Source organism: Streptomyces amakusaensis (genome assembly GCF_039532665.1).
Classification (GTDB): domain Bacteria; phylum Actinomycetota; class Actinomycetes; order Streptomycetales; family Streptomycetaceae; genus Streptomyces; species Streptomyces amakusaensis.
Genome location: NZ_BAAASB010000011.1, coordinates 278,615 through 322,989, shown reverse-complemented (window position 1 = coordinate 322,989; position 44,375 = coordinate 278,615). Strand labels below are relative to the sequence as shown.

General features: G+C 71.6%; 38 protein-coding genes and 3 pseudogenes. 22 read left to right on the top strand and 19 right to left on the bottom strand.

The window, feature by feature from the left end; translation table 11 throughout:
- Positions 1–225: 225 nt before the first annotated feature.
- The 6 genes and pseudogenes from ABD371_RS21445 to ABD371_RS21420 all read left to right on the top strand — a co-directional run bounded on the left by ABD371_RS21445 (position 226) and on the right by ABD371_RS21420 (position 5,122).
- On the top strand, positions 226–660 hold the full coding sequence (locus ABD371_RS21445; protein WP_344479218.1) for a hypothetical protein: 435 nt from the start codon (positions 226–228) through the stop codon (positions 658–660).
- Positions 650–1,279 (top strand): hypothetical protein, encoded by a 630-nt coding sequence (locus ABD371_RS21440; RefSeq protein WP_344479216.1) that lies wholly within the window; start codon positions 650–652, stop codon positions 1,277–1,279. Before ABD371_RS21445 ends, ABD371_RS21440 begins: the two co-directional genes overlap by 11 nt.
- Positions 1,280–1,371: 92 nt before the next feature.
- On the top strand, positions 1,372–1,728 hold the full coding sequence (locus ABD371_RS21435) for a hypothetical protein (protein ID WP_344479215.1): 357 nt from the start codon (positions 1,372–1,374) through the stop codon (positions 1,726–1,728).
- Between the two features lie 129 nt (positions 1,729–1,857).
- The gene (locus ABD371_RS21430) at positions 1,858–3,297 is read left to right on the top strand and encodes a restriction endonuclease (RefSeq protein ID WP_344479213.1); all 1,440 of its coding nucleotides are present in this window, start codon (positions 1,858–1,860) and stop codon (positions 3,295–3,297) included.
- 298 nt (positions 3,298–3,595) lie between these two features.
- A pseudogene (locus tag ABD371_RS21425) lies at positions 3,596–4,097 on the top strand (site-specific integrase); the annotation flags it as partial.
- A gap of 197 nt (positions 4,098–4,294) precedes the next feature.
- Positions 4,295–5,122 carry a hypothetical protein gene (locus tag ABD371_RS21420; RefSeq protein ID WP_344479212.1) on the top strand — a complete coding sequence of 276 codons (828 nt, stop codon included), beginning with the start codon at positions 4,295–4,297 and terminating at the stop codon, positions 5,120–5,122.
- A gap of 40 nt (positions 5,123–5,162) precedes the next feature.
- On the opposite strand, the gene ABD371_RS21415 is transcribed toward ABD371_RS21420, so the two are convergent.
- The 3 genes and pseudogenes from ABD371_RS21415 to ABD371_RS21405 form a co-directional block, all read right to left on the bottom strand.
- Positions 5,163–5,306: a hypothetical protein gene (locus ABD371_RS21415; RefSeq protein ID WP_344479210.1), complete on the bottom strand. Its 144-nt coding sequence runs from the start codon at positions 5,304–5,306 to the stop codon at positions 5,163–5,165.
- Between the two features lie 278 nt (positions 5,307–5,584).
- Positions 5,585–5,734: a hypothetical protein gene (locus tag ABD371_RS21410; RefSeq protein WP_344479209.1), complete on the bottom strand. Its 150-nt coding sequence runs from the start codon at positions 5,732–5,734 to the stop codon at positions 5,585–5,587.
- 57 nt (positions 5,735–5,791) lie between these two features.
- Positions 5,792–5,950: pseudogene (locus tag ABD371_RS21405) on the bottom strand (DUF255 domain-containing protein); the annotation flags it as partial.
- 195 nt (positions 5,951–6,145) lie between these two features.
- Between ABD371_RS21405 and ABD371_RS21400 the strand changes: the two are divergent.
- Positions 6,146–6,597: pseudogene (locus ABD371_RS21400) on the top strand (Uma2 family endonuclease); the annotation flags it as partial.
- Positions 6,598–6,719: 122 nt separating this feature from the next.
- On the opposite strand, the gene ABD371_RS21395 reads toward ABD371_RS21400, so the two are convergent.
- The 3 genes from ABD371_RS21395 to ABD371_RS21385 are packed head-to-tail and all read right to left on the bottom strand — an operon-like array spanning position 6,720 to position 10,673.
- Complete coding sequence (locus ABD371_RS21395) at positions 6,720–8,393, bottom strand: DUF262 domain-containing protein (RefSeq protein ID WP_344479207.1); 1,674 nt, start codon at positions 8,391–8,393, stop codon at positions 6,720–6,722.
- Between the two features lie 2 nt (positions 8,394–8,395).
- Positions 8,396–9,424 carry a hypothetical protein gene (locus tag ABD371_RS21390; RefSeq protein ID WP_344479206.1) on the bottom strand — a complete coding sequence of 343 codons (1,029 nt, stop codon included), beginning with the start codon at positions 9,422–9,424 and terminating at the stop codon, positions 8,396–8,398.
- On the bottom strand, positions 9,411–10,673 hold the full coding sequence (locus ABD371_RS21385) for an AAA family ATPase (RefSeq protein ID WP_344479204.1): 1,263 nt from the start codon (positions 10,671–10,673) through the stop codon (positions 9,411–9,413). Before ABD371_RS21385 ends, ABD371_RS21390 begins: the two co-directional genes overlap by 14 nt.
- Positions 10,674–11,106: 433 nt before the next feature.
- Between ABD371_RS21385 and ABD371_RS21380 the strand changes: the two genes are divergently transcribed.
- A complete protein-coding gene (locus ABD371_RS21380; protein ID WP_344479202.1) occupies positions 11,107–12,276 on the top strand; it encodes a serine hydrolase domain-containing protein in 1,170 nt (389 codons plus the stop codon).
- Between the two features lie 3 nt (positions 12,277–12,279).
- Here the strand turns inward: ABD371_RS21380 and ABD371_RS21375 are convergent, their stop codons facing one another.
- Positions 12,280–12,720: a protein-tyrosine phosphatase family protein gene (locus ABD371_RS21375; RefSeq protein WP_344479201.1), complete on the bottom strand. Its 441-nt coding sequence runs from the start codon at positions 12,718–12,720 to the stop codon at positions 12,280–12,282.
- A gap of 70 nt (positions 12,721–12,790) precedes the next feature.
- Positions 12,791–14,161, bottom strand: coding sequence for a tetratricopeptide repeat protein (locus tag ABD371_RS21370; protein WP_344479199.1), 1,371 nt, complete (start codon positions 14,159–14,161; stop codon positions 12,791–12,793).
- A gap of 175 nt (positions 14,162–14,336) precedes the next feature.
- Between ABD371_RS21370 and ABD371_RS21365 the strand changes: the two genes are divergently transcribed.
- The 5 genes from ABD371_RS21365 (at position 14,337) to ABD371_RS21345 (ending at position 23,680) form a co-directional block, all read left to right on the top strand.
- On the top strand, positions 14,337–14,693 hold the full coding sequence (locus ABD371_RS21365; protein WP_344479198.1) for an ATP-binding protein: 357 nt from the start codon (positions 14,337–14,339) through the stop codon (positions 14,691–14,693).
- A 206-nt stretch (positions 14,694–14,899) separates the two neighbouring features.
- On the top strand, positions 14,900–18,160 hold the full coding sequence (locus ABD371_RS21360; protein ID WP_344479196.1) for a tetratricopeptide repeat protein: 3,261 nt from the start codon (positions 14,900–14,902) through the stop codon (positions 18,158–18,160).
- Positions 18,161–18,266: 106 nt separating this feature from the next.
- Positions 18,267–21,308, top strand: a complete 3,042-nt coding sequence (locus ABD371_RS21355) for a hypothetical protein (protein ID WP_344479195.1) — start codon at positions 18,267–18,269, stop codon at positions 21,306–21,308.
- Between the two features lie 4 nt (positions 21,309–21,312).
- Positions 21,313–22,602, top strand: a complete 1,290-nt coding sequence (locus ABD371_RS21350) for a CHAT domain-containing protein (protein WP_344479193.1) — start codon at positions 21,313–21,315, stop codon at positions 22,600–22,602.
- A gap of 82 nt (positions 22,603–22,684) precedes the next feature.
- The gene (locus tag ABD371_RS21345; RefSeq protein ID WP_344479191.1) at positions 22,685–23,680 is read left to right on the top strand and encodes a hypothetical protein; all 996 of its coding nucleotides are present in this window, start codon (positions 22,685–22,687) and stop codon (positions 23,678–23,680) included.
- Positions 23,681–23,734: 54 nt separating this feature from the next.
- On the opposite strand, the gene ABD371_RS21340 is transcribed toward ABD371_RS21345, so the two are convergent.
- Both ABD371_RS21340 and mca read right to left on the bottom strand, forming a co-directional pair.
- Positions 23,735–23,986, bottom strand: coding sequence for a hypothetical protein (locus ABD371_RS21340; RefSeq protein ID WP_381733991.1), 252 nt, complete (start codon positions 23,984–23,986; stop codon positions 23,735–23,737).
- Positions 23,979–24,860, bottom strand: coding sequence for a mycothiol conjugate amidase Mca (gene mca, locus ABD371_RS21335; RefSeq protein WP_344479186.1), 882 nt, complete (start codon positions 24,858–24,860; stop codon positions 23,979–23,981). The genes ABD371_RS21340 and mca overlap by 8 nt, the downstream gene beginning before the upstream one ends.
- Positions 24,861–25,025: 165 nt before the next feature.
- On the opposite strand from mca, the gene ABD371_RS21330 reads away from it, so the two are divergent.
- Together ABD371_RS21330 and greA are read left to right on the top strand one after the other, a co-directional pair.
- On the top strand, positions 25,026–25,430 hold the full coding sequence (locus ABD371_RS21330) for a DUF4307 domain-containing protein (RefSeq protein ID WP_344479183.1): 405 nt from the start codon (positions 25,026–25,028) through the stop codon (positions 25,428–25,430).
- A 224-nt stretch (positions 25,431–25,654) separates the two neighbouring features.
- Positions 25,655–26,152, top strand: a complete 498-nt coding sequence (gene greA / locus ABD371_RS21325) for a transcription elongation factor GreA (protein ID WP_190121520.1) — start codon at positions 25,655–25,657, stop codon at positions 26,150–26,152.
- Between the two features lie 117 nt (positions 26,153–26,269).
- On the opposite strand, the gene ilvA is transcribed toward greA, so the two are convergent.
- The gene (gene ilvA / locus ABD371_RS21320; protein WP_344479179.1) at positions 26,270–27,505 is read right to left on the bottom strand and encodes a threonine ammonia-lyase; all 1,236 of its coding nucleotides are present in this window, start codon (positions 27,503–27,505) and stop codon (positions 26,270–26,272) included.
- Between the two features lie 156 nt (positions 27,506–27,661).
- Between ilvA and ABD371_RS21315 the strand changes: the two genes are divergently transcribed.
- Complete coding sequence (locus ABD371_RS21315) at positions 27,662–28,168, top strand: MarR family winged helix-turn-helix transcriptional regulator (RefSeq protein WP_190121522.1); 507 nt, start codon at positions 27,662–27,664, stop codon at positions 28,166–28,168.
- Positions 28,169–28,411: 243 nt separating this feature from the next.
- Positions 28,412–28,603, top strand: a complete 192-nt coding sequence (locus ABD371_RS21310; protein WP_190121523.1) for a DUF1059 domain-containing protein — start codon at positions 28,412–28,414, stop codon at positions 28,601–28,603.
- Between the two features lie 85 nt (positions 28,604–28,688).
- Here ABD371_RS21310 and ABD371_RS21305 read toward each other — a convergent pair whose 3' ends face one another.
- Entirely contained in the window at positions 28,689–29,846 is a 1,158-nt protein-coding gene (locus tag ABD371_RS21305; protein ID WP_344479175.1) for a cystathionine gamma-synthase, read from the bottom strand.
- A gap of 184 nt (positions 29,847–30,030) precedes the next feature.
- On the opposite strand from ABD371_RS21305, the gene ABD371_RS21300 reads away from it, so the two are divergent.
- The 3 genes from ABD371_RS21300 (at position 30,031) to msrA (ending at position 33,222) form a co-directional block, all read left to right on the top strand.
- Positions 30,031–31,140, top strand: coding sequence for a hypothetical protein (locus tag ABD371_RS21300; protein WP_344479172.1), 1,110 nt, complete (start codon positions 30,031–30,033; stop codon positions 31,138–31,140).
- Positions 31,141–31,305: 165 nt separating this feature from the next.
- The gene (locus ABD371_RS21295) at positions 31,306–32,454 is read left to right on the top strand and encodes a hypothetical protein (protein WP_344479170.1); all 1,149 of its coding nucleotides are present in this window, start codon (positions 31,306–31,308) and stop codon (positions 32,452–32,454) included.
- Positions 32,455–32,556: 102 nt separating this feature from the next.
- Complete coding sequence (gene msrA, locus ABD371_RS21290) at positions 32,557–33,222, top strand: peptide-methionine (S)-S-oxide reductase MsrA (protein ID WP_344479167.1); 666 nt, start codon at positions 32,557–32,559, stop codon at positions 33,220–33,222.
- A gap of 83 nt (positions 33,223–33,305) precedes the next feature.
- Here the strand turns inward: msrA and ABD371_RS21285 are convergent, their stop codons facing one another.
- The 4 genes from ABD371_RS21285 to ABD371_RS21270 all read right to left on the bottom strand — a co-directional run bounded on the left by ABD371_RS21285 (position 33,306) and on the right by ABD371_RS21270 (position 36,138).
- Positions 33,306–34,214, bottom strand: coding sequence for an aminoglycoside phosphotransferase family protein (locus tag ABD371_RS21285; RefSeq protein ID WP_344479165.1), 909 nt, complete (start codon positions 34,212–34,214; stop codon positions 33,306–33,308).
- A gap of 150 nt (positions 34,215–34,364) precedes the next feature.
- Entirely contained in the window at positions 34,365–34,679 is a 315-nt protein-coding gene (locus ABD371_RS21280) for a DUF6980 family protein (protein WP_344479162.1), read from the bottom strand.
- Between the two features lie 62 nt (positions 34,680–34,741).
- Positions 34,742–35,134: a helix-turn-helix domain-containing protein gene (locus ABD371_RS21275; protein WP_344479160.1), complete on the bottom strand. Its 393-nt coding sequence runs from the start codon at positions 35,132–35,134 to the stop codon at positions 34,742–34,744.
- 89 nt (positions 35,135–35,223) lie between these two features.
- Positions 35,224–36,138 (bottom strand): aminoglycoside phosphotransferase family protein, encoded by a 915-nt coding sequence (locus tag ABD371_RS21270; protein WP_344479159.1) that lies wholly within the window; start codon positions 36,136–36,138, stop codon positions 35,224–35,226.
- 194 nt (positions 36,139–36,332) lie between these two features.
- Between ABD371_RS21270 and ABD371_RS21265 the strand changes: the two genes are divergently transcribed.
- Both ABD371_RS21265 and ABD371_RS21260 read left to right on the top strand, forming a co-directional pair.
- Positions 36,333–37,874 (top strand): hypothetical protein, encoded by a 1,542-nt coding sequence (locus tag ABD371_RS21265; protein WP_344479243.1) that lies wholly within the window; start codon positions 36,333–36,335, stop codon positions 37,872–37,874.
- A 163-nt stretch (positions 37,875–38,037) separates the two neighbouring features.
- Entirely contained in the window at positions 38,038–38,589 is a 552-nt protein-coding gene (locus ABD371_RS21260) for a hypothetical protein (protein ID WP_344479157.1), read from the top strand.
- A gap of 67 nt (positions 38,590–38,656) precedes the next feature.
- Here ABD371_RS21260 and ABD371_RS21255 read toward each other — a convergent pair whose 3' ends face one another.
- The 3 genes from ABD371_RS21255 to ABD371_RS21245 all read right to left on the bottom strand — a co-directional run bounded on the left by ABD371_RS21255 (position 38,657) and on the right by ABD371_RS21245 (position 44,289).
- Positions 38,657–41,524, bottom strand: a complete 2,868-nt coding sequence (locus ABD371_RS21255) for an AfsR/SARP family transcriptional regulator (protein ID WP_344479156.1) — start codon at positions 41,522–41,524, stop codon at positions 38,657–38,659.
- Between the two features lie 245 nt (positions 41,525–41,769).
- The gene (locus ABD371_RS21250) at positions 41,770–42,825 is read right to left on the bottom strand and encodes an NAD(P)-dependent alcohol dehydrogenase (RefSeq protein ID WP_344479154.1); all 1,056 of its coding nucleotides are present in this window, start codon (positions 42,823–42,825) and stop codon (positions 41,770–41,772) included.
- Positions 42,826–43,014: 189 nt separating this feature from the next.
- On the bottom strand, positions 43,015–44,289 hold the full coding sequence (locus ABD371_RS21245) for a L,D-transpeptidase (RefSeq protein WP_344479152.1): 1,275 nt from the start codon (positions 44,287–44,289) through the stop codon (positions 43,015–43,017).
- Positions 44,290–44,375: the final 86 nt, after the last annotated feature.

The following is a 44,375-nucleotide window of genomic DNA, read 5'->3' as shown; positions in this document are numbered from 1 at the left end:
GGCACGCCCCCCGGGTGTCCGGCCGAGGAGGGAACCCCGCCCCCCCACCACCCCAACCACCACCAACCCGCACCCAACCAACCCGCCCCCACCCCCTCCGAGAGAGGACCCGCCGGAGGCAAGAAGGAAGGTACGGCCGACTTCTGCGACCGCAGTTTGAGGTGTCCGCGGAGTCGTGCTTACGGTGCGGGCGATGAGCACGTATTCGGTTGGGATGGAGAACGGGTGAGCACTTCGACGGCATCGGTGAGCGCGGCGGAACTGCGGCGGCGGGTTCGCGCGATCGAGGAGATCCAGTCGCGGACACGGGAGTTGGCGGCGGCCAGCGCCCTGGCCACGCGGGAGGCCGCGGTGGCGGCGGCGAAGGCGAAGGAGGACGCCGAGGTCTCAGCACGGGAAGCTGCTGCGGCGGTCCTCCGGCTGTTCAACAACGACGCCGAGTTGGTCGCGCAGCTGCTCGGTGTCACGGCGGAGGAGCTGGAGCGCGAGGCGAAGCCTGTTACCGCCGCCCGCGCGAAGGAGGTGATCGAGGAACTGCGTGCCCGCGCCGAGCGCCCCCGCCCGGTCCGCCGCGCCAGGAAGGTCGGCGCCGCTGCCACTGCACCGTCTGCTTCTGCCCCGACCGCCCCGCCGGACGGCGGCCTGGCCGATGCCGGCTGAGAACGGCTCCGGGTCCGGGCTCTTCCCGCTTGCTGCGGTGAAGGGGTCCGGGCCCGCTCCCGTTGACGAGCAGCTCTCGCTGCTCGGCGAGCCGACGCCCGTACGGATAGCTGCGGTTGAGTGGGCGGCGTGGTTGGCCGACGAGTCGGTCCGTGCCCGGTACTGGGCGAAGGTGCACCGGAATCCGCTCACCGGGTGCTGGTTCTTCACCGGCGGGATCTCCAGCACCGGGCACGCAACCTTCCGGGCGACCTCGCGGCCCGGCCGGACGCGACGGGGGACGGTGCCGGGACACCTGTACGGGTACCAGCTCGCGCACGGCGTCATCCCGCGGCTGGGGTGGGGCACCGACCTGACCGTCTGCCACACCTGCGACTCCCACTCCTGTCAGCAGCCGGCGCACCTGCGGCTGGGCACGGCGGCGGAGAACCGGGCCGAGTGGGTGGCCCGGCGGCGCGACCCGGGTAGTCCCCTCTCGGACCTCCGCGGTCCCGCTGGGCGCTCTCGCGCGATCGGCGCCGCCATCCGCGCCGGCCTGGCCCGGGACGAGACCGAAAATGAGATCGCGGCACGGGTGCGGGCCACGATCGCGGAAGGTCGCCCGCTGAGCCTCTGGTGACGACCGGGCCCGTCTCGCGCACCGGCCGGGCGATGTCACAGCCGTGCGTTACGGTCGGGGAAGCAGTTTTGAACCTGTCAGAGGAGTCCCCCGTGGCCGCCACTCACCCCGACCACAGCGACCTGCCTGCGCTGTACAGCGCCGAGGTCTCGGTCTTCGGCGAACGGTGGGCCATGTACGTCATCGGCCCGGACCTCGTCGCCGTCGCTGGCCCTGACGACCTCGGCCCGGCGGACACCCTCGTTGAGGCGCACCCCGACGACCCCGGCCGATACCTGATCGCCATCGACGGCGAGGTGCCCGTGCTCCCCCGGGAGAACGCGGTGCGGCAACTGGAGAAGCACGGCTTCGTGGTCGCGGGCGAGGCGCACGACGACAGCAGGACCGATCACGGATGGACTCAGGCCGCGTCTGCCCTGTGGACGGCGCCGTGCCGGCCCGCCCTCTGAGTCGCCGCTGGGGCGCGGATCGAGTTTTGGAGGGCCGCTGCCCAGCGCTGGGACAGCAGCATTCGACAGTCGTCAGCCGGTGTGGCTACGGCCTTCCGTGATCCGCGTTCGATCCGAAAGGATGACGCGGTGGACTTGAACCTCACTCTGCGCCTTCGTGACCTCCTGGCCACCTACAAAGGTCTGCGCGACGACCCTGGTCTGACTCCCCAGAAGCGGGGGCAGGCGTTCAACACGCTGATCGCCGACGTCCTCAAGGCGTGGGGCCACGATGCCCGGCCCAGCGTGATCGGGGTAGGCGGCAGGGACGAGACGGACGTCTTCTTCACGATCGGCCACCACTACATCCTTGAAGCGAAGTGGGAAGCCGCCCCCCTCAGCGCGGACCCTCTGACCAAGCTCTCCGAGCGGCTCTCCACCCGCCCTCCGGGCACCCGTGCCATCGTCCTGTCCGCCACCGGGTTCAACTCGAACGCGCTGGAGTGGATCAACCGCCACAACGAGCTGCTCCTGATGGACAGCTCCCACATCGAGGCAGCCCTGTGCGGGCTGCTCGACCCGGAGGAACTGCTGCACCGGCTGTACGGCGAGACCGCCGCTTCCGGCAACCGGCTGGTCCCCCTGGCCGACATCGTCGTCCCCCGGCACGCCGAACCGGACGTTCCCGTGCTGACGCGGGCAGCCGAGACCCCGCCGCCCTGGCCGATCGTCAAGACCAGCGCCGAAGGTGTCGACGCCAGCGTGGAGTTCACCGGAGTCTGGCAGTCCGATCAGCACCCGAGCGGAATCAGTACCGCTCCCGCTAACCGGCTCCTGATCACGACCAACGCCGGCGTCGTTGAACTCCACACCACGACCAGCAAGACCAACTGGGCCCTGGCTCTGCCCGGCGCCGAAGACCGGGCCGTCCGCGGCATCGACGGCTCGGTGACCGTGCTGTGCCGCGGCGCGCTCGTACGCTGGCACCCCAAGACCCGCAACCTTCAGCTCGTGGCCGGCGGCTTCGGCGGCTACGCGACCCTGGAAGCCGGGCGGGACGGCACCCTGTGGGTCTACAACCAGGTCGGGGGATTGTTCGGCGGATCGGTGACCATCAGCCGTATCGGCGAACGGCCCGGCGACGAAACCCGCCACGACGTCCCTTTCCCCAACGGCATGCGGGCCGTCCACCTCGCCGACGAGCAGCACTTCCTCAGCGGCACCGGGCACAGCACCTCTGTCAACGTCAGCAAAAACCCGTCCGCCGACAAGGAGGACTGGATCACCTCCGCCCTCCCCGACCCTCGCGCGGCCACCGGCCCGGACGAACACACCATCTTCGCGGCCAGCACCCGCAGCTCCCTCGACGGAAGCCTCCAACGCCTCGACCTCCGGAACGCGCCGGCCTGGACAGAACTCCTGACCTTCACCGCCAACCGGGCCACCGACCTCACAGTGAAGCGCACCAGCGCCGCTCGGGCAGAGGGCTGGCTGCTGGCCGACGCCTCCGGCAACACCCAGAAGCCCACCCCGGTTCTGATCAAGCTCACACTTCCGGCCCAAGCCCAAGCTGACCGAGCAGCCAGCTGATGTGCGACATCCCGCGGGTTGCTCTGAGCTTCTCTGCGTCTTCAACCTCGTGGCCGGGGGGGGGTTCGTCCTCTCTCCGGCGGTTGTTCGCAGGCTGACGCAACTTCGGGATCCCTGAAGCGTTCTCACCGTGTCCGATCGGTTCGCGATCTGGCTGAAGGTGAGGGGGCTCGGGCTGGCGCTGGCTGTCGTACGGGACCTGCGTGATGTCCGGCCGCTGGCCACGGCGGAGGAGCTGGAGCAGTTCGAGACCGACGTGCTGGCGAGGTTCGTGCTGGCGCGGGCCTCGGCGGGGCCGGAGGGGCTGGACCTCGCCGGGCGCCGGGCCCAGGTGAAGGCGAAGGGCGCCGCCGCCCGCCTCCGGGGCGGCCGGGTGCGCGAGGATTTCGTCCTGGAGACCGTCTACTGGGACGCCGGCACCGCGCGGCTCCTGCCCCGCCTGATCAAAGGCCGCACCCGCGGGCCGGTGTTCGTCACCCACCGCCGCCCCGGCCCGGGGGAAGGTCGTGAGTCCCCGGGATGTGTGCCCGGACACCGGCCTCGCCCGCCTCTCCTACGGCCAGGCCCGCGCGCTGCTGGACGAGCACACCGCCGTCGGCGGCCAGCCCGGAACGGGCTGGGACCTGCACGAATACCGTCAGTCGGGCCTCACACACCTCGGCGAGCGGGGTGCCTCCCTGCTGATGCTGATGGCCAAGTCCCACCACCGGGAGGCGGACAACGTGCGCCGCTACTTCTAGCCGTCTCCCGAGGCGATCGTCGAGCTGACCAGCCTCCTCGCACCCGGCGATGCCCGCCGCTGCCCCTGTGTCAGCGGTATGCCCTGCGGTGGGCCGTACCGGGCGCGCGGACGCCCGCGGTACGCCGCCGTAGGACCGCACGCGCCCCAGGCCCCCGCGCCACGGTTTGGTAATCGATCGATCACCTACGGTAACTTTCTCACGGAGCGGCCGGTACTGGCCACTCTGTGAGAATTCGATGGGAGATGGAGCGAACCATGCCTGCCGTGACCGTGAGGTTCTACAAGCCCCGCCGCGAGGACCTGAGCCGCGACGACCACGACCGGTGGAGGGAGCAGGGCGCGTTGTTCGAGGGCACCGTGGACCCCGACGGCCCCGAGGGCTACGTCTTCTCCGGGACCCTCTCGGCCACCTGCCAGATCACCGACGACCAGATCACGAACACGGTGGCCCTCGGGCACGGCGGAGCCTCCGCCGACTTCTCCTACGAGAAGCGGGAGATCAAGGGAACCGACGAGAACACCTATGAGATCTCCGGCCGCGGAAAGCGCGCGCTGAACGAGGACGTGGACTTCCGGCTGGGCATCAACCTCCACAACGACGGGAGCTACGAGTACGGCGACAAGGTCACCGCCCCCGCCGGCGGCCCGCGCCAGCTCATCGAGGCCCGCTACGACGAGGGCAGCGTCCACGTCACCTTCCGCGGGCACGCTTGGGCGGACGGCCCCGAGGGCTACGCCATCGAGGGCAGGCTGATCGCCAAGAACGACAAGGTCAGCACCACCCAGGAGTACGCCACGCTGGGGTACGGCTCCGAGAGCGGGAGCTGGCACTACGAGACCATCGCCTTCGACCGCAAGGACGGCAAAGACATCCTGGTCCGGGGCAGCCGCAACAGCGACGAGGGAGTCGCCATCATCCTGGGGACCACCTCCGGCACCCTGAACACCTACAGCTACGGCGACAAGGTCATCTGCGCCCCGCTTCGCCCCAAGTTCGAACCCGGGGAGCCCCCGGCCCCGGCCTGGGACCGCCCGCCAGCGGGCCACCTGTACGTGCCGGTCAGGCCGCCGACCTCCCGGTGATCTAGGCGGCCCACGTCACCGGGTACAGGGAGCCCGCCGGTCACTCGCCGTCGGTGGCGTGCTGGTCACGCAGGGGCCGCGGGCCGCCCGTCAGCTCCGGAAGCTGGAACTCCGTACGGGACGGCGCACCGTGAAACGCCGCATAGCCAGCGGCCTGCTCATCCGTCAAAAACTCGACCAGCACCCCGGACCTCCAGACAGTTGATCAACAACGACTGCCGAAGGGTCCGCTGCTACAGAAGCCTAGGTCAAAGCCTCCCCAGGCACCGCCAGGGCTTAGCGCCGGTTTCGTTCGGATGTTCCCCAACCCCCTGATCAAGCTCAGCACCGGCTCGCCCTGCTCCGCCACCAGCGGTGACGGCTGGACAACGTCAATCTGCTGCCATGTGGTGCCGTGCGAGAGGACAGGCCCGTCGCCTCGCACGGCGCTGCCGCGTAAGCCACAGTTCGCGGCTCCGGCCGCTACTCCTCAGCGACGACAGCGGGCGCGCTGTCTTCCAAACGCTGGCGGATGAGGTCGTACTTCTCGGGCCCCCACTCGGGTGAGGAGGCCAGTTCGGCGTCCACCCAAGCCTCTATGTTCTTGCCCAGTTCCTCATCGTACGTATCCACGCGACTACCCCCTGACAACACCCCAGGTCAGGACTACCTGGTTGTGTTAAGTCATTGGCACCAGTGGCAGCTGGAGTAGCCGACGCTCAGCAGCACGGGCACGTCCCGCCTCCGCGCCTCCTCGAACGCCTCGGGCCCCCAGGGCCACCAGTCGACGGGATTGTCGGCGTGCTGGAGGAGATAGGGGGAGGTCTCGTTCACGAGGCGGTTCGGCATGGCCCCATCCTCGCGCACGGGGGCGGAGGGGCGCTCCCGCGGCACGGCATGGCCGTGCCTGGGCAGCCCGGGCGACATCGGATGCCTTCCGGCGTTCCTCCGATTCGGGCACCACCGAGTCGCAGGCCATCAGGCTGAGCCCAACAGCGCTGGAACTGTTGAGGTGCCTCGAAGGAGGCACACCGCGGCCCCGAGATGGTGGCGCCCGCGTGGATGCACACCCAGATCAGCGCGGAGCAGCACGACTCCTGGTCCGAGGAACAGTGTGCCGGCATCGAGATCGTGGACGGGACGGCCGTCGTGAGCACGAGAGCCTCCAAACAGCACAACCGGCCGCCCCGGATCCTGGCCAATGCCCTGGACACCGCCGCAGGCCCGGACTGGAACGCCGACACGCACTTCGACATCCGCCTTCAGGACGTTTTGCTCACGAATCACCGTCCGGACGTCGTCGTCTACCGGGCGGAGACCACCGACCGGATCGTGAAGGTGGACCAGTACACCAAGGCAGGCATCCTCTTCTACCCGCGGATCGAACAGGCCGCCACCGGCGTCCCCACCATCCACACCTACGGGCCTCGACCCCGCCACCAAGGCCCTAAAGGGGCGGCGAGATGTTCACCGGCGCAGTGAAGGCCACCGAACCTTCTCCATCACGGTTGGTCTTGGGGACACGTAAGAAGCGGAGACTGTACTGCTGGTCGACGAGTCCAGGGCAAGAAAGCAACAATGCGCCTTCGAGTCTGCGCAAGCCTGGACTCGCCACCCGTCACTCGGTGTCGATGTCAGCCTCCCCTACCTCCTTTTCGGCTGACTCGATGCCCAGGCTCTCGATGAACTTGCTCTCCCGCGCAGCCAATTCCTGCTGGCGTGCAACGATGAAGTCGGTGTAGTTGTCGACCTTGAGGGGCTCGATGGACGCGAGACTGACTCCGTGTGAGTCCAGGATGTCAGTCCTCCCCTCCTCCGCAAGCCTGATGAGCGCCTGCCGGATCGACACACCTGGCGGCGTCGTCATGACGATCCGGTTGGCGGGACTGGACGCTCCCGGAACCCCGCTCTGGGTGATGATGTGTCGATAGGTCTCGCTGTGTGCCGTCGCCAGCAGCTCCAGCACGTTGGCGGTGCTGCCATCGAGGTTCTTCCGTTCCGGAAACGTCTGTAGATCCCAGAGGAGGTAGGCACGTACTCGTGCGCTGCGGAGGTCGAAACGGTCGGGAAAGGCGCGGGCCCTCTCGCCCGAGTAGCTGAGCGCGCCCGTTTTCCGGGCGAAGGCTTTCATCTGCCGGATGAAGTTCCGAACCTGGGTAGTGGTGGCCCCGGCGAAGGTACCCGCCAGTGACGTGGTCCAGAACCAGTTCTGGAGTTTGGCTCGCTGCTCCGCTTCCGCCTTGTCGGAGAAGTGGAAGAAGACAGCGAGCAACAGGATCTGGATGTTGTAGGGAACCAGGCGGGCCAGCGGAACCCGGACCTCGTCCCGCAGGAACTCGACCACTTCCTGCAGGATCCGATCCGTGTCCTCCACTGCGGTCATGAGCTGGTCCTGGACCTTGCGGGCCATCGTCTCCCAGGAGGTGTCTCGCTGCACGTCCTCCTCGCCGGACAGCGCAAGGACGGTCTGGAAGATCGTCATAATCGGGATCTCGCCAAAGCCCGAAGCGGCGACCCGCCCCCTGATCTCCTCCATCTTGTCGCTGAGCGTCTCCGACCCGATGGTTCCGTAGGTCAGAGCAGAGACCATCTGGTCGGGACGCATCTTCTGGCCGCTGCTGTTGATCCTGGAGAAGACCTCAATAGCCTGCTTGAGAGTGCCCCCTTCCATGCGCACCACAGAGACCTTGTAATTCTTCACCCGCTTCGCGATGCGCTCGCTCTCCTTGGTGAGGCGGTCGGCCTCCTCCCGGGAACCAGAGACATCGGGCAGTTTCCGTGCGTATTCGAGGAAGTCCAGGGTCCCCAGCACGGACCTCATGGGCAGGAAATTGCCGGGTGCCGGCTCGCTACTCTTCCAGTGACGGTAGCGCACGCCGTCATGATCCGGCCGGACTAGCGGCCGGTACACCCACCACATCCAGTCCTCCTGCCGCGTGGACTGCGGTGCATCGTCCGAGCGGTGGAGGACCCCGAAGAGCGTCGAGAGCCTCTGGTGGCCGTCCAGCACATAGGCAACCTTCGCCCCCTCCGGCGCCGACGGGATGCTGCGCCCGCCAATGGTGTCAAGGCTTTCGAGTGGCATGGTGGTCTCCCAGATGAGCAGACTTCCCATCGGGTAACCGCGCTCCATGCTGTCGAAAAGCTGCAGCATCTGCTCGGGACGCCACAGGAACGGGCGCTGAAATTTCGGCACCCGCAATTCACCCTGCGAAATCCGCTCCAGCACCTGCTCCAGGAAGTGGACCTCCGGTACCACGGAGATGTCCTTGACCACCTCGACGTCTCCCACGCTCAGATCACACTCCGAATCTTTTCGAACATCGATTTCAACTCCTGCTTCGCGCCGAGACCCAGGCCGTCCAGGTCTCGCTCCGATATGCCGCCGCGCATTACTTCTTGCAGGAACAGGTCCGGCAGGTCCGTTCCAAATCCCTCTTGGAGGGTGATGAGATCCCGCTCCGCCACTCCGCCATACAGATCACCATGGCGCGATGGAACAGAGTAGGCTGTCCCAGCCTGTCGGGCATGTCGCCCCTTCTGGCCAGCACCCTTCTGAGGCTTCCCCTTGAATCCATGCTTCATGTCGAAGTGGGCCCGCTGCTCGGGCAATAAGGCCTTGAGGGACTCAAGACGCTTGGCCATGGAAGGCATTCCGACAACTTTCTTGGGCTGCCGAGCCAGAACTCGATTGGGAATATAGTTCTCCATTTCCCGGAAACTGACAACGTGCGAACTCACCCCTTCGCGGGCTGCGGAATCGGCCTTCTCATGATTGCCGGTCCGGTCTGCGGGATGGAAACTGTCGCTGTCGATGACAAGGACCACACGCTTGATCCTGGAGAACTTCGCAGCCTGGTCGACGGCGTGCCAGATCGCACCGTCCTTACCCCCTCCGTTGTACACGCCGAGCCGACTGCCCTCCTTGGCGTCGATGACGTCCTCGCAGCCCAGCAGGCGCGCGAGCGCCTCAATCATCTGCCAATCGTAGACAGCGTTCTCCACGACCAGCACAGCTGGCCGCTCCAAATCCCGAATGTCGCCCGTCAGCGTCTCGCCCGCCATCCTGATCACTCCTGCGGCCCCACTGCGTGGTGCCCAGGCCTGCGCCATGCTCGCCTTCTGTGCCAGCAGCAGGTAGATCTGCGCCAGGGTCGGGACGTGACGCTGCAAGAACGCCTGGAAAGCGTCCACATCATGCGGGGAGATCACCCACTCGTGCCGCGCTTCCCTGAAGAACGCGATCAGCTTCAGGATGAGCTCCGCGTTCTCATCACCCTGGCGGTCCTTCAGCAGGTCGACCGGAATCTCAACGCGCATCATCGATCCGATTCGCTTGCGCGTCCGCGAGGGCGCGTACCTCCTCGAAATCCTCCGCGAAGACTCCCCTCGGCCAGTAGTCGAGGTTGCCGAGGGCATCAACTTCGATCTTTCGCAGGGTAGCGGACCCCTCGGCCTGCTCAACGAAGTAGATCTTCATGTCTTCCGACCTCAGCTTCCGCTCCGCAACCCGCCGCCGCAGTCTCAGGAGGAAGTTCTCGCTGTGCGTCTCCACAAGGAAACGCACCTTCGAGTCCTGCACAGCCTCGACATAGAGATCAGCAATCGCGGCGTGCGCCGAAGGATGGAGGTGGAGTTCTGGCTCCTCCACGATTTCGATCACAGGTTTCGCGGGCGGCTGCACCCGGTCCACCGCCCGCTGGATAACTATCGGCAGGAACTGGACCACACCGGTACCCACGTCATCGATGTGGACGACGAGATCGGTGTCGCGCAGGGAACGCAGTTTGGGAATGTACATCCCCGAGCCGACATCGGTGACTTCGAGACGCCACCCGGGCAGTATTCCCATCAGCAGGTCATTGACCTCACGGCCGATTCGACCGCGCCCGTACATCTCATCCGCAGCGAGCATGCCCAGCGCCTTCTCCCCTCGGGAGCCGACGCTACCCAAAGCTCTGGCCGGGGATCGGAAGAAGCGCTCCGGACTCTTCCTGAAAGGACCCAAGTATCGGATCTCGTCAAGCTCTTCTCGAATCATCCCAGTAACTCCGCGGACACCACCGACGGAGTCCGCCCAGTCAGCCGGATCGGGCAGCAGCCCACGAAATCCGACCTTTCGCTGTTGGCCGTCGACAAGATAAGCGCGCTTCTCCGGAGAATAGGCGTCGACACTGGGGACCCAGGAGAGATTGACGACCTCCCCACCGCAGGAAATCTCCAACACTGAAACCAAATGCATTCCCTGATTGGAAATGTTCTGGACCTCGGCGGTGGCGCTGATGACATTTCCACCCTCGTTGGCGAACGATGCCCCTATTTGAATTCGTCCATGAGGCGAAGAGCCGTGAATCAGGTCGGCGAACGAAGGAGTGAAGCCCTGAATCAGATCCAAGTCCAGAGGGTACGGAGAATCACCGCGGATACCGGCAGAAAGGAGCGGGAGCGCTCGCACAACCGCGCTCTTGCCCGAATTATTCCGGCCCAGCACCACTGTGATCTTCCCGAGCTCCACCTCCTGCCTCTCCCTGAAACAGCGATAGTTCTCCAGCGAGAACCGTTCCAACGACACCTGGGCTCCCGTTCGGTCAAACCATGTCTGGTGAGGTCGTGGCGACCTCAGTGAACACCACTCCACCGGCGCACCGGCGAAGCTCCGGCAATGCTCTCAGACGCTGGAAGCTCAGTCCCCGGGTTCGTCCTTCCCGTTCCGGAGCCTCTGGTTCTCCGAGTGATCCTGCGGTGAAGATGTGGCGCCGGCGTGGCGAAATAGTGCAGTGTCGCTGATCGCTGTCGGTAGGACCGCGAGGGGGCGAGAACTCATCGACCCGTCGAAGCGACCTGGGTCACAGAGCACGGAGCGGAGGGGGAGCGGGCTACACCCTCGGTGGCGGGGCCGGCTCCCGTGGGGGGTGTAGTCGGTGCCGTGGTGGGGGCGGGGTTGGGGTTCCTAGGGTCGAGGGGTGCCGGGCGGAGGTTCCGCCGGGGGGTGATGGAGGGAAGTCATGAGGAACGGCGGCGTGTGGAACGCGAGGTCCCGCAGGGGTGTGGTGAAGGCCGGTGGGGTGGTGCTGGCGGCGGCCGCGCTGGTGGGGACTGTGGGGTCTCCGGCTTCGGCGGCGCAGAAGGGGATCGACCCGGCCGAGCGGCGGGCCGGGCTGCGGGCGGTGGTGGAGGGCGGGGAGGCGAGCTGGAGTCTGGGGCGGATCGTCGAGGACGGGCGTACGTCGTGGAAGGGCTCGGCGGGGGTGGCGGATCGTCGCGGTGGGGCTCCGGCGGACCCGGACGGGCGGTTCCGGATCGGGAGCATCACCAAGACGTTCACCGCCACGGTGGTGCTCCAGCTGGTCGGCGAGGGCCGGATCGGGCTGGAGGACCCGGTGGAGACGCATCTGCCGGGTGTGGTCCCGGACGGTGAGCGCATCACCGTACGCCAGCTGCTCAACCACACCAGTGGGCTGTTCAACTACACCGACGCCCCGGAGCACAACATGCCGGTGGAGGAGTGGGTGCGGGCCGGCCGCTGGCAGTCGTACTCCGCCGCCGGCATCGTGGCCGACGCGGTCGGGCGTGCCCCCTACTTCCCGCCGGGGAAGGGGTGGAAATACTCCAACACCAACTATCTGCTGGCCGGGATGCTGATCGAGCGGGTGACCGGCAGGAGCTGGAACAAGGAGGTCGAGCGGCGTATCGCCCGCCCGCTGAAGCTGCGCGACACCACCATGCCCGGCACCTCCGTACGCATCGGGGGCACGCACGCACGGAACTACACGAAGCTCGCGGGCGGTCCGGTGGACACCACGCTCCTCAACCCGTCCGAGGCCGGCGCGGGCGGGGCCGGTGTCTCCACCACCGCCGACCTCGCCCGCTTCCACTCGGCCCTGTTCAAGGGCGAGTTGCTGCGCCCGGCCGAGCTGAGGGAGATGAAGCGGACCGTCAAGACGGACCAGGGCGTCCGCTACGGCCTGGGCGTCCAGCGCCTCGACAATCTGAACAGCCTGGGCTGCGGTGAGGTCTGGGGCCATGCCGGCGGCATCCACGGCAGCGTCGCCTTCTTCTTCGGCGACGCGCGCGGCGAGCGCCAGGCCGTCACCTCGGCGAGCCTCTACGGAAAGCCCGACCTCGGAGCGCTGGTCGGCCGGATGAACAAGGCGGTCGCCTGCTCCGCTTCCTAGGAGTCAGGAAGTGTCGCCGAACCCGGTGACGTACCGCTTCTGCCAGGGCGTCTCCACCGCGTGGGCGCTGTAGTGCCGTCGGACGTACGCCACCGCGTCCACCGCCGGTACGCCGTCCAGGACGGCGACGCAGGCGAGGGCGGTGCCGGTGCGGCCCCGGCCGCCGCCGCAGGCGAGTTCGACGCGTTCGGCGTCGGAGCGGGACCAGGCCTCGGCGAGGACGGCGCGGGCTTCCGAGCGCTTGGCGGGCAGGCGGAAGTCGGGCCAGTGGAGCCAGTGGGACTCCCACGGGACCTCGGGGGGCTGTTTGCCCAGGAGGTAGACGGCGAAGTGCGGGGCTTGGCCGGGCGGAAGGGGGCGGCGGAGGGCACGGCCTCGGATGAGGCGGCCGGAAGGGAGGCGGAGGACACCGGGGGTGGTGGGGTCCCATGGCTCGGTCGTCATCCGATCACCGTAGATTCCCCGGCGCGGAAGGGGTGCCCGGTTATGGATATTACGGAGCCGGGCATGATGATCAGCGCTTGGCGTCGGCCAACGCGCGCGCCCTCTCGTCCAGTTCGCGTGCCGCGCGAACCCTCCGATAAGGCGCGACACGGCGGCGCATGGTGTGGAAGTGGTCGTCGCCGCGCGCGGTCGACAGCTGCGCGTAGTCGTCGAGGAAGGCGCTCCAGGTGGCGCAGGCCTCCTCCAGATGGCCCAGCTCCAGCTGCCGCTGGGCGAGGACCGCGTTGGAGTGGACCCTGCCCTGGCGCTCGCGGCGGGGCTGGGACTTGAGGGACTCCTTGAGGGCGGTGATGGAGCCGGCCAGGTCGCGGGTCTCGTAGAGGACATGGGCGACATGGAACTGATAGGCCGAGCGGTCGTAGCCGCCGACGGCCTCGCGCCGTGAGTCGGCCCTCGACAGCGCGGACTCGGCCTCCCTGAGCCGGGTGAAGGCCTGATGGCGGTCGCCCACCATCGAGGCGGCGTGGGCCTGCTGCCCCCGCAGGAAGGCGACCAGCCGGGGCCCCGCCCCGGGAGCCGCCTGCGCCGCGGAGTCGGCCAGCTGGAGGGCCTTGTTCCCGTGGCCGAGGTTGGCCGCCTGGAGGCTCATGCCGCGCAGGGTGCGGCAGTACGTCACATGGTCGCCCGCCGCCCCGGCCAGCTTCAGCGCTTTGACGTAGTACCGCTGGCCGAGGCCGTGCTCCCGCTCGTACATCGCCATCCACCCGGTGAGATAGGTCAGATCGGACGCGGCGGACAGCATGTCCTTGCGGTCCTTCTCCTCCCCCGAGGAACGTAACCGGGGCAGCACGGTGTTGACGAGGAACGCGGCGGCCATGGGGCGGGCCAGCCCGCCGCCGAGTTCATCGAGTATGTCCGCGATGCGGTCGGTCATCGTCCGCACCGTCACCACGTCGCCCGGGCCGATGCGGCCACCCGGGCGGGTGGCGCGTCCGCCCTCCTGGGCGTGTGCCACATCGGTGAAAAGGGGGACGGTGAGAGCGGCCGAGTACAGGCCCGCGGTGAGCACTCCACGACGCGAGGGATCCATGTCAGCCCTTCCGAGATCCATAAGGGATTCGACAGTGTCGCCGCCGTCGGACCCTTTCCTGCCCTTCGGCTGCTGAAGCCCGGCTTCCGCGTATGTCAATGGACGCCCGAGCTTGCGTTCGAGCGTTTCCAGAATGACTCCCCTGACCTGTTCCCTCGGCTGCGTCCCGGCAAGCCAGTGAGAAACGGCGGATTGCTCGTACTTCAGCTCCATCCCAATCTGGGCACCCGTTCGATTTACCGCGTTGGCGAGCTGAGTGCGCGACCATCGGGCCTGCTCAAGCAGTCCCTCAAGTCCCGTGTTGCGCTGGTTCAGAGAGGCCCTGGCCACATCAACTCCCCACCCGTTCATGACTTTCACGGTTAGACACGCCGTCAACGGTACCGGTACGGGCGGGTACGCAGTTAGCTCTGCACGGCCCACGATCACCAGTGGACCGAAGAGAACGCCGCACCCCCGGCACCGGTGGACAGGAGGAGCCGTGATCTCCGTGGAAGACGTGGAAGAAGCCGATACGCGACTGAGTATGAGTTTGACCGTCCGGCCCTCGGAGATCCGCCGCATTCGCCGAGCCGTCATGGACCATCTCGACGGACGGGGACTCGGGGAATCCGCTTTCGATATCGCGCTCGTGGTGACCGAACTGCTCGCCAATGTCCACGAACACGCGGATGGCATATGCGAACTGGATATCGAGCCCCGGGAGGGCCGGCTCATCCTCACGGTGCGCGACACCGTCATGACTCCCCCCACTCTGCGGCACCACTCCCCCTCCGCCGAGAACGGCCGCGGGCTCCTCCTCGTCGACGCGCTGACCGAGCACTGGGAGACCACCGTCACCGCCACCGGAAAGGTCGTCACCTGCACCTTCCGGACCCCCTGAGGCCGGTCGGCGAAGACCCCCAAATTCATGGTGAGTACACGGGATCCGCTGCCGTGAGTGGCGGTACCGCTGTCCGGCCCGGCGCGGGCCCGGATGTCACCGGCCCGACTCCCGCCGTCCCTCGCGCGAAGGCCCCCGTACACCGCACACTCGACAGCGCACACCCGACAGCGGAAACGGAACCGGAACGTCACAAGGGGGAGCCCATGCGGGAGAGTCACCGGACCGAGGCGGAGAGGCTGCTGGCCCGTGCCGTGGAGGACGAGGCGCGGCGCTCGGAGGGGCGGACGGACGCCGCGGCGCTGCTCGCGCGCGGGCGGGAGGCGCTGGACTCGCTGGCCGCCGAGGCGGCCGAGGAGTACGCCGCGTACACCGGTGCCCTGGACGGCGGCAGGGCCGGCGGCACCGGGTTCAGCCGGGCGAATCTCGCGACTCCCGCGCTGGTCACGGCGGTCGCGGCGGTGGCAGCCGCCGGGGCGGACCTCGCGCTCGGCACCACCACCGGGACCGCGCTCGCGGCCGGGGCGGCCGTCGCCGTCGCCGGGGTCGCGACCACCGCGGTCAAGGCGGGGGCGGCGAACCGGGGGGCGGGCGCGCCCGGCCGGGCCGAGACCGAGCAGCTGCGGCTGGAGTGGCTCACCGCCCTGGAGGTGCGCGGCATCCGGCCGTTCCTCGACCGGCAGCGGATGACCGCCGCCGCCCGAACCGGCGGCAGGAAGACCACCGCGGCCCCCTCGCTGCGCGGCGGCGACCGCAGCGCAGCAGCCCGCCGCCGGTCGGTACTCGCCCACTCCTTCGCCCAGCTCCCGGAACCGGAAGGTCCGTTCAGCGGACGCCGGGAGGCGGTCGCGCAGATCGCGCAGTGGGTCCACGCCTCCCGCGCGGCCACCGAGACCAGGCCGACCGTCGTCGTCCTGCACGGCATCCAGGGCTCGGGCCGCTCCACCCTCGCCCTCCGCGCGGCCCACCTGCTCAAGGACCAGTTCCGGGGCGCGTGCGTGGTCGATCTGCGCGGCGAGAGCGGCCGGCCGCTCACCACCCGCGACGCGCTGCTGCATCTGCTGAACCGGCTCGGAGCCCCCCGCGAGCAACTGCTCTTCCGGGAGCGGTCCTCGGCGGAACAGCAGGTGCGGCGGCTGGCCGAGCTGTACCACCGGCATCTGACCGGACTCCCGGTCACCGTGATCCTGGACGACGCCCGCGACCCGGCGCAGGTGCGCACCCTCATACCCGAGCGCTCCGACAGCCTCGTCCTGGTGACCGCGCGCGAGCCGCTGGAGCTGCCGGCCGACATCCCGGCCCGGGTCCACCAGCTGCCCGTGGCCGCCCTGGACGAGGCGGGCTCCGAGGAGCTGCTGCGGGCCGTCGGCGAGCGGCCGGACCAGTCCTCCGCGCGGACGCGGACACAGCAGACACAGACGCGGACGCCGACACAGGCGCAGACGCAGACGCAGACGCAGACGCCCTACGACGGCCAGTCCGCCGAGCGGATACGGGAGTTGTGCGGCGGGCTGCCGCTCGCACTGCGCGTCGCCGGGTCCTCCCTCGGGACGCGGAGCGCCCAGCGGCTCGCCGCCGACCTCGCGGCGCAGGAGTCCGCCGACCCGGTGGAGCGCGCGCTCCGGCTGCGCCACGCCGACCAGAGCGAGCCGGCCCGGCGGCTGCTGCGCCGGCTCGCGCTCGCCGGGCGGGCCTCGCTGGGCCCCGCGGCGGCGGCCGCGCTGCTCGCGGTGGGCGAGGAGGAGGCGCGCCGGCTGCTGACGGCGCTCGCGGACGCCGGGCTCGTCGACAGGGCCCGCTCCGGCCGCTACCGGCTGCACGACACCGTACGGGCCTTCGCCCGGGCCCGGCTCCTCGAAGAGGAGGAGGCGGCGGAGCGCACCGCCGCGCAGGAGCGGCTGATCCGCAGCTACGCGGAGCTGGCCGGGGCGGTGATCCGGATGGTGGACGGCAAGATGTCCACCCGGGCCGGGCAGTTCGGCGCGCACGGCTTCCCCTCGCTGGACGCGGCGCTGCGCTGGCTGGACGACGAGTCCAGCTCGATCACCTCCGCGCTGCGCCACGCGGAGGGCGTGAACCAGCAGACCGTTCTGGCGCTGCTGGGGGCGCTCGCGGACTACTGTCTGCTGCGCGGCGATCTGTACCGGCTGGGCGAGATCAGCGAGTTGTCGCAATCGGTCGACCAGGGGCTGCTGGAGCGGTCCGTGCGCTGGCGTACGGGGATCGCGGCCCGTCAGCTCGGCGAGCTGGACAAGGCCCGCACCACGCTGTCGTCCGTCGTCGGGCTCTACCGCGAGGCGCACAACGACGCGGGGGCCGCGCTCGCGCTCTGCTCGCTCGGCATCACCCTGCACCATCAGGGCAATCTCACCGAGGCGGCGGCCAGGCTGACCGAGGCGGTGGAGCTCCAGTCCTCCGACGCGCAGGCGGAGGACCGGGCGTGGTCGCTGCACGCGCTGGCGGCGGTCCGGCGCGATCAGGCCTCGCTCGCGGAGGCCCTCTCGCTGCTGGCGACGGCGCTGGAGCTGCACCGGGAGGGCGAGTCGCTGCACGGCGAGGCGTGGACGCACTTCCAGCTCGGCCAGGTGTGTCTGCGGATGGGCGAGGTGGCCCGCGCCGATGCCGAGCTGAACGCGGCCCTGGCGCTGTACGGGCGGACCGGCGACGCGCGCGGCGAGGCCTGGGCGCTGACGCAGCTGGCGCGGGCCCGGCTGGTGGAGGGGGATCCCGCCGAGGCCGTGACCGGGCTGGAGCGGGCGCTGTCCCGGCACCGCGAGAACGAGGACGCGCGCGGCGAGGCGTGGACGCTGTACTACCTGGGCCAGGCGCTGGAGGAGCGCGGCGAGGGCGATCGGGCGGTACGGGAGCTGGAGCGGGCGCGCACGATGTTCTCGCGGATGCGCGATGTGTACGGGCTGGCCTGCGCCCGCCACCACTCGGGCCGGGTCACCCGCGACCAGCGCGCCGCCCGCACCGGCAATCTCCGCAACTCCGGCTTCGCCCGCCAGCTCCTGGTGGACGCCCGGGCCGACTTCCGCCGTATCGAGGTCGCCCACGGCGAGGCGTGGACCTGTCTGGAACTGGCCGTCGTCGACGCGGGCAACGACCGTACGCGGCAGGCGCTGGACCTCTGCGACGAGGCGGTCGGGCTGTTCGTCTCGTACCAGGACGAGCGGGGCGCGGACTGGGCCCGCTTCCTGCGCTGCACCCTGCTGCCGTACGCCTCGCCCGGCGGGATCGAGATCGGGTCCGTGGTCGCCCAGGAGGAGTTGAGCCGGCTGATCGCCGCCGGGCACCCCGCCCGCGACGGCAAGCTGGAGGACTGCGCCCAGGCGCTGGCGGTGATGCTGGAGCGCGGCGTACGGCTGGAGGACGGCTGGCAGGCGTGGGACCGGGGGATGGTGCCCGGCCGGCACGCGCGCGAGGTGATGGGGGTGCCGGTGGGGCCGATGGGGCCGGTGGGCTAGGAACCCGGGTGCCCGGTTCTCGGCGGGGGCGAGTGGGGCCGGCAAGGCCCGGACGGCGGGGCCCTTTGTCTGGATACTGGTGCTGGGACTCTCGGAGGGGGACGTGATGACCGGGGACGGGCAGGGGGAGGCCGGCGGGGGCGTTCCGGAGGAGGAGGGCGGGTACGAGGAGACCGGCCGGGGCGAACAGGACGAGCAGGACGGGTTAGCCGGGTCGGCCGGGGACGAGGGGCCCGATTCCGGGGCCGAGGATCCGGGCCCCGACGGGGACGGCCAGTGGTACGGCGGAGCCGTGGGCAGCGCGCCGCCCGCGCCGCCCGAGGAGGACGGCCGCCCGCACAGCGGGAAACCGGCCGGGCGGCGGCGGCAGAAACCCCCCGGGGGCACGAGCGGACGGCGGCGGAAGTCCGGCGGGGGCATCGCGCGGGGCCTGCACGGTCCGGTCGTCGCGAGCGCGAGCGCCAGCCCGTGGGTGTCCCCGAGGGACCCCATGAGCCTTTCCTTCGTCGGACCGCCGCCGGACGCGCCGTGGGCCGCCGGGGCCGGCCGTGGCGGGGGCGGCCCGCGCGGTTTCGTGGGGCGGGCCGGAGAGCTGGGCCATCTGCTGCGGGTGGCCGGGACGACCTGCCTGGTCGAGCTGTACGGCCCCGCCGGGATCGGCAAGTCGGCGCTGGCCGAGCGGGTCGCGGACCGCGTCGGGGGCGAGCGGGCGCGGCCCGTGCACTGGCTGACGGTCCCGGAGGACCAGCCGCGCCCGGAGGTGACGCTGCTGCGGCTGCTCGACCGGATCGGTGTCCCGCCGGGTGAACTGCGCGCCGCCCTGCCCGACTTCCCGGACGCCTCGCCGGAGGCGCTGGCCCGGGTCTGCCGCCGGGAGCTGGCCCGGCGGCCCGCCGTGCTGGTCGCGGACGGAGTGCCCGGCGGGCCCCCCGGGACCACCCTGCTGACGAGCCTGGCCGACGCCGTGGAGGGCACGGACACCCTGGTGCTCGCCACCTCGGAGACCAGCCACGCCGACTCCGTGCCGACCCTGCTCGGGCTTGAGGTGCCCCCGCTCACCGACGCGCAGAGCGCTCAGTTCCTGGGGCTGCCGCTCTGGATGGCGGATCAGCTGTTACCGGCCTCCCTCGGCCGTCCGCTGTTTCTGCGGCTCGCCGAGGGACTGCCGCAGGACCTGCCGCGCGGCATCGTCCCCCGCTCGCCCGGCGAGCTGTTCGCGTTCGTCCGGTGGGCGCTCAGCCCGGTGGCCGACGGCCTTCTCACCACCCTGGCCGAGCTGGGCATGGAGGAGCTGCCCGACTCACTGGTGCGGGCGCTGCCGGGACCGCCCGCCGAGGACAGTCTCCAGGAGCTGTTCCAGCGGGGGATCCTCCAGCTCCCCCGTCCCGGCTGCTGGCGGCTGCCGCCCGCGCTGCGCACCTTCGCGGCGGCGGGGATCGGCTCGCGTCCCCCGAGACGCAGCCGGAGCGAGCTGGAGGAGCTGCTGACGGAATCGGCCAGGACCGGTTCCCGGTCCCCCGTGGAGCCGTACATCTGGCTGGCCTCCCGTGTGCTCGCCCCCTCCCGGGGCCCGGGCGACGGCGCCGCCCGCCGTCTCGCCCTCGACTGCGCGGGGCTGCTCGCCCGGGATCTGGCCGGCCGGAACAGCCTCGCCCAGCTGCTGCTGCTGTGGTGCACCACCCGGCAGACGGAGGAGCTGAGCCTGCCGCTGGCCGCCGTCGCCCGGCAGACCGGCGACATCGCGCTCTCCAGAAGGCTGCTGCGCTCGGCGGGGGGCCGGGCGGGCTCCTGGGCCGAGGAGGCCGAGAGTCTGCGCCACGCGGGCCGGCTGGCCGACGCGGGACGGGTGCTCGACGGGCTGGATCCGCTCGACGCGGACGGGCCGGCCGCCCGGCGGCTGGATCTGCGCGCCGAGATCGACATCGACCGGGGGGTGCCGCGCGGGGCGGACGTCCTGCTGAGACGGGCCGTGGAGGCCCATCAGATCGCGGGCAGCGAGCGCGGGGAGGCGTGGGCCGCCTACCACTACGGCCGGCTGCGGCTGCTCGTCAACGACCCGGACGGGGCCGAGGAGAGACTCGGCTTCGCCCAGGGGCTCTTCGCCCGGATCGGCGAACGGCGCGGGGTGGCGTGGGCGCGGACCGGGCTGGCCCGGGTGCCGCTGCTGCGGGGCGACCGCTCGCGCGCCGTGCCCGCGATGGAGCGCGCGCTGGCCGGGCACGAGGCGACGGACGATCCGCGCGGCCGGGCCTGGACGGGCTATCACCTGGCGCTGGCCCTGGCCGACGAGGGCTCGCCCGATCTCGCGTCGGCCGCGCTGGAGCGGGCCCTCGACGCCTTCCGGGCCGTCGGGGACGGGCTGGGGGCCGCCTGGGCGCTGCACCAGCTGGCGCTGGCCGACCCGAACCCGCTGCGCGGCGGGATCGACCGGCTGGAGCGGGCGGGCGCGGCCTTCGAGGAGCTGGGCTGCGAGAGGGGCTTCGCCTGGACCCATCTGGAGCTGGGGATGCGCACCGCGTATCCGCCCTCGATCGGCATCGCCCGGAGCGTCTTCGGGGACAGCGGGGACGAGGCCGGGGAGCACTGGGCGGACCTGGCCGGCGCCCGGCTCGCCGGCGACCGGGACGAGGAGGCGCGAGCGCTGAAGGAACTGGCCAGATTCCACCCCAAATGGCTGCTGCGGGACACCGCGTCGGGACTCCCCCGCGCCGCCCGAGACACCGTGCCGGAACCGCTCGCGGACGGTGCGCCGCAGCAGCGGGGGCAGCGCCCGGAGTTCTCCTGCCGGGTCCGGATGCGGCTGCTGGACGAGGTGTTCCGGGGCGGTTCCGCCCGGCTCGCCCTGGGCGTGGAGCCGGGGCCGGAGCACAGCTGGGCGGCCGAGGACCCCGAAGGACCGCCGCTGCTGCGGGTGTACGCGGCGGCGCTCGGCGACGCCGATGTGGAGCCCGCCCACCCGGTCACCGTATGGCCGACGTCCGACAACACCGGCTGGTCGGAGTTCCGGATCACCCCCCACCGGGAGGGGTCCCTGCGGCTCCGGTTCACCGTCGAGGACCGGGCCAGCGGCACCGTCCTCCAGCAGGTCGAGACCGAGTTCCGCGTCCGCTCCGCGACCCTTGTCCCGGCGCCCGCGCGGGAGGCGTGAGCGGATGCCCCAAGAACTTCCCGTGCGGATCGTCCAGGATCCGAGCCACGGCTTCACCCTCTTCCCACGCCGGGAGAGTGTCGCGCCCGATCTCGTCGTCGGCGTCGACCTGCTGAAGGACAACCGCGTCCAGATGCGGATGCACGGCCCCGTCCTGCCCTACCTCGGCTCCGAGCACCGGGTGCTGCTGCGCAGCGATACCTCGAAGATCAAGACGGTGGCGTCCCGGCTGCGCCACATCTGGAAGCAAGAGTTCGTCGACTTCAGGTCGCAGGGCGCCAGGGGTCGGCCCGCGCCGGGACGGCCGGAGCTCCCCTACGCCACCCTGCTCGACCTCAGCGGCGAGCCGGAGGCCGAGCTGCGCCCCTGTATGGAGGAGCTGGCCAGGCAGGGCTCGTACCTCCTCTTCGATCTGCTGCTGGGCGGGGACGCCGACGGCCCGCTCGGGACCTTCCGGGAGATACTGACGAAGGTCCTCTCGGGTGACCAGACGCTGCGCGTCCGCTTCGACTCCGGGCTCTTTCTGCCCTGGCCGATGCTGGCCCTGCCGGGCACCGGCCGGACCGGGACCGAGAGCCTGGACACGCTCTTCCGCCGGTTTCTCGGCCACCGCCACCAGATCGAGCAGACCGGCGGCTCCTACCCGGGCGTCCAGGGCCGGCTGACAGCCCCGCCGCCGGTGATCCCGGTGGTCTCCCTCAACCACGACACGACGATCGACCCCCAGAGGCGCACCCGGGCCGGCGAGGTCGCCGCCGTGCTCGCCAGGGACACCGAATTCACCGAGCGGACCACCCGGGCCGAGCTGCTGGGGGCACTGGAGGAGGGGCTGCTCAACGAGCAGCTGATGTACTTCTGGTGCCACGGGAGGTTCCGTACGGAGGGGGGCCAGGCGCCCTGTCTGGTCGTCCGGCTGACGGACGGCCGCGAGATCGACGCCTTCACCGTGGAGAGCCGCTCCCCGGCGAACGGGGCGGCGGACCTCTTCCGGCCGCTGGTGATGCTGAACGCCTGCTACGGCGGTCTGCCGGGCGACGCGGATCTGGCCCATCTGGGCCAGGTGCTGATCGACCGGGGCGCTCGCGGGGTGATCGGGCCGCAGATAGAGATGCCCCAGGTCTTCGCGGCCGAGTACGCGCTCGCCTTCCTCACCCAGTATCTGAAGGGGGAGGAGACGGCGGGCGCGATCGCGCACTCGCTGGCCCGGGAGTTCGCGGACCGGTACCGCAATCCGCTGGGGTTCGCCTACGCGCTGCACAGCGGGATGGACGAGCGCCTGGAGCGCGCCTCATGAACACCGCGCCTCCTCACCCGCCCACGGGATCCGCACCGTCCGGGGCCCAGGCCCGCCGAACCGCACCCCCGCGAGGCCGCCCATGACCCTCCACACCGTCGATCTGGACGAGACCGGCTGGCTGCTCGACACCGAGGGCGGCTCGCCCGTCCCCGCCGACCGGCTGGACGAGCACTTCGCGCGCGAGCTGACCCCGCCGTCCTGGGCCACCGACATTTTTGTCTATGCGCACGGCTGGCAGACCTCCCCCAAGGCCGCGGCCGAGGCGGCGAGGCGGCTCACGACGCTCGCCGAGGAGGGGTACGCGGCGCGCCGGGCGCTCTATCCGGCGCTCGGCGAGCGGTTCGCGCCCTGGACGGTGGTGGTGCGCTGGCCCTCCCGCAGCGGCCCGCTGCGCCGGAGCTACCGGATGATCCGGAGCCGCGCCCACGCGCTCTCCGCCGACGAGGGGCACGCGCCCCGGGTGATCGGTCAGCTGCTCGACGGTCTGAACGAGCGGCGCGCCGATCCGTCCGCCGCCCGGGTGCTCGCCAACCGGGCGGGGCAGTACGTCCATCTGGTGGGGCACTCGTTCGGCTGCCGGGTGCTGTGCGAGGCCGTCCAGTGGGCGGCGGGCGACCGGCCGGGGGAGACGCTGGGCTGGAGCCGGCCCGCGCCGGCGGGGCGGCCCTTCACCGTGGACTCGATGCTGCTGTTGCAGATGGCGGCCCCCCGGAACGCCTTCGAGACGATGTTCGTCGCTCTCGCCGACGCGCCGCTGCACGGCCCGGTGGTCGCGACGCACTCCCGGCGCGACTGGGCCACCGGGCTGTGGCACAAGCTCGCCGACCAGCGGCGCGGCATCGGCAGCCGGGGCATCGGCAGGGCTCCCGAGCCGGTCTCCGCGATCCGGATGCTGCCGCCGGACCAGCCGTATCCCAAGCAGTCGCTCGACCACTGGTTCGTCAGCGTCGACGCCGGAGAGGTCTTCACGGCGGGCCGGGGCCCGTCGGGAGCGCACTCCGACCATCTGCACCCGGAGACGGCGCATCTGCTGCTGTCCCTGGCGAACCACTCCCGCTCCGAAGACGGCGGCTGACCGGCCCGGCGGCCCCGCACGGCCGCCGGGCCGGTCAGCCGGTGTTCAGGCTGCTCAGGCGCTCTTCGCGGTGGTCTTGGCCGCGCCCTTCGCCCCGCCCCCGGCAGGCCCCTCCGGGGCCTCCTCGAAGTTGACCCGGCCCATGTGCCGGTTCAGGGACTTCATCAGGAACCACACGCCGACGGCCAGCGCCGCGAAGACCAGGAACCCGAGGACACCGGGGGTGACCTTGTTCTTGTCGAGCTCTTCGGCCGCCAGCGCCGCTTGCATCATTGCCAGGTTTACGCTTCCGCTCATATCAGGCATTCTCGCGGATGCCCGCGAAGAGGTCGTCCTCGGGGAGGGAAGTATCGACCAGAGACTTCGCCAGCTCGTACTCCTCGGTCGGCCAGACCTCCTTCTGGAGCTCCATCGGAACCCGGAACCAGCCGCCGTCGGGGTCGATCTGCGTGGCGTGCGCGATCAGCGCCTTGTCGCGGATCTCGAAGAACTCGGCGCACGGGACATGGGTGGTCAGCGTGCGCTCGACGCGCTCGAACTCGGTCCAGCGCTCCAGCCACTCCCCGTACGGGGACTCCATGCCGCGCGCCAGCAGCGCCTCGTGGAGCGCGACCGTGCGCGGGCGGTTGAAGCCCTGGTTGTAGTAGAGCTTCCGGGGCTGGAAGACCGGCCCGAACTCGGACTCGGGGAAGCGCTCGGCGTCCGCCGCGCCCTCGAAGGCCACCATCGTGATCTTGTGGGTCATGATGTGGTCGGGGTGCGGATAGCCGCCGTTCTCGTCGTACGTGGTGATCACCTGGGGACGGAACGAGCGGATCGAGCGGACCAGCCGGCCGGCCGCGCCCTCCACGTCCTCCAGGGCGAAGCAGCCCTCGGGCAGCGGGGGCAGCGGGTCGCCCTCGGGGAGGCCGGAGTCGACATAGCCCAGCCACTCCTGCTGGACGCCCAGGATCTCGCGGGCCTCGTCCATCTCCTTCCGGCGGACCTCGTGGATGTTCGCCTCGATATAGGCGTCGCCCTGGAGCTTGGGGTTGAGGATGGAGCCGCGCTCGCCTCCCGTGCAGGTCACGACCAGCACGTCCACCCCCTCGGACACATACTTGGCCATCGTGGCCGCGCCCTTGCTCGACTCGTCGTCGGGGTGGGCGTGAACGGCCATCAGTCGCAGCTGCTCAGTCAAGACTCGATCCTCAATGATTCGTCGCGAAATGTTCTGTGCCGTCCCGCCGCGGCGGCCCTGCGGGGTGGCGGTCGGGTGGCCTGAGGGCGGCTTCTATAGTGACCGAATCGGGGGACGGAAAATTCCGGACCCCCCAGCCGGGGAGAACTCCCGAGAGGAACGGTCATGACCGCCGTGCGCGAGCAGCTGCCCGAAGGCCGATACGGCGACTCCGCGGATCAGCGTGCCGACCGCAAGCTCAAGATCCTCGGGTCCGTGCTGGGCACGGCCTTCCTCGCGATGGTCGTCTGGTTCGGGTACGACTACGTCACCGGCGAGAAGATCAGCGCCGAGGTGATCAAGTTCTCGGTGACCTCGGACTCCGAGGTCCAGGTCCATCTGGAGATCCGCAAGGACGCCGACGCCACCGGCACCTGCACCGTGCGCTCCCGCTCCGAGGACGGCGCGGAGGTCGGCCGCCTCGATGTGGCCGTGAACGCCCCGGGCGACGGCCGGATCGACGAGATCGCCAAGATCCGCACCACCTCCCGCGCCACCAGCGCGGAGCTGGCGCAGTGCGCCGCCAAGTAGCCAAACCCCTCGGCGCCGGCGTTTTCTCGACGTGACCGGGGCGGAAATCCGACCCGTCCCGATGGCGGGTCACCGCCCTGACCTGCGTTGACGCGGTTCTAGTGCTTTATGTCCTCCCCCTTCTGCCACGAAATTGTTAGGCTCGTGGTTTCGCCCATCCAGGAAGACACCATGCTTCTGGGTAGGGCGATGCTTTGTATTCCCAGTACCTACGAGGAGCACCTGTGACCCAGACCAGCGAAAACGTCACCTGGCTCACCCAGGAGGCGTACAGCCAGCTCAAGGCCGAGCTGGAGTACCTGTCTGGTCCCGCGCGCATCGAGATCGCGAAGAAGATCGAGGCAGCGCGCGAGGAAGGGGACCTGCGGGAGAACGGCGGGTACCACGCGGCCAAGGAGGAGCAGGGCAAGCAGGAGCTCCGGGTCCGCCAGCTGACCCAGCTCCTCGACACCGCCAAGGTCGGCGAGGCCCCGGCCGACGACGGCATCGTCGAGCCCGGCATGGTCGTGACGATCGCCTTCGACGGCGACGAGGACGACACCCTCACCTTCCTGATGGCGTCCCGCGAGTACGCCAGCTCGGAGATCGAGACCTACTCCCCCCAGTCCCCCCTCGGCTCGGGCGTCAACGGCAAGAAGGTCGGCGACGACGCCGAGTACGAGCTGCCCAACGGCAAGAAGGCCATGGTCAGGATCCTCGCCGCCAAGCCCTACTCCGGCTGAGCCCCCGGCGCACACGCCCGCACGGAGGGGCAGGACCGCACGACGCGGCCCTGCCCCTCCGTACGTCCCGCCCCGCTCCGTGCCGTCCCGGGCCGTGAGCGCCCGTCGCCGCCGGGCTCAGCCCATCACCGTGACCGTGTATCCCGCGGTGCGGAGGGCGGCGGCGAGTTCGGCGCAGTGGTCGGGGCCCTTGGTCTCCAGCTGGAGTTCGACCTCGGCCTCGGCGAGGCCGAGGCGGGGGTCGGTGCGGACATGGCTGACGTCGAGGACGTTGGCGTCGAGGACGGTGAGGGAGCCGAGCATGGCGGCGAGGGCGCCGGGGCGGTCCGTGAGGCGGAGGCGGAGCGAGAGGTAGCGGCCGGCGGCGGCCATGCCGTGGCGGAGGAGGCGCTGCATCAGCAGGGGGTCGACATTGCCGCCGGAGAGGACGGCGACCACCGGTCCCGGGAAGCCGCGCGGATCGCTGAGGAGGGCGGCGACGGGGGCCGCGCCGGCGGGTTCGACGACGAGTTTGGCGCGCTCCAGGCAGAGCAGGAGGGCGCTGGACAGCTCGTCCTCGGTGACCGTGCGGATCTCGTCCACGAGATCGTCGACGAGGGCGAAGGGGAGATCGCCGGGGCGGCCCACCCTGATGCCGTCGGCCATCGTGGCCGGGGCGCGGACCGAGACCGGGTGGCCCGCGGCCAGCGAGGGCGGATAGGCGGCGGCCCCCTCGGCCTGGACGCCCACCACGCGTACGTCGGGGCGCACCGCCTTCACCGCAGCGGCGATGCCGGCGACGAGCCCGCCGCCGCCGACGCCGACGACGATCGTCCGCACCTCGGGGCACTGCTCCAGGATCTCCAGGCCCACGGTGCCCTGCCCGGCTATGACGTCGGGGTGGTCGAAGGGGTGGATGAAGACCGCGCCGGTGGCGTGCGCGTACTCCTGGGCGGCTTCGAGGGTCTCCTCGATCACCTGGCCCGCGAGCCGCACCTCGGCCCCGTACTCCCGGGTCGCGGCGACCTTCGGCAGCGGCGCGCCCTCCGGCATGAACACGGTGGAGCGGACGCCGAGCAGCGAGGAGGCCAGCGCCACCCCCTGGGCGTGGTTGCCCGCCGAGGCGGCGACGACGCCCGCCGCCCTCTCCTCGGGGCGGAGCCCGGCGATCCGCACGTACGCGCCGCGCAGCTTGAAGGATCCGGTCCGCTGGAGGTTCTCGCACTTGAGGTGGACGGGCGCGCCCACCAGCTGGGACAGATGCCTGCTGCCCTCCATCGCGGTGGTGCGCGCGACTCCGGAGAGCATCTTCTGCGCCCCCAGCACATCGTCCAGGATCACCGGGTGCGGGGCGGCGGGCAAACGGAAGCTCATGCCCTCAAGTCTCGCAGCTCATAGGGTGGACGGCCGCTTCTGTCCAGTGGGCGAACACCGCTTCTTATGGGTTTCCCCAAGCCCGTCCGGAGGGGGTCACCGCCCGCGTACTCTGTCCCCCACCAATCGACCACCGCACGAGAGAGCCCCCTGGCCATGCCCACTTCTCAGGACATGACGACTCATCTCGATCCTGGCCTCCTCGATGCCCTCCAGCACCAGGTCGCCCTGTTCGCCCGTCGCGCGGAACAGACCCGGCTCGGCGGCGTCGGTCAGGTCCGCAACTCCATGGACCGCGCCGCCTATCTGCTGCTCAACCGGCTGGACCGGGAAGGCCCGATGGGCGTGAAGGCGCTCGCGGCGGGGATGGGGATCGACTCGTCGACCGTGACCCGCCAGGTCGCGCCGCTCGTCGACACCGGACTCGTCAAACGCACCTCGCACCCGGAGGACGGCCGCGCGGTCGTGCTCCAGCTGTCCCCGCGCGGACAGGCCCGCCTCGAAGAGGTCCGCTCGTCCCGACGGGAGCTGATGGCGAACGTCACGGACGGCTGGACGGAGAGCGAGCGCGAGTCGTTCTGCACGCTGCTCACCCGTTTCAACACCGCGCTGTCGGCCCGCCAGACCGGGCTGCCGCCGATGGACCCGGCGGCGGCCTCGTAGCCGCCGGGGACGGGACGGTACGACCCTGGTACGCCGACCACCTGGGTAGCGCCGGTTCCGGACAGGACGAAGGAAGGTGAGGATCGGTCTTCCGTAGCACCCTGTAGCACCCCGCGACACCCCGCAATACCGCCGTGCCCGTGAGTTCGAGCCGTGCATCACGGGTGCGGCGTCACCGCCCTCCGCCCCACCGACCGGGACTATGGTGGAAAAAGCGGTACGAAAGGTACCGAGGAGGTCGTGATGACCAGAAAAGTAGCCGACTGCCGTAATTTCCCGAGCGAGACGAACTGCACCCTCACCATCTCCGGTGAGGAGGAGGAAGTCGTCAGGGCAGCATCCGAGCACGCGGTCTCGGTGCACGGGCACACCGACTCCCCGGAGCTGCGGGAGCAGATCCGCGGCTCGCTGGAGAGCGAGAAGGTCCCCGCCTGAAGCACTGGCCGGGGTACCGACGGAGCGAGCCGACGCCTCAGCGACGTCGGCTCTCCCCCTTCCGCGAGGGCCGGCCCCCGAGGGCTCAGCCCGCGAGCGCCTGCTGAAGATCGGCGAGCAGATCGTCGACGGCCTCGATGCCGACCGACAGCCGCACCAGATCGCCGGGAACCTCCAGCGCGGAGCCCGCCACCGACGCGTGCGTCATCCGGCCCGGGTGCTCGATCAGCGACTCGACCCCGCCGAGCGACTCACCGAGCGTGAACAGCCGCGCACGGTCGCAGACCGCGACCGCCGCCGCCTCGCCGCCCTCGACCCGGAACGAGACCATGCCGCCGAAGGCCTTCATCTGCTTGGCCGCGATCTCGTGGCCGGGGTGGTCCGGCAGCCCCGGGTAGAGCACCTGCGTCACCTTCGGGTGCCGGGTGAGCATCTCGGCGACCCGGGTCGCGTTCTCGCTGTGCCGGTCCATCCGGACGGGCAGGGTCTTGATCCCGCGCAGCACCAGCCAGGAGTCGAACGGGCCGGCGATCGCGCCCATGGCGTTCTGGTGGTACGCCAGTTCCTCGCCGGTCTCGTCGTCGGCCGCGATCAGCGCACCGCCGACGACGTCCGAGTGCCCGCCCATGTACTTGGTCAGGGAGTGCACGACGAGATCCGCGCCGAGGGCGATCGGCTGCTGGAGATAGGGGCTGGCGAAGGTGTTGTCCACCACCAGCCGGGCCCCCGCGCCGCGCGCGACCTCCGCGAGCGCCGTGATGTCGGTGATGCCGAGCAGCGGGTTGGAGGGGGTCTCGACCCAGATCAGCCGGGTCCTGGGGGTGATCGCCGCGCGCACGGCGGCCGGGTCGGAGGTGTCGGCGACGGACCACTCCACCCCCCAGCGCGCGACGACCTTGGCGAAGAGGCGGAAGGTGCCGCCGTAAGCGTCGTTGGGGATCACCACATGGTCGCCGGGGACCAGCAGCGTACGGAGCAGGCAGTCCTCCGCGGCGAGCCCGGACGCGAAGGCGAGCCCGCGCCGGCCGCCCTCCAACGCGGCGAGATTCTCCTCCAGGGCGGTACGGGTGGGGTTGCCGCTGCGGCTGTACTCGTAGCCGCCGCGCAGACCGCCCACGCCGTCCTGCTTGTAGGTGGAGACCTGGTAGATGGGCGGCACGACCGCGCCGGTCAGCGGATCGGCGGTGTTGCCCGCGTGGATGGCGAGCGTTTCGAGGTGCTGGGAGCTGTACTGGTGGCTCATGTGGCCGAGGGTAGCGGCGCGGAGAGCGGATCCGCGCCGCGCGGCCCTGGCCAGGGCGTACGGTCCATTGCGGAAGCGTGGACGGGCTGTTGCGGGAGCATTGCCGCGCGCCCGGGGACGGGCCCGGTGGCGGACGGACGCCACGGCGTGGCCCGTTGTCGGCGGTGTCCGGGACAATGGCGTCATGGAGATTCTCTGGTTCCTGATCGCGATGGCCATGCTGGCCGCGATCATCGGCCCCTACGTCATGCGCCGCCGGGGCGGCAGCGGCATCCGCCAGGTCGCGCCCGGCTCACCCGACGCCGCCGACCCGGAGACGTACGGCTTCGTCCGCCAGGAGGAGCAGGACATCCGGCTCCCCGGCCCGGACCAGGACCTTCTCGATGTGCTCGACGTGGTGCAGCGGACTCAGGACTGGCGGGCCGCCTCCCAGCTGCTCGCCGGGACGCCGAAGGACGGCGAGGTCCGCTGGCAGCGGGTGCAGGCGTTCGCCGGCGCGGCCTCGCTGGAGCTCCGGCAGAAGCCCGGCGCGGGCGGCGCGTGGCTGCGGACCTGGCGCTCGGAGTCCCCGAAGGACGCGGGCGGCGCACAGGTCCACGCGGAGTTCCTGGTGCAGCAGGCGTGGCGGTCCTCGACCGTGGGCGCGGACGACTTCCGGATCATCCTGGAGGAGTCGCGCACGGTCTGCGGCGAGGCCGCGCTGCTCGCCCCCGGCGACCCGATTCCGTACATCGTGGAGCTGGCCGTCGCCCGGGGCCTGGGCTACTCGCACGAGCAGTTCGACCAGCTGTGGGCCAAGGTGATCGACCGCGCGCCGCAGCACATGGGCGCGCATCTGGCGGCGCTGCACTACTGGTGCGAGAAGTGGCACGGCAGCCGTGAGGAGGCGGACCACTTCGCCACCACCGCCGCCGCGCGCGCCCCGCGGGGCTCGCTGCTGGCCGCGCTGCCGCTGTTCGCGGTCTACGAGCACATCCCCGACCTCGTCATGGTCCAGAACTTCCATCGGACGGCGGTGGTCTCCAAGGCCATGGAGGGCGCGCTGTTCGCGGCGCACTCGGCCCGCGCCGACGATCCGATGCTCGCGCACGTACGGCATCTGCTGGTCCTCTTCCTCGTCCGCGCGGAGCGCTGGGCCGAGGCGATGAACCAGCTGGTGCGGGTGGACGGTCATGTGGGCGCGCTGCCGTGGACGCACAGCGAGGACCCGGCGGCCGAGTACACGGTCTACCGCAATCTCGCCGTGGCGGGGTACGAGGCGAACGGCGGCAGCCCGGCGACGCTGGCGCACTGACGGCGCACCGTCGGCGGTGGCTTCGGGCGGTTACGGACCGCTTCGCGGTATCACGCACGGGTAGTTGCGGCCGGAGCGCGGCTGAGGTGATACTCCGATCCCCCCGCCGCCGGGGCGTTCCGCCCGGCTCCGGGAGCCACTGTGCGGCGGCGAAAGGCCGGGATCATGCACCTCTTCTCGCGGCGCTCGAAGGCCGGCTCGGGCCGGACCCCGGCGAGCGGCTCCCCGCCCGGCCCGGCATCCGGCCCGGCACCGGGTCCGCCGCCCGGCCCCGCCCTGGGGCCCGCGCTCGGCCTCGCGCCGAGGCTGGGGATGAGTCTCGGGCTGACCCGGCGGGTGGACCGGACCGTGGACGCGGACCGCCTCGCCGCGCTGGGACTGCTGCCCCAGGAGCGCCAGGACACCCGGCGGCCGGCGGCCGATCCCGGTCTGGACCGGGTGGTGGCCGCCGCGCGGGCGGGTGACTGGCTGCCGGGCGCGGAGTATCTGGTCCGGGCGGGCGGCGACTGGCAGCGGCGCACCGCGGTGATCGGGGGCCTGGCGGGCGCGGCCCGCGCGGACGACGTCTGGCTCCAGCACTGGCGGGCGGCCCGGCCCGGGGATCCCGGGGCCGCCGCCGTACAGGCACAGGCCATGATCGACCTCGCCTGGCAGGTCCGGGCGGGGGGACGGTCCGCGCGGACCTCCCGGGAGCAGTCGGAGGGCTTCGTCCGCATCCTCAGCCACGCCGGGCGGGAGATCTCCCGCGCCAAGGAGCTGGGCGGGGACGATCCGTCGCCGTATGTCGCGGACATCTGGCGCGGGATCGGCATGGGCCGCCCGCACCGGGAGATGCACCGGCTCTGGGACGAGACGGTTTCCCGTGACCCGTACCACCTGGTGGCGCACCGCAGCGCGCTCCAGTACTGGTGCGCCAAGTGGCAGGGGTCGAGCGAGCTGGCCTTCGCCTTCGCGGACCGGGCGGCGGACTCCGCCCCGCCCGGCCGGCTGCTCAGCTCGCTCTGGCTGATCGCCTGGTGGGAGCACCGGGCGGGGCACGGCGGGCGCGGGGAGTTCCGGCGCGAGGAGGTGTGGGCCGCCGTCGACCGTCTCGACGACGACGCGGCGGCGGCCGACCCCGGCCACCCGCACCTCGCGGAGGCACGGCACCTGCTGGCGTACTTCCTCGTCCAGCAGGGCAGGGCGGACCTCGCGCTGGAGCAGTTCCGGCTGGTGGACGGCCATGTGGGAGCGTTCCCCTGGACCCAGGCCGAGGATCCGGCGGAGCTGTACCGGACCTTCCGCGACATCGCGGTGAATCTGGCGGGCCGCTGAGCCGCCGGGCCCGGCCGGGGGCCGGTGCGGCGGGCCCGGCGGGGGAATGCGGGCTCCGGCGGGCGCGTTCTTCTTGAAGCCGGCAATCTCAAGGAGCCCCGCATGTTCCTGTCTCATCGCACCCCGCAGCTGCCCACGCCCGACCAGGCGCTGAAGGGCCGCCCCGAGCCGACCTTCGCCGTCCCCGAGCGCCACACGGTCCTGGACACCCCGCTGCTCGGTCCCTATCCGCAGGGCCTGGAGGTCGCGGACTTTGGTCTGGGCTGCTTCTGGGGCGCGGAGCGCGTCTTCTGGCGGACCCCCGGCGTGTGGACCACCCTCGTCGGCTACCAGGGCGGCCACACCCCCAACCCCACCTACGAGGAGGCCTGCTCGGGCCTGACCGGCCACACCGAGGTCGTCCGGGTCGTCCACGACCCCTCGGTGATCTCGTACGAGCAGCTGCTGAAGGTCTTCTGGGAGGCGCACGACCCGACCCAGGGCTTCCGCCAGGGCAATGACGTGGGCACCCAGTACCGCTCCGCCGTCTACACCCACTCCCCCGCGCAGGAAGCCGCCGCGAAGGCCTCCCGCGAGGCCTATCAGCGGGTCCTCACCCGCTCCGGGCACTCCGAGATCACCACCGAGGTGCTGCCCGTCGAGGGCCGCCCCTTCTACCCGGCCGAGGCCTACCACCAGCAGTATCTGGACAAGAACCCCGGCGGCTACTGCGGCATCGGCGGCACCGGCGTGAGCTGCCCGATCGGCGTCGCCAAGGCGGACGGCTGACCTGCCGCCCGCCCGAAGCCCCTTTCACGGCCCCGGGAGGCGGCCGGACAGTCACTGTCCGGCCGCCTTTCGCGCTGTAGGGGTCAGCCGGTGCGGCCGGTGTGGTCGGCGAGGACCTCGGTGATCTGGCGGTGGGTCTGGGCGGCGACGGTGGGGCTGGTGGCGGCGTAGGAGTGGTACGCGCGCAGGCCGCCGGTCAGGGCCCAGGCTCGGCCGCGTTCCCAGGTGGCGTCGTCGACGCCGAGGGCGGCGCGGAAGTCGCGGCGGGCGGCGGGGGTGAGCAGGGTCCAGGCGACGACGAGGTCGACGGCGGGGTCGCCCATGCCGAGGCCGCCGAAGTCGATGACGGAGCTGAGGCGGCCGTCGGTGGTGAGGAGGTTCCCGGTGTGGAAGTCGCCGTGGAACCAGACGGGGGGCCGGTCCCAGCCGGGGGCCGCCAGCGCGGAGTCCCAGACGGCGGTGAGCGCGCGGGCGTCGAAGACGCCGTCGAGCGCGGCGATCGCCCGCCGGGTCGAGTGGTCGTGTGCGGAGAGCGGGGATCCGGTGAGACCGGGGTGCGGGCCGGGGGCCAGCTCGTCGGCGTGCGGGAGGCGCTGGAGGGCGGTGAGGAAACCGGCCAGCTCACGGGCGGTGCCCCGGAGGTCGGCGAGGCCCTCGGCGGAGGCGGTCTCCCCCTCGATCCAGCGGGTGACGGCCCACGGCCAGGGGTAGCCGAGCGCGGGGGTCCCGAGGGCGAGCGGCTCGGGGACGGCGACCGGGAGCAGCGGGGCGATCCGGGGCAGCCAGAAGTGCTCGGCCTCGGCCTGGCCCACCGCCCAGTCGCCCCGGGGCAGCCGTACGGACAGCTCGGGGCCCAGCCGGTGGATCACATGGTCGGAGCCGCCGGGCTTCAGCCGGGTCAGCGGCAGCTGCGCCCACCGGGGGAACTGAGCGGCGATCAGCCGCCGTACGAGCGCGGTGTCGACGACCGGTGCGGGTGCCTCGATGGACACGCGGATCCCTCCCCGGCCCCCGCTCCGCCGCGAGCGGCCGGCGCTCATCACAGCACCCGGCGGGAAGGGGCGTCGACCGGTTTTCCCCGCCCGGGCGCGCTCGCCGCCCGGCGGCCCGCGCCGGAAGCCGATTCGTTTCCAGTCAGTCGGTCAGTCCCGGGGCAGGGCCGCGAGCCAGCGGGCGTCCCGGAACTCGGCCGGGACTTCGTCCTCCCCCGGGTCGATCCCGCGGCGTTCCAGTTCGTCGAACCACCGGTCCCGCTGGGACTCGGGGAGACGCCGTCCGCACCAGGGGCAGAAGTCGATCGTGATGATCGAGGTGCCGCCGTCGTGGACGATCAGCCCGTACTCCTGGAACTCCGCGCTGAATCGGATCAGCGCGTCCGGGCAGGCGAAGGGGTCGCCGTGCCGGTCGCACGGCGCGTTCGCACGGAGGCTCATCGCCTCGCAGCAGTGGTCGGTCATGACCTCGGTCTCTCGTATCGGCCCCGCAGGGGCGGGCTCGGTCCCGGAGCGCCGTACGGCTCTCAGGCGGCCAGCCGGACCTGGCTCCGGCCGGAGGGCTGCCGCAGCGCGTGGGAGACGGCGGTGTGCGCGGGGAGCGCCGAGACCGTCCGTACGGTCAGCTCGCGGTGGGTGAGGGCGAGCAGGTCGGCGAGGCCGAGGCCGAGCGCCCGCGCGGCGGCGGCGAGGACCTCGGAGGAGGCCTCCTTGCGGCCCCGCTCGATCTCGGAGAGGTACGGCATCGAGATCCGGGCCGTCTCCGCGACCTCCTTGAGGGTGCGCCCCTGGGCGAGCCGCTCGCGGCGCAGCACCTCACCGACGATGTCGCGCCACAGCGGCTCCTTGGCGTCGGGGGCCCCGGCGACGGGGCGCAGCGGGACGACTCGGGCGTGGTCGGGCGCTTGGCTGCTGGTCACGGTCCCAGCGTAGGAGGGAGGGGCCGGGAAGGCGGCGGATCCGGTTCCGCCCGGGGCGAAACCCCGGGGCCTCCGGCGGAGTTGGCCGCTCACAGGTCGGCGATCAGCTCGGCCAGCCGGTGCCGCGCGTCCTCGGAGAGCGGGCGGCCGGGCTCGGGGAGCAGGGTCGCGAGGGCCCAGCCCCGGCCGCGCGCCCAGGTGGCGTCGTCCGTGTCGAGGGCGGCGCGGAAGGGCTCCCGTGCCGGGGAGGGGAGGAAGGTCCAGGCGGGCAGCAGATCGACGGCGGGGTCGCCCACGCCCAGGGTGCCGAAGTCGATGACGGCGCTCAGCGCGCCGTCGGCGCTCAGCAGATTGCCCTCGGCGAGGTCTCCGTGGGTCCAGACCGGCGGCCGGTCCCAGGCGGGGGCCGCCAGCGCGGCCTCCCAGACCGCCGCCGCGCCGTCGGGGTCGAGCGGGCCGCCCGGGGCGGCGGGGCCGCTCGTGCGCAGGGCGGCCAGCTTGGGGAGCACCCGGGCCGCGGCGGCGATGGAGTCCCGGTCGTCGCCCATCGGCACCCCTCGGAAGGCATTGCTCCACTGCGGTCCGGGGCCGTCGGCGGCGTCGATCCGCCGGAGGGCGGCGATGAATCCGGCCAGCTCCTGGGCGGCCTCCACGGGGTCGGCCAGGCCCTGGGGGGTGGCCCGTTCGCCGTCGAGCCAGCGGTAGACCGACCAGGGGTGGGGGTAGCCCTCGCCCGGTTCGCCCTTCGCCAGCGGCTGCGAGATCGGCAGCGGCAGATGCGGGGCCAGCTCCGGCAGCCAGCGGTGCTCGCGCTCCACCTGCCCGGCCCAGCGCTCGTAGCGGGGCAGCCGCACCGAGAGCGCGCCGCCGAGCCGGAAGGTCGTGTTGTCCACGCCGGGGCGCGGGACCGGGGTGAGCGGCAGCTGCGCCCACTGCGGGAACTGGGCGGCGAGGAGCCCTCGTACCAGGGTCTCGTCGCAGGTCACGCTCTCGGGGTCAGCCATGGACATCCGCCTCTCGTCAACCGTCGCCGGCGTCCCATCCCACCTTCGTCCCGGCCCGGCTGTCCACGCGTTTTCCGCGTTCGGCGCGCGATTAGGGTTGGGGGGTGGGGATCAGCGAGCAGCGGGCAGAGACGAAGACCGGACCGATAGCCCCGGCGGCGGCCGAGCAGGACGGGCCGTCGCCGTGGTGGCGTGTGCCGCTGGTCGTGACGGCCGCCGTCGTGCCGCTGTATGTGCTGTGGGTGGGCTGGCTGGCCACCGGCGGGGGCGATCTCGCGGCGCAGTCCGCGTGGACCGCCTTCGTGGAGTCGCATCCGGGCTCGGCGTACAACCTCTCCTGGTACGGGGGGATGCACACGGTCAATTACAGCGTGCTGGCCCCGCCGCTGATGGCGGCCTTCGGGGTGCGGACCGTGTCGGTCGCCGCCGGGCTGCTGGGGTCGTGGGCGCTGGCGTGTCTGGTGGTCCGCACCGGGGTGCGGCGACCGCTGTGGCCGGCGCTGCTGGGGGCGCTGGCGGTCTGGTGCAATGTCGCGTCGGGGCGGACGACGTTCGCGCTGGGGCTGGCGATCGGTCTGGTGGCGCTGGTGCTGATCCGCAGGCCCGCGCCGGCGGCGGCGGTGGGCGCGGCGCTGGCGACGCTGGCGAGCCCGGTCGCCGGTCTCTTCCTGGTGGTCGTGGGGGCCGCGTATCTGCTGGAGCGGCGGTGGCGCGAGGCGGTGGCGCTGCTGGTGCCCCCGGCCCTGGTGGTGGGCGCGACGACCCTGCTCTTCCCCTTCTCCGGGGAGATGCCCATGCCCTCGGGGAAGCTGTGGATGCCGCTGCTGAGCTGTGCGGCGGTGGTGCTGGCCGCGCCCGCGCACTGGCGGACGGTGCGGTTCGGGGCCGGGGTGTACGCGCTGGGCGTGGTGCTGACGTACGTCATTCCCTCGCCCATCGGTACGAATGTGGAGCGGCTGGTGGGACTGGCGGGGCCGCCGGTGCTGCTGGCGGCGCTGATGGCGACGGGTGCCGCGTGGGGGCTGAAGCGGGCGGGGCTCGCACGGGCCGTGCTCGCGGGGGTGCTGGTCGTGAACGTCCTCTGGCTGATCGACAAGACGGAGGACGATCTCAGCGTCTACACCAAGGTCCCGGCCTGGGCCCGGAACACCGACGGTGTGGTGCGGGAGCTGAAGCGGCTGGGCGCGGACCGCACCCGGGTGGAGGTCGTACCCGCCCGTGACCACCGTGAGGCGACCCTGCTCGCACCGCATGTGCCGCTGGCGCGGGGGTGGAACCGTCAGCTCGATGTGGAGCGCGGACGGCTGTTCTACGACGGCTCCCTCTCCGAGTCGACTTATCGGCAGTGGCTGGACCGCTGGGCGGTCGGGTACGTGGTGCTGCCGCACGGCCGGATAGACGGCCCCGCGGAGGGCGAGGCGGAGATCGTCCGGCGCGGGCCCACGTGGCTGGACCTGGTGTGGGGGGACGCGAACTGGACGATCTTCAAGGTCGCGGACCCGGTGCCGATGGTGTCCTCGCCCGGGACGGTCGCCGGCTGGGACGCGGGCGAGCTGGTGGTACGGATGGAGTCGCCGGGATCGGTGACGGTACGGGTCGCGTACTCGCCGTGGCTCCGGGCCCCGGGGGCGTGTCTGCGCCAGGAGGGCGAGCACACCCGGCTGACGGTGGAGCGGGCCGGGGAGTACCGGCTGGGCTCGCGGTACCGGCTGCCGGGGTCGGGCGACGGCTGCTGAGCGGCCCCGGGGCGGCCCGGACACACCGGCACCGGGGCCGTTGTGCGGACGTTGAACGGCCGTTGAGCGCGTATGCCCGGACGTCGTCATTCCGTTGAACGGGGGCGGGCATCGTCGTTGTCGCGGGGCGAGATCCGCCTCGCACACGAAGGGAAGAACCGACATGCGCAGAATCGTCGCTGTGCTCGCCGCCGCCACCGCTCTCGCCCTCGGCACCGCCCTCCCCGCCACCGCCGCCACGGACGCCCCCCGGGCCTCCGGAACGGGCGACCAGTGCGTCGCCGATGTCACCACCCAGAAGATGACGTGCTTCGACACCTTCCGCCAGGCGGCGAAGGCCGGTTCGGAGGGGGCCGTCACCACCGCCGACAACCCCTCGGAGCTGACCGCCGCCCTGGCCGCGCTCGGCCGTGAGGACTGGGGCACCGGGCGCACCTGGCTCGGCACCGCCGCCTGGGACTCCGACTACCGGGGCGACGCCCTGTACTTCTGGGGCGACCGCACCTGCGCGACCGGCAACGGCGAGGACTACGCCTGGGATCTGGGCGGGAGCCGCTGGAACGACCAGATCAGCTCGCTCACCCCCAGCTCGGGCTGCTGGATCACGCTGTACCAGCACTCCCAGTGGGGCGGTGCCATGAGCGATCCGTTCAAGTCCCCCTCCGGGAACCTCGGCTGGTGGAACGACCGCACCTCGACCATCTCCTTCGGCTGAGTCCCCGAGCCCCCGAGTACTTGAGCCCCGAGTACTTGAGCCCTTGAGCCCGGTACCGCCGCGCCGGTCAGCCGGCCTGCGCGGCGGTGCCCCGCCCGACCCGTGCCAGGACCGCCGAGGCCTGCCCCGCCAGGGAGACCTCCCCCCAGCGCCGGAACGCCTCCAGGCACCGCCCGGCCAGCGCCCGCGCGGCCTGCGGACGGCCCAGCGCGAGCTGTGCCTGTGCCAGCCGCAGCCGGGCGGCCTCCTGCCACAGCCACAGCCGGCGGGTGCGGAACATGCCCAGCGCGGCCTCCAGCTGGCCCACCGCCTCCTCGGGCCGGCCCGCGCCCGTGAGCACCATCCCCAGCAGATAGCGGGCGGTGGCCGTGGTGCCCTCGCCGCCGAGCCCCTCCTTGATACGGAGGTTCTCCCGCGCCGCCGTGACGGCCTCGTCCGTCCGGCCGAGCTCCAGCAGCGCCGGGGCCAGATTGCCCAGGGTGCTCCCCTGCGGAAAGCGGTCGCCGCGCTCGTACCAGACCGCCAGCGAGATCCTGAAGTGCGCCACGGCCTCGGCCGGCCGTCCGGCGGAGCGCGCCGCGATGCCGAGCCGGTTCAGCGAACGCCCCAGGGTGACCGCGTCCCCGCACTCCCGGCTCGCGTCCCGCGCCGCCAGGAACTCCTCCGTCGCCGCGTCCGGGTCCCCCCGGCGGTAGTGCGCGTAGCCGAGCAGATAGCGGCCCCAGCCCTCGGCCCTCCGCTCGCCCCGGGCGACGGCGGTCTCCACCAGCAGCCGTACGACGGTGGCGTACGGGACGAGGTCCCCGCCGGACTCGGTCAGATACTCCAGACAGGTCAGGATCTCGGCGACCGAGACGAGATCGGTGCCCGGACGTGTCAGCGCCCGCCGCAGCAGCCGCAGAATCCCCTCCGACTCGGCCAGCAGCCACTCCACCGCGGTGTCGACGTCCACCGGGCGGAACTCCGGCAGGCGGGCGCGGGCGACGCCGTCGGGCACCGAGTCCCCCGGGTGGAGGAAGCGGTCGAGACCCCGGGCGGTGGTCAGCCACAGGTCGAGCAGCCGGTCCAGCGCCTCGTCCCGCTCCCGGCGGCTCTCCCGCTCGGCGCAGCGCTGCCGGGCGAAGGCGCGCATCAGATCGTGGTAGCGGTAGCGGCCGGGCACGGGGGAGGACAGCAGCGACACATCCACCAGCCGCTCACAGATCTCCTCCGCCTCCTCCCGGGGCAGGGCGAGCACCTCCGCGGCGGCGGCCCCGGAGAAGGTCTCGCCGTCCAGCAGCGACAGCAGCCGGAAGGCCCTGGCCCGCGCCGGAGGCAGCCGGTCGTGGGAGAGCGCGAACACGGACTCCACCGACAGATCCGCCAGCCGGAGCTGTGCGAGCCGTCCGCGCTCGTCGGCGAGCCGGCGGCGCAGCGACTCCAGGGGCCAGTGCGGCCGGGAGCAGAGCCGGGACGCGGCGATCCGGACGGCCAGCGGGAGATGACCGCACAGCTCGGTGATTGCCACCGCCTCCAGGTGTTCGGCCGCCGTGCGCCGCTCTCCGGCGATACGGGCGAAGAGGGACAGCGACTCCCCCGGGCTCATCGCGGTCAGGGCGACGGTCCGTCCGTCGGCGACGGGGCCGAGCCAGGACCGGCTGGTCACGATGGCCGCGCAGCCGGCGGCCCCGGGCAGCAGCGGTTGGAGCTGGGCGAAGTCCCGGGCGTTGTCCAGGACGATCAGGACCCGTCGCCCGGCGAGCAGGGAACGGAAGGCCGCCGCCCGGTCCCGGGTCGACTCCGGGACGGCGGACGCGGCGGTGCCCAGGGCGCGGAGGAAGCCGTACAGCGCCGTGCCGGGCGGCACCGGTTCGCCGTCCGCGCCGCAGAGGTCGACGAAGAGCTGCCCGTCGGGGAAGCGGTGGCGGATCCGGTGGGCGACATGGACCGCGAGGGTGGTCTTGCCGACCCCGCCGAGACCCGCGACCGCGACGACGGACGCCACGGGGCCGGGCGCCGCCGCCTCGGTGAGGCGGCGCACGGCGTCGTCCCGCCCGGTGAAGTGGCGGATGTCGGCGGGAAGCTGGGCGGGCGGGGCCGTCCCCCCGCCGTGCTCACCGGGCTCACCGGGCCCGTCGTGCCCGTCGTGCCCGTTGTGTCCGTTGTGCGGGCCCCGGGCGGTGTCGTGGTCCGTACGGTCCTGGTGCGCACGGACCCGGGCCTCGGCGGCGGAGCGCGTTCCGCCCACCGCCTCACCCGAGATGATCCGCTGGTAGAGCGCGGCCAGCTCCGCCGTCGGGCGTACCCCCAGCTCCTCGTCCAGACGCCGCCGCAGCTCCGTGTAGACCGCGATCGCCCGGTCCTGCCGCCCCTGCGCGTACAGGGCGCGCATCAACAGCCCGTGCGGCCTCTCGTGCAGCGGCTGCTCGGCGCAGAGGGCCGACAGCTCGGCCCCGGCGCCCGCCGCGTCCCCGGCGTCGAGCCGCTGTTCGAGCAGCGCTTCCACGGCGTTCCGCCGGAGCCCGGCGAGCCGGGCCCGCTCGGCCGCCGCCCATCGGCCGCTCAGCCCGAGCAGCGCCTCTCCCCGCCAGAGCGCGAGCGCCTCGGCCCATCTCCCCCGGTCGCGCAGGGCCAGGAACTCGGCCAGATCCGTGGGGTGGACCGGTATCGCGTACCCCTCGCCGTCCCGCCGCACGGCCCCCGGCCCCAGCAGCCGCCGCAGCTGGGAGATGTACGTCTGGACCGTGCGCAGGGCCGTGGCCGGCGGCCGGTCCTCCCACAGGGCCCGGATCAACCGCTCCCGGCCCACCGCCCGGCCCTCGGCCAGCACCAGCACGGCCAGCACCAGACGCTGCTGCGGTGTGCCCAGCGGTACGGGCTCGTCCCCGCGCCAGGCCCGTACCGCCCCCAGCAGTCCCGAGCGGATCGTGTCCGCGTCCGCCGCATCCCCCGGCACCTCACTCCTCTCCCCCTCCGTCCCCCGTGTACGCGTGAGATCTACCGGCCCGCCGCCGCCGGAGTCATCTGTTTCCCCGGCGTGTCGCCCGCCGGGGGCGGGCCGGGGGACCACTCTCGGCCACCGCGAAAGGGCATGCGGAAAAGCGCGGGGAAGCGCGGGGAAGCACGGGGAAGCACGGGGAAGCACGGGGAAGCCGGGCCGCCGCAGACCTCACGGCCTGCGGCGTCCCGGGTCGCGGAGCCTCAGATGGTGGCGGCGTCGATCACGAAGCGGTAGCGCACCTCGCTCGACAGGACCCGCTCGTACGCCTCGTTGATCCGGTCCGCGCCGATCACCTCGATCTCCGCGCCGAGACCGTGCTCGGCGCAGAAGTCCAGCATCTCCTGGGTCTGCCGGATGCCCCCGATGTTCGAGCCGATGAGGCCCTTGTTGCCGTTGATGAGGGAGAGCAGGTTGAGCGAGACGGGGGCCTCCGGCGCGCCCACGTTCACCAGCACGCCGCCCGCCCTGAGCAGACCGATGTAGTCGTCCAGCGGCAGCGGCGCGGAGACGGTGGAGAGGATGAGGTCGAAGGTCCCGGCCAGCTCCTCGAAGGTCGCCGGGTCGCTGGTGGCGTAGAAGTGGTCGGCCCCCAGCCGCAGTCCGTCGTCCCGCTTGCGCAGGGACTGGCTGAGCACGGTCACCTCGGCCCCCATCGCGTGGGCGAGCTTGACCCCCATGTGGCCGAGGCCGCCGAGGCCGACGACGGCGACCTTCTTGCCGGGGCCCGTGCCCTGTCCGGCGAGCGGCGAGTAGACGGTGATGCCCGCGCAGAGCAGGGGGGCCGCGGTGTCGAGCGGCAGCCCGTCGGGGATCCGCAGGGTGAAGGCCTCGTCCACGACGATGTGGCTCGCGTAGCCGCCGAGGGTCGGCTCGCCCTTCTTGTCGAGGTCGTTGTAGGTGCCGACGCTGCGGTCCAGGCAGAACTGCTCGTTCCCGGCGAGGCAGTTGACGCACTCGCGGCAGGAGTCGACCATGCAGCCGACACCGGCCCGGTCGCCGACGGCGAACTTGGTGACCTCGGGGCCGACCTCGGTGACGATGCCCGCGATCTCGTGGCCGGGCACCATCGGGAAGATCGACTCGCCCCAGCCCTCACGGGCCTGGTGGATGTCGGAGTGGCAGATGCCGGAGAACTTGATCTCTATGAGGACGTCGTGATCGCCCACCGGGCGGCGGGTGATCGTGGTGCGCTCCAGCGCGGCCTTGGAGGCGGGCGCGGCGTAGGCGGAGACGGCCGAAGAGTCGTATGTGGTCATGGAGCACAGTGTGGTCACCGGACCGGGATCGGGCCAATGACTTCCCCGGGACGGCAGAAGGGCGGCGTCCCCGGCGGGGGGACGCCGCCCTGTGCTCACGGCGGTACGGAGAGACGGGAGAACGGAAGAACGGAAGAAACGGGTCCGGGCGGACGGATCAGGGGATCAACGGCCCGGCGGCCCGGCGGGTCAGACCGCCGAGCCCGCCTTCCACTTCGACCAGTCCATGTTCCAGCCGTTGAGGCCGTTGTCCGGGGCGATGGTCTTGTCCTTGGAGTTCTTCACGATCACGACATCGCCCAGGAGCGAGTTGTTGAAGAACCAGGCACCGGCCTTGTTGGGGTCGCCCGCGCCCTGGGCGTCCTCCAGGCCGACACAGCCGTGGCTGGTGTTGGCGCTGCCGAAGATGCCCTTGCCCCAGTAGTTGCCGTGGATGAAGGTGCCGGAGGTGGACAGCCGCATGGCGTGCGGGACGTCCTTGATGTCGTACTCGCCCTTGCCGTCGGAGTCGGTGAAGCCGACGGTCGCGCCGTTCATCCGGGTCTCCTTGAACTTCTCGGAGATCACCATCTGACCGTTGTAGGTGGGGGTGGCCGGGGCGCCGGCGGAGATCGGGATGGTCTTGACCGTCTTGCCGTCCTGCTGGACCGTCATGGTCTTGCTGGCGGCGTCGACGGTGGAGACCTGGTTGCGGCCGATCTTGAAGGTGACCGTCTTCTGCTGGACGCCGACGACGCCGGGCGCGCCCTCGACCCCGTCCAGGGCCAGCTTCAGCGAGACGGTGGAGCCTTCCTTCCAGTACTGGTCGGGACGGAAGTCCAGGCGCTGCGAGTTGAACCAGTGACCGACGACCTCCTGGCCGCTGGTCGTGGAGACGGTGATGCCCTTCTGCACGTCCTTGCGGTTGGCGATGGGCTTGTTGAAGTTGAGCGACACCGGCATGCCGACGCCGACGGTGGAGCCGTCCTCGGGGGTGAAGTTCCCGATGAAGCTGTTGGTCGGCGAGACGGTGGTGAAGGAGGAGTTCTCGTGGGCGGTCAGCCCGTCGGCGTCCTTGGCCGTGACATTCAGCTTGTACGCGGTGGAGCGCTCCAGCGCCGCATCGGGCGACCAGGTCTTCTTGTCCGCGGAGAGGGTGCCCTTGACGGCCGCGCCGTTCGCGGCGGTCATCTTGACCTCGGTGAGCGTGCCCTCACTGACGGCGACCTTCGCGGCGTTGTTGATGCTCGCGTTGGTCTCGCCGTTCTTCGGCGTGATGGATATTCGGGCGTCCGAGACCTTCTTCGCGGCCGCCGCGTCGACCTGGGCCTGGGTCTTCTTGGTGTCCTGGCCGCCGTCCCCGCCGTTCTTCTCCCCGTCCCCGCCACTGCTACAGGCCGACAGCACCAGCACACTGCTGAGCACCGCTGACGCGGCCATGAGGGCCCTGCGCCGCTTGCTGTCCGTCATCACACGCTTCTCCATCGTCGCCGATTTCCCCTGGACCGAACACTCTGTTCAACACCCATATCGGGCTTCCCGGTTCCTTTTCCCGAACGGATGTGGGGAAC

Excerpts from the sequence above, each read along its gene's own strand:
- ABD371_RS21340 (WP_381733991.1), bottom strand. The coding sequence starts at position 23,986 with ATGCCTGATATGAGCGGAAGCGTAAACCTGGCAATGATGCAAGCGGCG.
- ABD371_RS21345 (WP_344479191.1), top strand. The coding sequence starts at position 22,685 with ATGACCCTCCACACCGTCGATCTGGACGAGACCGGCTGGCTGCTCGAC.
- ABD371_RS21250 (WP_344479154.1), bottom strand. The coding sequence starts at position 42,825 with ATGACCACATACGACTCTTCGGCCGTCTCCGCCTACGCCGCGCCCGCC.
- ABD371_RS21390 (WP_344479206.1), bottom strand. The coding sequence starts at position 9,424 with ATGATGCGCGTTGAGATTCCGGTCGACCTGCTGAAGGACCGCCAGGGT.
- ABD371_RS21380 (WP_344479202.1), top strand. The coding sequence starts at position 11,107 with ATGAGGAACGGCGGCGTGTGGAACGCGAGGTCCCGCAGGGGTGTGGTG.
- ABD371_RS21245 (WP_344479152.1), bottom strand. The coding sequence starts at position 44,289 with ATGGAGAAGCGTGTGATGACGGACAGCAAGCGGCGCAGGGCCCTCATG.
- ABD371_RS21260 (WP_344479157.1), top strand. The coding sequence starts at position 38,038 with ATGCGCAGAATCGTCGCTGTGCTCGCCGCCGCCACCGCTCTCGCCCTC.
- ilvA (WP_344479179.1), bottom strand. The coding sequence starts at position 27,505 with ATGAGCTTCCGTTTGCCCGCCGCCCCGCACCCGGTGATCCTGGACGAT.
- ABD371_RS21295 (WP_344479170.1), top strand. The coding sequence starts at position 31,306 with ATGCACCTCTTCTCGCGGCGCTCGAAGGCCGGCTCGGGCCGGACCCCG.
- ABD371_RS21350 (WP_344479193.1), top strand. The coding sequence starts at position 21,313 with ATGCCCCAAGAACTTCCCGTGCGGATCGTCCAGGATCCGAGCCACGGC.
- msrA (WP_344479167.1), top strand. The coding sequence starts at position 32,557 with ATGTTCCTGTCTCATCGCACCCCGCAGCTGCCCACGCCCGACCAGGCG.
- ABD371_RS21315 (WP_190121522.1), top strand. The coding sequence starts at position 27,662 with ATGCCCACTTCTCAGGACATGACGACTCATCTCGATCCTGGCCTCCTC.
- ABD371_RS21375 (WP_344479201.1), bottom strand. The coding sequence starts at position 12,720 with ATGACGACCGAGCCATGGGACCCCACCACCCCCGGTGTCCTCCGCCTC.
- ABD371_RS21360 (WP_344479196.1), top strand. The coding sequence starts at position 14,900 with ATGCGGGAGAGTCACCGGACCGAGGCGGAGAGGCTGCTGGCCCGTGCC.
- ABD371_RS21330 (WP_344479183.1), top strand. The coding sequence starts at position 25,026 with ATGACCGCCGTGCGCGAGCAGCTGCCCGAAGGCCGATACGGCGACTCC.
- ABD371_RS21270 (WP_344479159.1), bottom strand. The coding sequence starts at position 36,138 with ATGGCTGACCCCGAGAGCGTGACCTGCGACGAGACCCTGGTACGAGGG.
- ABD371_RS21310 (WP_190121523.1), top strand. The coding sequence starts at position 28,412 with ATGACCAGAAAAGTAGCCGACTGCCGTAATTTCCCGAGCGAGACGAAC.
- ABD371_RS21440 (WP_344479216.1), top strand. The coding sequence starts at position 650 with ATGCCGGCTGAGAACGGCTCCGGGTCCGGGCTCTTCCCGCTTGCTGCG.
- ABD371_RS21365 (WP_344479198.1), top strand. The coding sequence starts at position 14,337 with ATGAGTTTGACCGTCCGGCCCTCGGAGATCCGCCGCATTCGCCGAGCC.
- ABD371_RS21300 (WP_344479172.1), top strand. The coding sequence starts at position 30,031 with ATGGAGATTCTCTGGTTCCTGATCGCGATGGCCATGCTGGCCGCGATC.
- ABD371_RS21305 (WP_344479175.1), bottom strand. The coding sequence starts at position 29,846 with ATGAGCCACCAGTACAGCTCCCAGCACCTCGAAACGCTCGCCATCCAC.
- ABD371_RS21420 (WP_344479212.1), top strand. The coding sequence starts at position 4,295 with ATGCCTGCCGTGACCGTGAGGTTCTACAAGCCCCGCCGCGAGGACCTG.
- ABD371_RS21280 (WP_344479162.1), bottom strand. The coding sequence starts at position 34,679 with ATGACCGACCACTGCTGCGAGGCGATGAGCCTCCGTGCGAACGCGCCG.
- ABD371_RS21355 (WP_344479195.1), top strand. The coding sequence starts at position 18,267 with ATGACCGGGGACGGGCAGGGGGAGGCCGGCGGGGGCGTTCCGGAGGAG.
- ABD371_RS21370 (WP_344479199.1), bottom strand. The coding sequence starts at position 14,161 with ATGAACGGGTGGGGAGTTGATGTGGCCAGGGCCTCTCTGAACCAGCGC.